Origin of the sequence: Mycobacterium scrofulaceum (assembly GCF_001667885.1) — a bacterium.
Lineage (GTDB): Bacteria > Actinomycetota > Actinomycetes > Mycobacteriales > Mycobacteriaceae > Mycobacterium > Mycobacterium scrofulaceum_C.
Genome location: NZ_LZJW01000104.1, coordinates 1 through 44302 on the forward strand (window position 1 = coordinate 1; position 44302 = coordinate 44302).

The window sequence follows — 44302 nt, forward strand, 5'->3', positions numbered from 1 at the left end:
GCCGGCCGCCAGGAACTGCTGGCCAACGCCGACCGCATCTACGACATGGTCGCCGCCGGCAAGGAGGTGTCGTTCGCGGACCGGGCGGCCGGTCGGCGCACCCAGATCCGCGCGGTGTGGCGCGCGGTCGCCGCGGTCGACGAGATCTTCGCCCGCTCGGGGGGCAACGCGGCCCGCATGGACAAGCCGCTGCAACGGTATTGGCGCGACGTGCATGTCGGCCAATTGCACGCCATCCACATGCCGGGCACCACCTATCACGCGTCGGCGCTCAGTTCGCTGGGCATCGAGCCGCCCGAGGGCCCCCTGCGGGCTTTGATCTAGGAGAGCACGTTGACCAACCTGAAAAGCCTTGGCTACATCACCATTTCGACGAATGACATCGACCGCTGGCGGCAATTCGCCTTCGGCGTACTGGGTTTCGCCGAGGGTAAGGGCCCCGACCCCGAGGCGCTGTACCTGCGGATGGACGAGCGCGCCGCCCGGCTCATCGTGGTGCCCGGTGATACCGACCGGGTGCTGACGGTCGGTTGGGAGGTGCGTGATCGCCCGGCGCTGCAACGGGTCAAGGCGACCCTGGACGGCGCCGGAACCCCGTTCAAGCAGCTGTCCGCCGACGAGGCCGAGGCCCGCCGTGTGGAAGAGGTGATCACGTTCGAGGACCCGGCCGGCACGACGCTCGAGGTCTTCCACGGCGCGGTGCTCGACCACAGCCCCGTCGTCACCCCGTTCGGCGCGAAATTCGTCACCGGCGACCAGGGCATGGGCCACGTCGTGGTGCCGGCGATGGACCCGAACGGGCTGTTCGACTTCTACACCGAGGTGCTGGGTTTCCGTTCGCGAGGGGCGTTCCGGGTGCCGCTGCCCAAAGAGTTCGGGCCGGTGCGGGTTCGCTTCCTGGGCATCAACGAACGCCACCACAGCCTGGCGATCGTGCCGGCCGCACATCAGCGCGACCCGCGACTGGTGCACATCATGGTGGAGGTCGACAGCCTCGACGCCGTCGGGCAGGCGCTGGACCGCGTGAACGCCGAGGGCTTCCAGCTGTCCTCCACGCTGGGCCGGCACACCAACGACAAGATGGTGTCGTTCTACGTGCGCGCCCCCGGCGACTGGGACATCGAGTTCGGCACCGACGGCATGCGCGTCGACGAAACCTATTACACCGCAGAGGAAATCACCGCCGACAGCTACTGGGGTCATCAGTGGATCGGCGAAATGCCGGCGGCCATGCGGCTATGACGCCGGATGCCGACGTCACGCCGGTCCCAGCCGCGTCGATCACGTCGTGGGATGACGAGGCCGACGTGGTCATCGCCGGCTACGGGGTGGCCGGCGCCGCCGCGGCGGTGGAGGCGGCGCGCTCCGGCGCCGACGTGCTGGTGTTGGAACGCACCGGTTCGTGGGGCGGCGCGGCGGCGATGGCCGGCGGGTTCATCTACCTCGGCGGCGGGACGCCCCTGCAAAAAGCCTGCGGCTTCGACGATTCGGTGGACAACATGGCGGCGTTCCTCAACGTCGCGATGGGACCGGGCGCCGACGCGGACCGGATCGCCGACTACTGCGCCGGCAGCGTCGCCCACTTCGACTGGCTGGTCGGCTGCGGCGTCCCGTTCAAGGCGGAGTTCTTCTCCGAACCCGGCTGGGAACCGATGGGCGACCAGGGCCTGATGTACAGCGGCGGCGAAAACGCTTACCCGTTCAACACGATCGCCTCCCCCGCCCCGCGCGGACACGTCCCGCAGATGTCCAACAAGAAACAGGGCGAAGCCAGCGCGGGCTACATGCTGATGAAGCCGCTCGTCGAAACCGCCACCGCCGCCGGCGCGCGCGCTCTCTACGACGTGCGCGTGCAACGCCTCGTGGTCGAAGCCGACGGCCGGGTGGTCGGGGTTCGCGCCCGCCGGTACGGCACCGAGATTTCGGTCCGGGCGCGGCGCGGCGTGGTCCTGGCCATGGGCAGCTTCGCCTACAACGACGCGATGGTGGCGCGGTACGCCCCGCGGATCGCCGGCCGCCCGGCCGCCTCGATCGAGCAGCACGACGGCCAGGCCATCCGCATGGCGCAGGCGCTGGGCGCCGACCTGGCGCACATGGATGCCACCGAGGTCGCTATCTTCATCGACCCCCAGCAGCTGGTGCGCGGCATCCTGGTCAACGGCCGCGGCCAGCGCTACGTCGCCGAGGACACCTACCCGGGCCGCATCGGCCAGCTCACGCTCTACCAGCAGGACAACATCGCCTACCTGATCATCGACGACGACGCCCAGCAAGAGGCGATGGCGTCGTGGTCCCCGAAATTCATGCTGCGGCCGGCGACCTGGGTGGCCGACAGCGTCGCCGACCTGGAACGCGAGATGGGCCTGGCGCCGGGATGCCTGCAGGCGACCGTCGCCGCCTTCAACGAGGCCGCCGCCCACGGCGAGGACCCGCTGCTGCACAAGAAGCCGGAGTGGTGCAAGCCCATCGGCTCCCCGGTCGGCGCGATCGACCTGCGGGAGAACACCGGTGGTTTCACCCTGGGCGGCCTGGCCACCACGCTCGACGCCGAGGTGCTCCACGTCAGCGGAGACCCCATCCCCGGCCTGTTCGCCGCCGGTCGCTGCACCGCCGGCCTGGCCGCCTGGGGCTACGCCAGCGGCGTCTCGCTCGGCGACGGCAGCTTCTACGGCCGGCGCGCGGGCCGATCTGCGGCCAAGGGCTGAGCGACCTGCACTGATCCCTGCATCCCCACCCGACACAGCTGTGGCCGGTGGCGCTTTTGGCATGCCATGTGACAGCGCGCACAAGGGTATGGTACAAACTGAGGTATCTCTAATAGACATATCGCAGCCAGATGCAATGGAGCTTTGGAGGACCGATGTCAGCGCCCCTGGAAACAGCAACTCCCACCGCCGTCATCGACCGCGTCTCCTTGGTACTGGACGCCTTCGAAGGGCCGGGTCGGCTAACGCTGGCCCAGATCGTGCGTCGCACGGGCCTGCCGCGCTCGTCGGCGCACCGGATGCTTGAGCGGTTGGTTCAACTGCGCTGGTTACGCCGCAACGGCCGCGATTACGAGCTCGGCATGCGGCTTGTGGAGTTGGGCTCACTGGCCGTGCACCAAGACCGCCTGGTGCGCGCGGCCGCCCCCTTGCTGGGCGAATTGCACCGCGCCACCGGCCTTGTCGTTCATCTAGCGGTGCTGGACGGGCCGGACGTTGTCTACCTCGACAAGATCGGTGACCGACTGATCAACGCGATCCCCACCCGGGTCGGGGGTCGGCAACCCGCGCACTGTACCGCGGTCGGCAAAGCCATCCTGGCCTATGGCGACCAGCAGGCCGACGTTGATCTGCAGGCCCGCAAGACCAAGTTTTCCATTTGCACCGGCTCGCAACTTGCCGCTGAGTTGGCCAAGGTGCGCGCCCACGGCGTCGCCTTCGAGCGCGAGGAGTCGCTGCTGGGTTTTGGCTGCGTGGCAGCCCCAATCGGCAACCCCGGTGAAGCGATTGCCGCGGTGTCGGTATGCGCACCGATGAATCGCATGGTGTTCGATCAGCGACTAACCACCCCGGTCCGCATGACCGCGGTGAACATCTGGCGCAACATCGAAGACGGCGCCCACCGGGTGGCGCCCACGTTGCAAACCATGCGACCGCTGCGGCCCCACCGCCCGATTCCGGCGCCGCAGCCCACCTTGCAGTACGCGTGAACCTCGACCCCCAGGTCGCCGCGCTGATCGAGGGGCTGGACGCGGGCTTTCCGCCGGTGCACACCATGACGGGCGCCCAAGCCAGGGCAGCCATCCGCGAGAGGTTGGTGCCGCCCGCCCAGCCCGAGCCGGTCGCCGCAGTCCGAGATCACACCATTTCGGGCGCCGGTGCTGACATCCCGATACGGATCTACGTGCCCCGCGGCCATGCCGACGACGGGGGCCTGCCGATCCTGGTATACGCGCACGGCGGCGGATTCGTGTTTTGCGACCTCGACAGCCACGATGGCCTATGCCGCAGTCTGGCCAACCTCGTTCCCGCCGTGGTGGTTTCCGTCGGGTATCGGCTGGCTCCAGAAAACCCGTGGCCTGCCGCGGCCGAGGACGTGTACACCGCGACGCGGTGGGCCGCCGACGTCGACGGCGCCGGCCGCGGAGGTTCGCGCGCGGTTGTGGTGGGCGGCGACAGCGCAGGGGGCAACCTGGCCGCCGTCGTGGCGTTGATGGCGCGCGATCGTGGTGGCCCGGCGATTGCCGCGCAGTTGCTGCTCTACCCGATGCTCGCGGCCGGTTTCGACACCGAGTCATATCGACTGTTCGGCAAGGGTTTCTACAATCCGACTGCTGCGCTGCAATGGTATTGGGACCAGTACGTGCCCGCACCCGCCGACCGCGACCATCCCTACGCCTCCCCCCTGCGAGCGGACCTCCACGGGCTACCGCCCGCGGTGCTGGTCACGGCCGGGCACGATCCGCTTCGGGACGAAGCCATCGCCTACGCCGACGCGCTGCGATCCGCGGGGATAGTCGCCGTGCGGTGCGGCTTCGAGGGGGGCATCCACGGGTTCATGACGATGCCGATGCTCGACATCGCTCACGAAGCCCGGCGGCAGGCGTGCCGCGAGTTGGCCGCGCTGCTGGGGTGATTACCGTGCTGCGGGCTGGGCGGGCTGCTCGTCGATCTTGGTAGGTGGTCCGTAGCGTTGGTCGGGATCCAGCACGCAGTGGGTGCGACCGAAAACGGTGACCATGCACTTGTTGTTGTGGTTGCATCGGCTGCGAGTGGCCGGGTCGGCGATCATTTTGTTGACCAGGTCGGGTTCCCGCAGCAGCGCCCGACCCATCGCCACGAAGTCAAATCCCTCCTCTCGCGCGGTCTCGACGTGGTCGCGGCGGGTGATGCCGCCCAGCAGGATCAGTTTGGTGTTGCGCATCACCGGCACGAATTGGCGTGCGGCTTCGAGCATATAGAGGTCGCTGTACGGGTAGCTGCCCATCACGCGCTTGCCGGCCAGCCTGATGGCAGGCCGTAGCGCGGCCGGCATGACGCGGGCGAATTCGCGCACCGGGACGTCGCCCCGGAACAGGTACATCGGTTTGAAGACCGAGGACCCTTGGGTCAGTTCGAGCGCGTCGAGAGTGCCGTCGGTGTCGAGGAGTTGCGCGGTGCGCAACGCCTCATCGATCCAGATACCGCCGGGCAGTCCGTCGTCCATATTCAGTTTGGCGATGACCGCTACCTGTCGGGCGGCCACCTCGCGGACGCGTTCGGCGATCTCCCGTGACAGGCGGGAACGGTTGTCGATGGAGCCGCCGTACTCGTCCTTGCGGCGGTTGATGAGTGGGCTCAAAAACGAGCTCGGCAGATACAGGTGTCCGAAATGCAGTTCAACTGCGTCGAATCCGGCATCGATGGCTAGCTGGGTCGCCGCGCCGAACTGGTCGATGACCGTTGCTATCTCGTCGCGGGTGATCGCCCGGCAGTAGGCCAACGACGTCGGATTGACAAACCGGCTCGGTGACAGGGCGGTCACCCCGGTCAGCGCCCTGGGGGCTACCACCCCGGCATGGCCCAGCTGGGCCGAGATGGCCGCACCCGCCCCATGCACGGCATCGGTAAGTCCGCGCAGGCCGGGCAGCGCTTGTGAGCTCATGACGATCTGCCCCGGGGCGCTGGCGCCCTCGGGCGCGACACAGCAGTAGGCCACCGTCGTCATGCCCACCCCCCCGTCGGCGAACGCCCGGTGAAAGGCGATGAGATCATCGGTCACCAACCCCTGGGGCGATCGGCCTTCGGAGGTCGCGGCCTTGATGATCGGGTTGCGCAAGGTGGCCGGACCGAGCTGCACGGGACTGAAGGAAGCGCTCATGCTCACACCGTGGTGCCCAGCCGGATGGGGGGCAATGAGGTCCTCCCGATGGCCGGGACTGAACCTGTCCGGGGGTGCACACGGTCGGTACGGTCACGCCCATGGCCGACGGTCGGATTTTCGTGATCGACAGGGTGGTGACGCGGCCTGGCTGCGCACGGAAGTTCGTGGAGACCTACCTCGCCGAGTACGCGCCCGGCGCCCGCTCCCGCGGAATGACGCTGCGCGATGTCCTGGTTAGTCCCCCGATCTGGTTCACGGACCAATCCAACACCGTCACCATCACCTGGGCCCTGCCCAGCGCCCAGGCGTGGTGGGAGATGACCTGGAAGGGCCGCCCCGACCCGACGCTGGGCAAGTGGTGGGACCAGATCGAGGAACTCGTCGCCGAGCGGTCCCGCTCGGTCGCCGCGGCCGCCGACGACGTCGACGGACTCTGCGATGTATAACGTCACCCGCCTCCTCGACGTCGCAGACGAACACCGCGACCGGATACTCACGCTGGTGCGCGCGAGCGCTGAGGCGACCGGCGCCCGTCACCGGCTCGTCGAACCGACGCTGCCCGGGGCGCGCAACGGCGGTGACGTCCTAGTCCACTTGAGGTTCGATTCCCCGAGTCAATGGCTCACCGCCGCAGACGATTTCACCGCGATTTTGGGCGATCCCGCGATCACCCATGTCAACGGGGTCAGCTACAGGGGTGCTCCAACTCCCAATGGCGGCCGACCGGGCACGGTCTACCGGGCCCTGCTTTTACGGGTGCTGCCCGACACCGATGCCGACACCGTTGCGCGTTTCGAGGATGAGTTGGCCTCGATGCCGCGCTTCATACCGACGATCAGGGCATGGCAGCTCAGCCGGGTCGACGATGCGGTCGGGGCATCACGATGGACTCATGTATTCGAGCAAGAGTTCAGCGACGTCGATGCGCTGATGGGGCCGTACCTGATGCATCCGATCCACTGGGCGGTCGTGGACCGCTGGTTTGATCCCGAATGCCCCGATGTCATCATTCGAGACCGAGTGTGCCACAGCTTCTGTCGATGCGATCACCCGGTCTTGACCGCGTCGCCCACCTAGTCGGTCTCGGGGCTCGTCGGTGCCGGGCGGATCTCCGTTGTCCGCCGAGGGACTCACATCCCGTCGGGCAGGCTGTTCGGATTAGCGTTCGCCGGCGGTTTGAGTGGCGGCAGTTCGGTTTTTCCGTCCAGGCTGCGCACCCGCAGCCGTTGTGACCACGAGTAGTGCAAGCTAAACGCCACCAGGCCGGTGCGTTCGGCCGCCGGTAGATGACACATTGCCAGCACGGTTTCGGCCAGATACTCCACCGGTTCGGTTGGAAAGCCCTCTGGGATAAGCGAGGATGCGCCGGGAGTGCGCACCGCGGTCGACGGGCCAACGCAATTCACCGCGATGTTCGCGTCGAGCAGCTCGGCGGCCACCCCTTGGGTGAATCGGTGCAGTGCGGCCTTGCACGACGCGTAGATAACATCGCCGGAGGTCTTGTTGTAATCGCGGTACGGCCGCACCGGTGCCACACCGGTGACCGAGCCGATGTTGACGATCCACCCGCCGCCCAGTTTGCGCATGTGCGGAACCGCGGCCTTGGTCAACACGAAGGGGGTGCGCAGATAGTGCTCGACGGTGCGGTCGAAGGTCTGCAGCGGCATGTCCTCGATGACCGAGTAGTCGGCGAAGCCGGCGTTGTTGACCAAGATGTCGATGCGGCCTGTGCGGTCGAGCACCTGGTCGACCAGGGTCTCGCGCGCCTGGGCGTCTTCGAAGTCGGCGACCACCCCGAAGGCCGACCCGCCGGCAGCTTCGATCAGGCCGATGGTCTCCTCGATCGTGCCGGGTAGCGTGCGATCGGACCCGGCGCGCTGCGAGCGTGAGGGCGCGTGAGCGCGCGCCGTCACCGCGACGGTGGCACCCTCGGCCGCCAGCCGTTGGGCCACCGCGCGACCGATGCCGCGGCTGCTTCCCGTCACCAAAGCCGTTTTGCCAGTGAGTAACTCGTTCACCGCAGGGTAAAGTCCTGCTCGATCGGCGCCCGGTGCTGATGCCAGACGTCGACCAGTCGGTACGGGGTGGCCACCACTACCCGGCCCGAGCCGGACCGGTAGTAGGTGTGGGCGTTGGGTGTGTGGCACCATACCGTGCCGAGCATCGCCTCATCGATCGCGGCAACGTAATCCTCGTAGGCCTGCTGGGTGACCTCGATCGTGGTGGCGCCGCGCAGCGCCATCAACTGCAAGCATTCGACGATGTAGTGCGCGAGCACCTCCATAGAGAAGTTGGCTCCCGCACCGTGTCCAGGGCTGTAGTTGGGTGCCGACATGATGAACAGGTTGGGAAAGCTGGGCACCGTGCCACCACGGTACGCACGGGGGTTGTCACCCCATTCGTCAGCCAGCCTCTTGCCGCCGCGTCCGCGTATGTCCACGGTGGACAAGAAGTCCAGGTAGTAGCCGGTCGCGTAGATGATGACATCGAGGTCGATCTGCCGGCCGTCTTGAGTGACAATGCCTTTCGGGTTGACCTCGGCCGGCTCGCTGGCCTCCACGTCGACATGGTCGCGAGTCAGCGCCGCATAGTAGCCGCCCGGGTCGCGGATGATCCGCTTGCCGTAGGGGGCGAAGTCCGGGGTGACCTTCTTGGCCAGCTCGGTGTCTTTCCCGAAGGTGTCCTCGATGTAGCGCAGGCACATCTGCAAAAGGACGTCATTGGCCGGCGAAATCGACAGGTGGTCTTTGTTCCAGTCCGGGTCTTGCAGGATGATCGGGTAGTTGTTGTCCGCGGTGGCCCAATAAGACTTGAGTCGGTGCCACTTCGCGTAGTAGGGCAGGTGCCGTCCCAGGTAACGCCGGAACGGGGGCACCTCATCGGTCAGCCGCTTACGCGGCGCCACCCAGTGTGGCTGCCGCTGGAACACCGTCAGGTGCTCGACCTGGTCGACACACGCGTCGACGATCTGGACGGCGGTGCAGCCCGCCCCGATCACGGCCACCTTCTTGCCGGTGAGATCGAGTGAAGAATCCCACAGCGCCGAATGAATGCTGGTGCCCGCGAAGGTGTCTCGACCCTTGATATCCGGCCAGCGCGGCCGGTTGAGGTAGCCCGCCGCGGCGACCACGACGCTGGCGTAGCTGATCGTGCGGCGGCCCTGGGCATCGACCGCATGGAGTTGCCATTGGTTACGTTCGTCGTCCCACCACAGCGCCTCGATCTCGGTGCCGAACCGAATGTGGTCGCGCAGCTTGTGTTTATCGGCCAGCGTCACCAAATAGTTCTGATATTCCCCACCCTGCGGGTAGTAGCTGCTCCAGTCCGGGTTCACCTCCCACGACAGCGAGTAGTACGCCGACGGCGTATCCACACCTATGCCGGGGTACGTGGTGGTCAGCCAGGTGCCGCCGACCTCGTCATTGCGGTCGAAGATCTCAAACGCGACTCCCTCAGCGGCGGCGGCCAGCGCGACGCTGATTCCGGCCAGACCGGCACCGATGATGGCGATGGTGATCGTCTCGGGGATCGGCACAGTCCGCGGCAAGGTTGGCTGTGACTGCTGGAAGCCGCCCTGTTCGAGCAACAGGTCCACCTGCTCGTCGTCGACCGGCGACCCCAGCGCTACAGGTAGCAGCCGGGCGAAGAAGTCCCGGTCCACGGGGGCTGTCGCGTCGGCGCACCGTGGCCGTCCCAGCGCGTCGACGAGGGCCTCCACCAGCGATTCGGCCGTGTCGGGGTCTGTGACGCCGGCCTGCTCGGGCGGGTCGGCAACATAGGAGATCTTGGGCGCGTAGGTGTCGATCACCGATACGTCGCCGGTAAGCTGCGCCAGCACCGCCAGCAGAACAGCCGGGTCAGCCTGACGCAGGTTGGTGCGCAGCTCGTCGGGGTCAGGAGCGGCCGGTCCGGTGGGCGACGTCGATTCGGTAGCGGCGGTCATGCCATCGAGTCTGAGGCCCACGGTCAGCCCGGGCACCGCTGTTGTCTACTCAGCGGGATGCCAGCATCACCGAAACGGCATCGGGACCTAGTGTTCGTCGCATGCAACCGGCGCACCGCGACGAGCGAGTGACACTCGAACTCGACGCCACGATCGCCCAGGCGCGCAGTCAGTCGCTGGGAGATATCCCCCGCCGGTCAGCCCGCCGACACCCGGACAAAACCGCGATCATCGACGGTGATGTGGTGCTGACCTTCGCCGACTTCGACCAGCTGGTGGACAAAGCCGCAGCCGCGCTGCGCGACAACGGCTTTGCCCCCGGCGATCGCGTGGCGCTGCTGTCCCACAACTGCTGGCAGTTCGCGGTCTTGGCATTCGCGACCGCGCGCGCGGGGGTGGTCCTGGTGCCCATCAATTTCATGCTCACGGCCGAGGAGATCGCCTATATCCTCGGTCATAGCCGGGTCCGTGGATTCATCGTCGAATCCGCCCTGACGGGGGTAGCCGAAGAGGCGATGCGCTTGGGCGGGGCGGACACGACAAAGGTTGCGCTGACGGCCGACGGGGCCATCCCTCCGGCCGGCTGGCACGACTTCGCTCAGTGGCTCACGACGACCACGGCCGCACCGAACCCGCCCATCGGCGATGAGCAACTCGTGCGGCTGATGTACACCAGTGGCACCGAATCACGGCCCAAGGCCGTGATGCACACCAGTCGCAGCCTGATGTGGCAGTACGTCAGCACCATCGTGGCCGGCGCGATGTCGCCGGACGACGTCGAAATCCACTCACTGCCGCTCTATCACTGCGCGCAGTTGGACAACTTCTTGGCCACCGACCTCTATCTGGGAGCGACCAGCATTATCCTGCCGCGGCCGGACCCCGAATTGGTCCTGCGCACCATCGCGCGTTATGGGGTGACGAATTACTTTGCGCCACCGACGGTGTGGATTTCGCTGCTGCGTTGCCCGATCTTCGACGACGTCGACCTGTCCAGCCTGCGCAAGGGCTACTACGGCGCCTCACCGATGCCCGCCGAGGTGCTGCACGAAATACGCAGACGGTTGCCGAATCTGAGGCTGTGGAACTTTTACGGTCAAACCGAGATGGCGCCGCTGGCCTCGGCGTTGGGACCTGACGAGCAGGACGCGCACGCCGGCGCGGCCGGACGCCCAGTGGTCAACGTCGAAACCACCATCCTCGATGACCACGACTCCCCCGTAGCCCCCGGCATCGTGGGTGAAGTCGCCCACCGCAGCCCCCATCTGATGCTCGGCTATCTGGACGACCCTGCTAAAACGGCGGAGGCCTTCCGCGGCGGCTGGTTTCATTCCGGCGACCTGGGCTACTACGACGAGCACGGACTGCTGCACGTTGTGGACCGCAAAAAAGACATGATCAAAACCGGAGGCGAGAACGTCGCCAGCCGCGAGGTCGAAGAAATTCTCTACCGCCACAACGGGATCCAGGAGGCCGCCGTATTCGGCCTGATGCATCCGGTCTGGGTGGAAGCCGTGGTCGCCGCGGTAGTACCCCGCGACGGCGTCACCCTCACCGAGGACGACGTCGTCGTGCACTGCCGGCAGCACCTCGCGGGCTTCAAGACGCCCAAACGGGTCTTCTTCGTCGATTCACTGCCGAAAAACCCCAGCGGCAAACTTCTCAAGCGGGAGTTGCGCGACGCTTTCACCCTCGAATTCACCAACCAATGAAGGGACCGCTCTGTCGTGTTTAAAGGCCGAATCGCGCGATTCGACGAACCGGGTAAGCCGTTCGACATCGAAACGGTCAGCCTCCCGGAGGTGGGGCCCGGTCAGATCCTGATCAAGGTGAGTCGTGCCAACATCTGCGGCTCTGACCTACACGCCTGGCACGGGACGTTCGCTACCGGCGGCCTGGGAGGTCAACTTCCCACCGTGTTGGGCCATGAAATGGTAGGCGCGATCGAAGCGCTCGGCGCTGGGGTCACCATCGATTCTGATGGCGCGCCGCTGACGGTGGGCACGCGAGTGGTCTTTCCCTACTTCTTCTCGTGTCACACGTGCCGAAACTGCCTGGCGGGCAGGCGCAACGCCTGTCTGAAACTGACAATGGCCATGCTCGGCCACGCCGACGAGCCACCCTATTTCGTGGGCGGCTACGCCGATTACTTCCTGCTGCCCGCCGGGGCAGTGGTCTACACGGTCCCCGATTCGGTATCCGATGACATCGCCGCGGGCGCCAATTGCGCTCTGTCACAGGTTATGTACGGTCTGGAGCGTGTCGACCTGCAGCTCGGCGAATCGGTGGTGGTGCAGGGTGCGGGGGCATTGGGTCTGTATGCAGTGGCGGTGGCAAAAGCGCGCGGGGCTGCCCAGGTGATCGCCATCGACGGTGTGGCCGAACGCCTAGAGCTGGCGACCGCCTTCGGCGCCGACACGGTCATCGACATCAACGACGTCGCGACGGTCAAAGACCGGACCAAGCTCGTGCGACAACTGACTGACGGCCGGGGCGCCGATGTCGTCGTCGAGGTGGTCGGCCACCCCTCGGCCATAGACGAAGGCCTCAAGATGCTCGGCCAGTTCGGCCGCTACGTGGAGATCGGAAACATCAACATTGGCAAGACCTTCGAACTCGACCCGTCCCGTTTTGTCTTCGGCAACAAGATGATGGTCGGCGTCTCGTTGTACGACCCCATCGTGTTGTCGCGGGCGCTGAAGTTTCTCGAACAGCATCAGGCGAGGCTGCCGTTGCACCGGCTGACCGCGGCCTGCTACCCACTCGACGACATCAACGACGCCTTCGCCGCGGCCGAGAGCAAGCGCGACATTCGCGCGAGCATCGTGCCCTAACGACAGAAAGCAGACCACAACCAATGCATGACTACGCAAGGAAGACATTGTTCATCGGCGGCGAGTGGATCACGCCCCCGGGCGGGGACCTCATCGAGGTGATCGACCCCTCGACAGAACAGGTCATCGGCACAGTTCCCGCAGGTACCGAAGCCGACGTCGATGCGGCGGTGTCCGCAGCACGGCGCGCCTTTGACCCGCTGATCAGCGTCGCCGAGCGCCGCCGGCGCGTCGCGGCGGTGATCACCGCCCTGGAGAAGCGGCTGCCCGACATCGCCGAGACAATCACCCGGGAAATGGGTGCGCCGGTGCGCGTCGCGCAGACCGTGCAGACCCAAGTCCCGCTGGCGGTGGCCCGCGGATTCGCTGCCGTTCTTGATGGTTTCGAGTTCGAAGAACGAGTGGGGAACTCGCTGATCCTGCGCGAACCCTACGGCGTGGTCGGCGCAATCACCCCCTGGAACTATCCGCTGTATCAGGTGGTCGCCAAGGTGCTCCCGGCGATCGCGGCCGGTTGCACGGTGGTTCTCAAACCCAGCAATGAAGCACCGTTGTCGGTGTTCGAGTTCGTCGAGGCCCTCGAGGAGGGCGGTCTGCCCGCCGGTGTGGTGAACCTGGTTTCGGGGCGCGGTGCGCGGGTCGGCGAGCGTATCGCCGCCCATCCCGAAATCGACTTCGTCTCGTTCACCGGTTCCACGGGCGTCGGAGCCCGCGTCGGGGAGTTGGCCGGGCGGTCGGTGAAGAAGGTCGCGCTTGAACTTGGCGGCAAGTCTGCCAATGTCATCCTCGATGACGCCGACCTCGCGACCGCGGTCAAGGTCGGAGTGGGCAACGCGTTCCTCAACGGCGGCCAGACCTGCATGGCCTGGACACGGATGCTGGTGCCCCAGTCCCGCTACGGTGAGGCCCTGGCGCTGATCGAGGCCGCCGTGTCGAAATACACCGTGGGCGATCCGCTCGACCCGGCGACCCGAATCGGACCCTCGGCGTCGGCGGGCCAGTTCGAAACCGTGCGGGGTTTCATCGAACGCGCCCGACGCGACGGTGCGCGCCTGCTCACCGGCGGCGCCGAGCCGATCCGGGAGGTCGGCTACTACATCGCACCCACGGTGTTCGCCGACGTCGACCCGGACTCCGAACTCGGCCAAGAAGAGGTCTTCGGTCCCGTCCTGGCGGTCATCCCGTTTGCCGACGAGACCGACGCCCTGCGTATCGCCAACGGCACCCCATACGGCCTCTCGGGCGCGGTGTGGGCCGCCGACACCGACCGCGCCATCAGCTTTGCGCGCGCCGTGCAGACCGGTCAGCTCGACATCAACGGCGGCAAGTACAACCCGGTGGCACCGTTCGGCGGCTACAAGAAATCTGGCATCGGACGTGAACTCGGCCGCGCCGGATTCGAAGAGTACTTGCAGACCAAGTCCCTACAGCTGCCGGCATGAGCGGGCCTCTCGACATCGGGACCAGCGGACCCACGCAGGAATGGACGATCGACCTGCCGCACCTCGGCAACGCGATCACCGACAAAGCGTTCATCTCCGCGTTCGAGTCCGCAGTCGATAATGCCAACGCCGACATCGACATTCGGGCGGTGATCCTCACCGGGCGCGGCAAGATCTTCTCCGCCGGCGGCAACGTCAAAGAGATGGCAGACCGAGACGGCATCTTCGGCCTGGACGCTCGGGCACAACGCCACGCCTACATCGACGGCATCCAACGGATTCCGCGGGCACTGGCCCGCCTCGAGGTTCCGCTGATCGCTGCAGTCAATGGGCCGGCCATCGGCGCCGGTTGCGATCTGGCGATGATGTGCGACATCCGAGTCGCCTCTGAGCGGGCGTCCTTCGCCGAGAGCTTCGTACAGCTCGGTCTGATCCCTGGCGACGGGGGCACCTGGTTTCTGCCGCGGGCGGTCGGCTACGAGCGCGCCGCCGAGATGACCTTCACCGGCGACCGCATCGACGCTGCGACCGCCCTGCAGTGGGGCATGGTCAGCCGGGTGGTGCCCCACGACGACGTGCTCTCCCACGCGCACGCGCTGGCCGAGCGCATCGTCAAGAACCCGCCGCACGCGCTGCGGATGGCCAAGCGGTTGCTGCGGGAATCGCAGACGGCATCACTGGAGACCACGCTGGGGATGGCCGCGGCAATGCAGCCGCTGGCACACTGCGATCCCGAACATGAACGCCGTATCGCCAAGTGGAAGACGACCTGATGGCGCTACCCAGGTTGGTGCCCCCGGCTGCCGTGGGCCCGTCGACGCAGGCGCTACGCGCGGAGGTCCGCCAGTTTCTCGCCGACCAACGCGCCGCAGGCGCCTACACCCCATCGGTGGATGCCTGGCTCACGGGGTGGGACGAGAATTTCACTGCCGCCCTCGCGGCGCGTGGCTGGATCGGTATGACGGTCCCCGTCGAGTACGGCGGACACGGTCGCTCATTTCTCGAACGGTTCGCGGTCACCGAGGAGCTGCTGGCCGCCGGCGCGCCGGTCGCCGCGCACTGGATCGCCGACCGCCAGATCGTGCCTTCGCTGCTGAAATACGGCACCGAACTGCAGAAGTCGCAATTTCTGCCCCGGATCGTACGTGGCGACTGCTTCTTCGCCATCGGCATGAGCGAACCGGATTCCGGTTCTGATCTGGCCAGCGTGCGCACCCACGCCGTGCGCGTGGAGGGCGGTTGGTCGCTATCGGGCACAAAGCTTTGGACGTCGGGCGCCCACCGCGCCCACGCGTTCATCGTCCTTGCCCGCACTGCACCGGTGGATCCAGGCCAGCGCCATGCCGGGCTCAGCCAGTTCATCGTCGACCTACGCGGTTCGGGGGTGCAGGTCCGTCCGATCATTTCGATGAACGGAGCCCATCACTTCAACGAGGTGATCCTCGACCAGGCATTCGTGCCCGACGCCATGGTGTTCGGTGACATCGGTGCCGGCTGGACGCAGGTGACGTCCGAGTTGAGTTTCGAGCGCAGCGGACCCGAACGCTTCCTGTCCACTTTCGTTCTGCTCGCAGCGACCACCGCCGACATGGCGAGCCAGCGCATCTCGCGAGATGAGAGCCTCGGGCGCCTGGTGGCCCGGGTCGCCGCCTTGCACCAGATGTCGACCGCAGTCGCCGGAGCCCTGGAGCGCCGCGAGCCCGCTGACGTAGCCGCGGCTGTGGTCAAGGTGTTGGGCACCACCGTCGAAGGTGACATCGCCGACTTCGCCGACCGGCATGGCGGCGGTGATGCGGCATCCTCGGAACTGATAACCGCCGCGGTGGACCAACGCCCCGGCTTTACCCTGCGTGGCGGAACCAACGAGGTGTTGCGCGGTGTGATTGCCCGCGGATTGGGGATCCGTTGACAACCTCACCGATCGACGCGACCCCGGTGGACCCGGCGCTGATCGACATGATGCGCGCGGTGTTCGGCCGGTACCGCACAACGCAGTCATCCGCCGCCACTGTCGATCGTGACGCGCAGCTATGGCACCAACTTGACGAGCTCGGGCTGGTGCGCCTGACCGGCCCCGAACACACCGGTGGCAGCGGCGCCGGCTGGCATGAGGCGGCCGAGCTGCTCACCGTCGCCGTTCAGCACGGCGCGCGAATCCCGTTGGCCGAGCATGATTTATTGGCGTGCTGGCTACTGGAAGCCGGCGGATCGCCATGCGACGGCGCGCTACGGACCGTGTGCCTGCTCGATGCCGAGGGCGCCGCGAGGGGGGTGCCCTGGGCGTCTCGCGCCCAACAGGTGGTGGTCATCTGGCAGCGGGGCGGCGAGTATCACGCCGCCGACGTCAATATCGAGTCGCTGGATATCACGGCCGGCGCCAATGCGATTGGCGAGCCCCGGGACACCGTGGTCGCCGATCCCGCCGCCCTGCGCGGTGTTCCCCTCGAGGCGAGTGTGGTCGACCAGCTGCGGCTGAAATCGGCCTTGGTGCGCGCGGTACAGGTGTGTGCTGCGCTGGACCAGATTCTGGAGCTTTCGATCGAGCACGCGAGCTCACGCGTCCAGTTCGGTCGACCCCTTTCGCGATTTCAGGCCGTGCAGAACATGATCGCCGACATCGCCGCGCAGGCCGCCCTGGCGCGATCGGCCACCGAGGCGGCGCTGACGGCGGCGGTCACCAGCGCGTGGTCGGCGTCCAACCTCGGCTTCCTCATCGCGGTGGCACGTTCGTGCACGGGCCACGCCGCGTCCGTGGTGGTCCGTAACGCTCACCAGGTTCATGGCGCGATCGGCACCACACGCGAGCACCGGCTGCACGAGTTCACCCGGCCTGCCTTGGTTTGGCGCGGGGAGTTCGGCTCCGTGCAGTACTGGGACGAACAGGTCACGTCGGCCGCGCTTGAGGCGGGAGCCGCCGGGCTGTGGAGCCTGATCAGCGGCTGAGCAAGGGCGGTGTTCCACTCAACGGGCGCCGGGGTGTTAGCCGGGCCACAGCCGGGATTGACTGTGGGCATGAGCAACGACATCACGCTGTCGGAACTGCAGGAGTTCATCGCCGCCTTCTGGTACCACTACGACGAAGCCAACTATGACGAGCTGGCCGCCAGCTACGCCCACGATGTGCACTACCTGACCCGAAGCGACAGTGGCGCCAGTCCTTTCGAGGAGCTGATGTCGCCCGAACTCGACGGTCGTGCCGCGGTCATCGAGTGGCTGTCCGAGCATCGCAAGCAAAGCCCCTACCCGCTGCGTCACCACGCCACCAACGTGCACCGCACCGGCACCGATAACGGCGTAGCCCGCGCCCGCTTCTACATCTTCGTCAACCAGATCGCCAACTTCGTGCCGTTCGCGGTGTCCAGCGGGGTGGTCAACGTCGGTGTGCGCCGAGGCCCCAACGGGCTGGAGTTCACCGATATGGACGTCGTGCTCGATGCCACCAACTCCGTGCTGCTATCCGAACTGCACAGCGACACCGCGACCGCGTCGCAACCATGACCGTTCAAGAGCTCTTCTCTGGCGGCGTAGCCGTCATCACCGGTGCCGGCTCCGGGATCGGCGCCGGCATGGCCCGCTATGCCGGCAAATTGGGCATGACCGTGGTGCTCGCCGATGTCGATGCGCACAGCATTTCCGCCCTGCGCGAGGAGCTCACCGCCGCGGGAAACGGCGCGGTCGATATGGTCTGCGACGTAAGAGATCCCGTCGCCATGCAAGAACTCGCCGACAAGACCTATCGCGATGTCGGGCCGGTGCGATTGGTGGTAAACAATGCCGGAATCGAACAGTTCGGGTACTTGTGGGACACCCCGGTGGTCAACTGGCAGCGGATCGTCGACATCAACATCAGCGGGGTCTTCTACGGCATCCGCGCGTTTCTGCCGCGGATGATGGCGAGCCCTGAGCAGGCGTGGGTGTGGAACGTGTCGTCGGTCGGTGGGGTCGTCGCGATGCCATTGCAAACGCCCTACATCGTGAGCAAGCACGCCGTGCTGGCGATGACCGAGTGCCTCAACCTCGAAGTACAGTCCAGCGGCCACGACCACCACATTCACGTCCAGGCGGTGCTGCCGGGCCCGGTGCGGTCCAACATTTTCGAATCAGCCGGTGGCGTCGACGGCAACGGCGCCACCGACGTCGCGGCTGCCGAGGCTCACCGTTCGGCCATGCTCGACCTGAAGGCCGACGCGATGGACCCGCTGACAGCGGCGGCGGTGGTGTTCGAGCAAGCCGCTCAAGGCGGCTTCTATCTGCTCACTCATCCCGACTATGTTCGATCGGCGATGCAAGATCGCGCCAACATCCTTGCGTCCCAACAAGCGCCGGTATTGCGCACCGAGCGCCGGTTCGACCCCGCGCGGCATTAAAGTGCCGACTCCCCCGCTGGATCCCGACGCCGCCGCCCGAGTCGCGTCGTTCGGTACGATCCCGCCGATGCGCCAACGCGGCCTAGCCGCGGTGCGGGCCGCGATCGAATCCGCGCCGCTGCCCGAGGCAATGCCACAGATGGACAGCGTCACCGACATCACCATCCCGGGCCCCGCAGGGCCGATACCCGCGCGAATCTACCGTCCCACCAAGGATTCCCACACACCCGTGCTGGTGTATTTCCACGGCGGCGGCCTGGTCATGGGATCCAACCACTCGTTCGAACCACTGGCCCGCGCGCTCGCCTCGGCGTCGATGTCCACCGTCGTCGCCGTCGACTACCGCCTGGCCCCCGAAGCGGCACCCCCGGCGCAGTTCGACGACGCCTACGCCGCCACTGAATGGGTATCACGCCGAGCCGCCGAGCTACGTGTCGACGCCAACCGGCTCGCAGTGGTCGGCGACAGCGCCGGAGGTTCGTTGGCGGCCGCGGTTGCACTGGCCGCACGTGACCGCCGCGGTCCGGCGATCTGCGCGCAGGTGCTGCTGTATCCGGGCCTGGATCGCGACATGACCGCCCCGTCGGTCGCCTCGACGGCCGACGCGCCGCTGCTCACCCGCGACGACATCGAGTACATGCACGCACTTGCCGACGGAGATGCCGGGCCGCCCGAGGACCCGTACCTGGTTCCTGCCTACGCCTCCGACCTCTCTGGGCTGCCGCCCGCGATCGTGGTCACCGGTGGCTGCGACCCAATCCGGGACTGGGGTGAGCGATACGCGGTCCGGCTCAGGGACGTCGGAGTTCAGACCACCCTCACCCGCTATCCGGGCACCTACCACGGATTCCTCATGTACCCCGACGCGACCGCCCGCGGCCGACTCGCCATCGCCGAAATCGGCGCGGTATTGAGCGCCAAGTTCGCCAATCCGCTCCCATTTTGACGTCCCGATCACCGGACACGCATCGACCCTACGACGACGGTGCCGGAGACAATTACACCAATCCAAACATGCAGAAGGAGACCGCTGATGCTTACGGATGAGCGCCGGATGGAGCTTTCCAACGTTTTGCGGCCCGCCGCCCCGCCGCGCGAAATCGACAACGTCTACACCGCCGACCAACGCGAGCGGCTGCTCAATGTCGTACACGCGCACGGTCCTTGGAAGCTGATCATCGCCCAACACTTCGCGTCGGCTGACGAATTGATGGCCACCATGAGCGGCGCCTTCCCCGAGGGATTCACTCCGTCGCTGGACCTCTTTCTGACGCCGACATTCCGCGGCTACTTGGCCAACTACGGGGCCGTCCTGTACCCGGAGCTGCACGACTGCTTCTACAACGCCACGTTCCTCGAGCACGCGAAGAGCTACTGGAACGCCGAGTACGCCAAGCCTGAGATGATGCTGTTCAACATCAACGGCCCCTGCGCCAACCGCGATCCCGGCCATCTGGACTCGCCGAGCTTTCGCGGTGTACGCCACGAGAACGCCCCCACCTGGCTGTGCAGCGTGATGGGCAAGTCGGGCCTGTTCACCGACTACCTCATCAAAATGGCTCAGGTCATCACCTGGTTCTCCCTCGACGAGGGGTCCGGTTTTACCTATTGGCCCGACGGCCCACTCAAGCCCCCCTCCCGGGTCTTGCCGCCGATCAATAACCGCGGAGTGGTCGTTCAGAACGAGATGATGGTGCACCGCGGAGAAGCCAACGGGCCGCTGGAACAACAGATTCCGCCGGGGCTGGCCTTCGACACCGTCTTCGCCGGCGACCCGGCCGACCCCAACCACTGGCTTCTGAAGAACGGCGACGACGTCATCGCCCGCCACCACACCGATGAGTTACGTTTCCTGGTGCACTGGTCCGCCGAAGTGTTCTCAGACTTCGAGGAACTCAAAAAGAACATGGACGGCTCCGACGACATCACGATCGAACGGGCCATCGGCATCATGGTCGACGACCTCAAGGGCAAGGGCATCAAGCTCGACACTCCCAGCGATCCCCTGCACGACCCTGGATTCATTGCCGCGCTTAACGCTGCCTACGACCTCGGCGGACCGACAAGCTATCCAGAAGAAGCGCCACTGAGTGCGTTCCAATTGGCTTAAGCACCGAAGGCGCAGCATCAAGGATCATTTCGGCGAATCCCGGGGCATCCCGACTTGGCCGGCTTCGGGATGTGCGACGACGTTTGGGCCCGCCCCCGCCCGATGAAGGCGCTCACGTGGGGCAACGAAATGTCCCCGAGAGCCACACGACGTTGGATCTATCGTGATCGACCGACCGTGAACTGCGGCTCAGACAGCCGGGCACGCTAGCGTTCCTACGATCATCTGCATGCCGGATCGCAACGCGGATTGCAGGGCGGCGAAATCGCCGTGCTGGACCCAGTGGACGTAGGCGTGCCGACACGCTTGAACCACCAGCTGAGCAGGCAGCTCTCGGGTGAATGGGTCATCGCTTAGATCGAACCGGGCGGCAAGGAACTCGGTGATGGAAGCCACAAGGTCTTGTCCCCAGTCCAGCCACCGCAATCGGTATTGGGGATCGTTGATCATCATCGCCATGAACCTGCGATCGATCTCCATCCGGCCCCGCCGGGGAACTTCGGTGCTGAATGCCGCAACGAGGACCTCGACGGTGTCGCTGTCCGGTGCTGCGTCACGCAAGATCTCGATGCTCAGCCTGCCGAATTCACGGAATAGCGGCATAACGACGTCTTCTTTGACCGGGAAGTAACGGTGAAACGTCCGCGGCGCAATGCCCACCGCTTCGCAGATCCGCTCGACGGTCGCCGAGGTAGACCCGTCGGCGAGAAACGTGTCGCGGGCAGCTAGCGCGATGTGCATCCGAAGGTCCTCGGCGCGACGCTCCGCGTGCGTCGCCGGACTGTTCACCAGCCTTACCTCACTTCCTCGCCGCACAAAACAGCATGTCGATCCTAACCGCGACAATCCCTTGACTCATGTACTCGCACCTGCGACGGCATCCCGCTGAGCGGGATCGCGATGGTGACGCACACCTCTGCGGGACTAACATCGTGTTGTCAGATTCTGCCATTCATGTCGCAATCTGACACGCCACCGCAGTGACGTGCCGCCCAACAGTGGCCCTTTGACAGGTATGCGATGGCCCGCCCCCAGGCGGGCTGAACCACCCAGCCAACGAGGTCACGACACTAGCCGAGCCCAATTGAGGAGAAACCCCGATGACCACTGAGACCGAAGAACTCAACTATGACGACTACACCCATGACTTCATGGGGAAGGTCGGCAACGTCCAAGACTTTTCCCGCGATTTCCTCATGGGCCTAGCGCGAGTGTTCGAAGACGTCTTGAACTTCATGCCCTACGCCCATGTCAAGATCTATTCGGAGAAGGTCGGCATTAGCGCGGCCATGGATGTCGCCGCGGAGCTGTCGCGGGCGGGGATGCGCCAAGTGATGCCGATGGGGCGCTACATCGCCCCTCCGGGTTGGGACTGGAAAAACGCTCAATACCAAGCGATTCCCTTTGATGTGCAGACTGAGGACCTGACCAAGCCGGCCCTGATACGTCTGATCAAAACCTATTGGGACCAGTACCTCAAAGGACACAACTATTTCATCGACCAGTGGACCAAGATCCTCCCTGAGGAGGAGGTCTGGCTCGGGCTTCCCGACATGTATCAACTCATCATCGATTACCAATACCCCAAGCTGGCCAGAGTGTTCAAGATCGAGCCAGTGCACGTGGTGGACTTTCTCAAGTTGGCCTGCCTGAGCATCGATGGCACGCTCGGGTACGGCGGCGAGTACATCGTGTACAACCCCGATCACGTGGTTCTCAACATGCGTCGGTGCGAAGTGCTGCAGAAGTACACCGACGAAGGCCTCTACCCACCGGCACGGGCCTGGATGAACTGCACTTTTGAGCAGCGAATCTCAGCCCCGTTCTTTCCTGGGTGCAAACTCGACATCAACTTGCCGCCGAAGGATTTCAAGTTTGCCCAAGGAGAACCATTCTGCGTGTGGACGTACACGCGCGGTGAAGCAAACCATAAGGCGGCCGCGGCCGCCCCTGATCCCAGAGCCAGCGCGATGAAGAAGATCCCCATCATGCCGGTGTCATCGACCTAGGAAGCGGCGTGGTCGCGGATCCTCGGCCAAGAGTTGCGAGGCCGGCCAAGCCCGACCATGAACGGCCCGTATGGCACGACCGGAGACTCAGCGCACCGCGCCCTAGCGATAAGTCGAAATGCTCGCATGGGGCGGGCTCCCTCAGACGCGCGGTCACCATCAACTCTCATTCGCCACTGGACCACCAAAGGGTTCCCCCTTACCCGCCATCGACCACCGATAGCGTCCCCGCTCGCACGGCGTCGACGATCGACTCGGCCAGAGCCGAGCATGACAGGAAGAGATTGCATCCGCCGTATGGGGCCAGTTGCGTCGCAGCCGATCTCTCCTCACAGCGGGCCAGGGCCGAGGCTGTCCACTGCACACTCGTCTGGTTCAAGCTGCTTTTACGAACCTGCACTCGCGCTCCACAGCGCCGGCATGCCACGGGCATCATTGGCATGTCGGCGAGGCGCTCGTCCTCTCTCACAAGCGAAGCCACCGTCATCACACCGAGTCTTTGGCGGTAGCCTGCGCAGCGATATTGGACTCGACCACCTTCATCCAGGCCTCGTACGGACGGGTGGTGTCGAGCTCAAACTCGAAGCGGTCCACCATATCCGGTTGAACATCGGCGACATCGACGTAGAACTGTTCGTACCATCGACGTAGTTGGTAAACCGGGCCGTCTTCTTCGACCAAGAGCGGATTATCGATGCGCGCCTTGTGCCGCCAGATCTGCACATCTTGTTCGAAGCCGAGTTTGACGAAGTCGCCCAGGGCGACCGCAGTCTGCACCGCGACATCATCGGGTAGCGCCTCGGATTTCTTGACGATAATGCCGTACTGCAGCACAAAGGAATTCGCGTCAACTGGGTAATGACAATTGATCAAGACGGTGTGGTGGTCACCATCCGCGTAGTGATAAGTCAGGTCGTCGACCATGAAAGACGGTCCGTAGTAGGAAGCCACCGATGTCGTGCCGAGCAACTGCGGACCTTCTGTGCCACCCAGGTCCGGTCGGCCCGCACTGTTCATGTACTGGGTAGCCACGTGCCCTTCGAAGATGTTCTTGAAATGAGTGGGCAGGGAGCCGTGGATGTAGAAGAAGTGGGCCATGTCCACGACGTTGTCGATGATTTCACGGCAGTTGGTGTTCACGACGGTCGTGTACCAGTGCCAATCGGTCCACTCGTCGCTGGTGGCGCCTTCGATGCGTGGGATCGCGACCTCAGGTGGGGGTGGTTTGCGCTCGGGATCGTTCCACACAAACAACATGCCGTCCTGCTGCAGGGTGGTCCACGCTTGCGTGCGGGCCAGCTTGGGTGTGCGCTTGCTGTAGGGCACCAGCTTGCAGCGTCCGTCACCACCCCAGCGCCAGTCATGGAACGGGCACGCCACCTCGTTGCCCTTGACCTCACCTTGCGACAGGTCACCGCCCATGTGGCGGCAGTAGCCGTCGAGGACATTGACCTGTCCATCACCGCCGCGAAACACCACCAGCTTCTGGCCGAAGGCATTGATCGCGTGCGGTTTGCCGTCACTGAAGTCTTTGATGAGACCTAGGCAATGCCAGCCGCGGGCGAATCGCGTTGGGGCAGCATCGGCCTCGATCAGCCGAACTTCGCCGGCTTCGGACTGCGAATTCATGGGCGCCATTCAACCCCGACTGACCGGCAGGTGTAGGGCACGTGTTCCACTGATCAGGACGCCTCTTCCCGCTAAGCAGCCCGACCGGTTACCGTTCCCAGGCGTGACAACGCACAGCGCGACGATTCCTGCTGGACTTCCAGTGTCCGACACGACGGTGGACCTACTCGTGATCGGTTCGGGAACCGGCATGGCCGCAGCACTCGCCGCCCACGACCGGGGGCTCTCCGTGCTGATTGTCGAGAAGTCCTCATACGTGGGTGGTTCGACCGCACGTTCCGGTGGCGCGCTGTGGCTGCCCGCGAGCCCGGTGCTGCACCGGGCCGGTGCCAACGACTCCGCCGAGCGCGCCGCCACCTATCTGGACTCCGTGGTTGCGGGCTCAGCCCCGCGTCCGCGTTCCGCGGGATTTTTGACGCATCTCTCCGCGACCGTCGAGTTGCTCGAGCGAATGACTCCGATGCGGCTGTTCTGGGCCCGGGACTACTCCGATTACCACCCCGAAGAGCCCGGTGGCAGCGCAGCCGGACGTACCTGCGAGTGCCGGCCTCTAGACACTGCCGTCCTGGGCGAATATCGCAGCCGGCTGCGGCCAGGGGTCATGGAGGCCGGCGTGTCCATCCCGACGACGGGCGCGGACTACCGTTGGCTCAATCTGGTGGCGCGGGTGCCGCGCAAGGGAATTCCGACCCTGGCGAAGCGAGTGGCCCAGGGTCTCGGTGGCCGGCTGCTGGGCCGGCACTATGCCGCGGGCGGCCAAGCCCTGGCCGCCGCTCTGTTCGCCGGTGTGTTGCGCGCTCAGATCCCGATCTGGACCGACACAAGCTTGGTGCGCCTGGTCGGCAGCGGTGACCGCGTCAGCGGGGCGGTTGTCGACCATGGCGGCCGCGAAGTGACCATCACGGCCCGGCACGGGGTGGTGCTCGCCACCGGCGGCTTTGACCACTGCATGGAGATGCGCTGGAAATTTCAGTCCGAGGCACTGGACGCCAACGTCAGCCTTGGCGCCGATTCCAATACCGGCGAGGGGATCCGCGTCGCCCAAGAACTGGGCGCAGACATCGATTTGATGGACCAGGCTTGGTGGTTTCCCGCGATCGCGCCGCTGCCGGGAAAGGCGCCCGCGGTCATGCTCGCCGAGCGATCACTTCCGGGCTGTCTGATCATCAACCAAAACGGGCATCGATTCGCCAACGAGTCGGCCGACTACATGTCGTTCGGTCAGCGATTGCTCGAACTCGAGCAGTCCGGGCGCCCGGTAGAAGCGATGTGGATCGTCTTCGATCAGCAATACCGCAACAGCTATGTCTTTGGGGCCGAACTGTTTCCGCGGATGCCCATTCCACAGACCTGGTATGACGCGGGCATCGCGGTCCGCGCCGAAAGCCTGCGCGAGCTCGGCGCACGGATCGGCACTCCCCCGTCAGAGTTCAACCAGACGATCACGCGTTTCAACGAAAACGCGGCTGCAGGTGAGGATCCCGACTTTGGTCGGGGCCGCAGCGCCTACGACCGCTACTACGGTGACCCGACGATAACGCCGAACCCGAACCTGCGCCCATTGACCAAGGGCCCGTTCTACGCTGTGAAAGTGGTGCTCAGTGACCTGGGTACCTGCGGTGGGCTCAAGGCCGACCAGCGGGCGCGGGTACTGCGCGAAGACGGCACTGTCATTGCCGGGTTGTATGCGATCGGTAACACCGCCGCCAACGCGTTCGGCGCCACATATCCCGGCGCGGGCGCGACGATCGCCCAAGGGTTGGTATATGGGTATATCGCCGCCCGCGAGGCCGCCGGTGGCGGTTAGTCGGCTCGGCGCTTGGCTTGAACCTGCTTTTCCACCTCACGCCAGTAGCCGGGTGTAGGGCGGACTTTGCCGGTACCGGGTTTGGCCCTTTGCATGATCGAGTCGGCCGCATCGATGTCTTTGATCAATTCCAGTGCGAACTCGCGCTCGGCGGCGTAATACTTCGCGGCCCAACGCAGCGCCAGCACCGAGTAGGCCCAAGCGGGTTCGTCCTCGGCGCCCTCGGCGTCCTCGACCGCCTTGCGGTGCCTGGCCTCGGCGTAGGCTACGTGGTCCTGCAACATCTCCTTGAGCCGAGCAGGAGTCGTCAGATGGCCGAACGTCACCCGCATCAGCACACTGTGTTTGAGGACCGGCGGATCGACGGGTGCATTGTTGGTCCAGTCGGTGACCGCGTCCAACCCGGCAGCGGTGATTTTGTAGAGCCGGCGGCTACGCGTGCCCTCGTCACGCTCGATGCGTGATGTCACAAGCCCCAAGCTTTGGAGCTTCTTCAGCTCGGTATAGATCTGGCTGTTTGACGGGCTCCAGTAGTAGAGGTCAACGCTCCAGTCGATCCATTTTTTCAGGTCGTAGCCGGAAACTTCCTCTTCGTAAGACAGCATGCCCAGCAACGCCCAACTGGTGGCGGCAAGTGCCGACTTCACCGGCTTATCACTGGGCTCGGCCATTTTGCCAGATTAACAGCACCACCGAGATGTCCCTGTGATATGCCCGCTGGACGGGACGCCACCTTCCCGACTGCTACCTCTCATTTCAGGCTGTTGGTCGATGACCACCGAAGTCGCAGTTGTCGATCCCATGCGCCGCGTCCCTGCCGTTCTGCAGCACGCAGCACCACACCCAACGCAACGCAAACAATCGGCGCGCCACGCCTGAGGGAAGACCCGCCACCGGCTCGCGGTCCGCTGTCAGTGCGGGCGAAGACCTTGCCCAGTAGCGTCCAGCCGCTGCGAAACGGCGCTGCCCCTCCGGCATCGCAAAGACCGGGATTTTGAGTTCAACGATGACGGACTCATCTTCGGCATATGAGCTGCTGGCCGATTCCGTTCGCAATCTGATAGAGGCAACGATCCGACGGAGCCCATCATCACCTCTGACCGTGGATCGACGAAACGAACCACCGCATAAGGCCTGAAAAGCTGCGCTCGAGTCAAGCCCTGGGTGCCATCTGAACAGCGCGCTGCGGAAGACCGCTCTCTTCAGTGGCGGGGGGCCTAACCCCGGTCAACTTTTATGAACTGGCTTCTGAGACTCTCGGATGAGAGCGCGTTTACTGGCGTTGGGGAGCGAGGCGCTTCAACGCGAGTCCGCCCTCGAAGGGGCGATAGCCGAATGCGGCTGGGGCTCGATACCCGGTGTCCTCCAGGGGCGTATGCACTTCGGCCACGGTCGGCCCGATCTGAGCTGCAATCGGCGCCAGTGCATCGAGGTCGAATCGGTACAGCCGGGCCGCGTTCTCCGCCAGGATTTTTCGGCACTCGCTTTCCGATCTGTCGTGTAGCGCCCACCGGATGGCCAGCCTGGATTGAGGAGCGAAGCCCTCCTCGTGCGGATAGTCGCTTCCCCACAGGATGTGGTCTGCACCCATGAAATCGATCATGGCTGAGTCGAAGGGCGCCAATTCGCTGGCCAAGTAGCAGTTCCGCTGGGCGTATTGACTCGGCGTGAGTGTCAGCCCATCGACCGAGGAACCACCAAACATGCCGTACGTGCGGTTGCCGGCTTCGGACTTCATCGTCGGCACCATCGCATCGAGCGTCATCAGTTGCTGCTGCACCCACAGAGTGCCCTGCTCCGTCGGGGCGAACCGTAACGTTGGGTGGCGTTCAAAGACCCCGGCCAGGATGAGATGCCCGAGGGTGCGCTGTGCCCACAGCGCCATTTCTGTGATGAGCACGGCGTTGGATGCCGGCTGGTCCATGGGCATCGCCGGACTTCCGGGGCCGCCGTGCTGCACGATCGTCAGATCCAGTTCGCTGCACAGCTGCCAAATCGGCTCATATCGAGTGTGGAACAGAGGGGCGACGTTGGGGTCGCCCGGCGAGACCGGGGGCAGGAGCACCCCACCGAAGCAGCCTTGCTGGTTGCCCCAACGGATTTCGTTCAGCGCGGCTTCGACGTCGTTGGGGAATACTTGGATCAATCCTCGCCGACGTGCGGGTGCGAGCGAACAAAAATCGACCTGCCATCGGTTGTGCGCCTGCACGCCCGCCCAGCGGTGTTCGAACTCTGCTCGGTTCTGGGGCAGCGAGATGGTGATGTTTGGAGACGTCGGAAAGAACGGAGGAACGGTGTTGGGGAGCAACAGCTCTGCCGCAACCCCGTCGGCGTCCATTTCCGAAATACGCAACTCATGGTCCCAGTTGCGCTTTGCGGTGGCGATGATCAGATCATCGAAAGGACTGGCATACGTCTTGGCCCACGCGTCGAAGTCGTCGTGGAAAGCCTGCGGGAGATACGGTTTGTATTCGAGGAGGTCGGCGCCGGCGTGGGTATCCGTGGAAATCACGGTGTAGCGGGATCGAGTTTGCGGGGTGGCCATCAATCATCTCCTCAATGAGAATGCGACACCGGTCATTATTGCGTGGCCGCTAACTATGCATGATGAATGTTTCGTTCGGCGGATTCAACCCCGTCCCGCAGCCATGGCAGTTCTAGATGGGATCGAATGCCGAGATAAGCCAGGTCCCATGGCTTTTGGTCATACTGACCATGACGCTGCTGGCCGTCTGAACCGGCTCAGGTTGATCCTTGCTCGTTGTGGTCTGATCGAGGAAGACCAGCACCCTGGCGGTGTCTGGGTGCAGTTCGCTGATGACCGCGCGCTTGACCGCGGCCTGGGTGTTGACGGCTTTCTGCTTGGCTGCTGGCGCCACGATTTTGTCGGCGAATTTGCTGTAGTACGTCAAGAAGTCACCGGTCAGGTGTGACTTCGCTCCAGCCAGGTCGCTTTCCACTTTGTCGGGTGTGTAGGACAGGAGCGCGACGGTCCCCTCGGTTGCGGCACTGATCACCGAGTTTGCCGTGGCGTCGTTGGTCTGCTGGTCGTGCCGATATTGGCCGAAGTACAGTGTGGCGCTTCCTGTGGCGGCCGCTACCAACAACAGCCCGATGACGAGTAGCGGCCAATGCGATAGTGCGCGTCGTATCCGGCTGCGCGGCGTCTGTGTGGCGTCGTCTGCGGTCGTCCTTTGATCGTCACCGGTGGTGTCGTCGCGCTGGAGGTCGCTGGCCGCTGCGAGGGCAAGTTCAACGTTGGTGAGGTTGTCGTTATCGAGCTGCCCGATGGTCATGGGATGAACTCCATGCTCGACATCTTGATTTTCCCACCGTCGCGGGCCAGTTTGACGCTCAACCTCCAGGAGCGTGGCTGCTCGGTGGCGCCGGCGGTATTGGTGAGCGTGGAGCTGGCGGCAACGGCCACTGCTGCGGTGTCCTCGGTCATGGATTCCAGGCACGCGGCTTGCACGGTCGTCTTGGTCGAGACCTTTGCGGTCTGCGCGGCTTTGACGAACTCCGCGGCTGCGCCTCGGAAGTCATCTCTGAACTGGCCGGTCGAGCTGTCGATGATGCGCTGCACGTCGTCTTTGGCGCTGTCGGCGCTAATGGACATCAGGGTGACGACGACTTGTCTTGCGGCGGTTGTGAATTCCGCCGCGCGCTGTTGCTTGTCCAGCAGCTGATTGTGGTGTCGGACCATGACAGCGCTTCCCGCGAGAAGCGCCGCGGTGCAGAGTATCCCGACGGCGGCCACCATCGTGGTTCGTTTCGGGCGGTGGAAGTGCATCTTCCTCTCCCGTCCGGTTTTGCTATTTCGATTGGGCAGTTCAGTGGCATCGGTGATGTCCGGATCGGTGACGTCATCCGCCGGAGTTGCCGACGTATCGTCGGCGGGGGTCTCAGCGATTTCCGCCAACCCCGTGTCGATTGCCTCGGTCTGTTGGCGTTGCCGGATGGCCTGGACGCGGGCCCGGGCAGCGACGGCGAGTGCTTCGGCTTCGGCGGCTTCTGCCTCCGCTGCTTCGATGAGGTGTGCATCGACGGGCCGCTCTGAGGTGACATCAAGAGGACTCGCGTCCCGTTTCAGGGGTGAATTAGCGGCGGGCATTGCCGTGCTCTCTCCGTTTCCGCCGGGTGCGAGCGAAGCTGGCCTGGCGATTGGTTGATACAAGCGGCTAGTAGCGCACAAGGTAGCGTCGTGCGGCGCGGTCTTGGACTGTAGTTCCCGCTCAGTGAGCATCAGCTCGGCGCCTTCCGAGCACCGGGTTACCAGTGGCGCACCGAACACAACGCGCCTCTGGCACCGTTGTTGGTGGCCACTACTGTCCCATCCACGGCGAGTTCAAAGTGAAAGTCCGGCGTGGCCGGCGACATCCCGCTGGTGGCGACGACCATGGCCCATTCATCGGGAGCTGCCAACCAGACGTCCCGGGTCCACCATGTAGGTGACGCGGTGCGGCACGGGCCCGCCCGTCCGCACGGGTAACCGGCGTCGCGGCTGCGGCCTTGGCAACGAGGATTGTCGCCGCCAACGCGGCTAGGGGCTGCGGGGGGCGCCTGAGCATATTGTTCGTCACCGTCGCCAGGGGTGACTTAGCTGTCGCCACGAACCCACCGGGGTGCACCTTCGACAGACAGGCATGTCAGGAACAGGCCATCGGGGGCTTGTGCTACCGAGTTTTCGAACCCCTCGCAGTTTGAGTTCTCATCTTTGATTCCCCACATCGAGGGGGAACGGAAGTATCGGGGTTCATAACGCCGCGGAGATCCGCAGAAGACGAACCGGCCCCACGAGGTGGTGCCGAACACGAAGTGGGTGGTGTCCGGGCACGGCGCGCCCAGCACGACACCTCCGGTGATACCCGGGACGCAGGTGGGGTTGTCACACGTGGACGGTTCAGCCCACGCGTGGACGGCCGTGCAAGCCACGAGGGCCATCACCGCCATGGCTGTCGGCAGGATCGCTCGCACCGCATTAGCTTTGAGACGTGGGGGTGCGACAAGACCCGAATGTTGCCGCGGTATGGATGGTTTCATTCTCGACCCCTCACCGCGTCTTGACCAGCTTGAACGGCATGCTGATGAACCATGTCTTACTGCGTCCGCAGGCGCCGCTGATGCCGGTCGTCTCGTCGGCGCCTGTGAGAACGGGCGAGGCTGGATCGACGGTATCTCCGTCGGGGTTGGTGGGGGCGAACCTGAAGACCTGGAATCCCTGAGCCGCGGTTCCATCCGGGCAGGGCTGCCAGTTGTCGACGATGTGCTTGACGAACCACACACCGCCGGTTTGATAGATCGGGGCGCGCCAACCCCAGTCGCTGACTACCGTGCCGGTGCATTCGGTGGGATAGCTGCAGGTCGTGTTGATCGTCCAGATGCTTCGGATGCTGGCCTCGTTGTGAAAGATTTCGTTGGTCTTGGCCCACTCCCCGTTGGATGTCGCGGTGTAGGTGCCGTTCAGGCCCCAGTCGCCGGCCGCGCTGCCGGGGGGCGCAGTGCCCAGGGTCGTGATCACGAAGGCGCCTAGGAGGGTTGCAGTCTCGAGACCTAGGCGTGTGCGGCTGCTCATGTCGGAAAGAGGTCTTTCCAGGACCGCATACCGGCGTGGGGGACCAGGTCCGACTGCCGATACACGGTGCCGTCGGGGGTGGCGTACCGGCCGGTTCGCGGGTCATAGGTTGCGACGGCAACCGATGGGCCGGGCCGCTGGGGTGTGTAGGCACTCGGCGCCGCAGCCGGGGCCGGCCCCTCGGGACCGTCAGGTGGCGGCGCTGGAGCGGCCGGCGGCGAATCCGGCGGGGGCACAGGCGCGAGGCCGGCCGCTGGCGGCAGCGGTCCCGGCGGCGGGGTGCCCCCCAATGGTCCGAAGATTCGGTCTCCGAAGGTGACGCGGTCATCGGGCGGGACGCCCTGCGCGACGAGGTTGGGATCGAGGGGGTAGGGACCCAGGACGTGTTGGCGGATTGCCAACGGCTCGAAAGGTTTGTCGCTGTTGCAGATTTCGACCGTGGGCGCGCGCTTGCCGGGGTGGCCCATGCACGGGTAGTTCCGGGCACCGCGTACCCCAATGGGTGAATCCTGCGGCAGTTTGCAGTACAGCCCGTCGGGAGTGTCGATCACCGTGGTGTCCTCTGGTGACCGCCAGGACGACGGCGGCAAGAACCCTACCGTGCATGCGGGCGGGTCGCCGATGGTAAGGGTGAAGTCGCCCAGGGAGTATCCGGTGGGATTGTTCTTGGGGGCGCCGTAGGACTGAGTGGCGGCGATGGTGGGCGGCAGCAACACCAGCAGCTGCTCGAGGGAGGGGTGATAGGTGACACCGACCTGGCCCAGCGTGGTGAGGTTCGCCAGGAGCATTGGCAGCGTCGGCTTGACCTGGTTGAACAGGCGTGATGCCTCATCGGCGGCACCGGGTGCCGCGCGCAGCAATGTCCGTGTCTGGTGGTCGTCGGCGACGAGTTGTTGGCTGATGCCGGCGAGGCTGCGTGCCCACGTGCGGATGGCGTCGCCAGATTGCGCCTGGCCGTCGAGCAGGGGCCGGCTGTCGTCGATGAGGGTGCGTGACCGCTCGGCGTTGGCGTTGGCGTCGCCGATGAGTTGTGACGAGGAGTCCAGCAGCGACCCGACGTCGTACCCGGATCCGTTGAAGGCCTTGAACGTTTCGTCGAGCAGGCCGCTGATCTTGGTCTTGGGGACGCTGTTGATCAGCGTGCTGACTTGATCCAGCATCGGTCCGACGGCCTGTGGGATCGAGGTGTGTGCCGCGGGGATGATGGAGCCGTCATGTAGGTAAGGTCCTGCCGCCGTCGCTGGCTGCAGGTCCACATATTGCTCTCCGACCGCCGACACGCTGAGCACCTCCGCGCGCAGATCCGCCGGGATTTGCGGGCTGGTGTTCAACGACAGTGTGGCCTCGGCGCCGGCGCGGGTGGGCCGCACGTCGGTGACTTTTCCAACCTCCACTCCTCGATAGGTCACGTTGGAAAACCGGTACAGCCCGCCGGTGCCCGACAATTCCAGCGTGACCCGCATGCGGCCGACGCCCAGCAGGGTGGGCACTTGCAGGTATTCGACGATCATCACGGTCATCCCGATGACCGACGCGATGGTGAAGATTGTCAGCTGAATTCGGACGAAGCGCGTCAACATCAGCGGTCCCCCACATCCTGTGGCACGAAATCGGTCGGCGCTGGGATCGGTGGCTGGCTGAGCTGCTGGGTGGTCACCGGGGCGCCGGCTGGCGTTGGCGGACCGGCCATCGGCGGCGTGGCCACCGCGTTGGGCGGGGCCGTGAGGGGGGCGTTGAGCGGATCCTTGGTAAAGGTGGCATACCAGGGGTCTCCCGGGGCGGGCACCAGCGTGGCTCCCTCCTGTCCCCATCGTGTGCCCAGCAGCAATCCCCTCTTCAGCCGCGGGATCGTGAAGTCAAAGGTGATGAACTCGTTCAAATAGTCGCCCCGGATCGCGCGGTCAATAAAGTTCTGTGGGTAGGGGTAGGCCGGCACGAAGGCCAAGACGGTGTCCAGGCTGGGGCCGACGTCGGCGAGTGCGCGTACGGTCGGCTCCAGATTTTTCAGGTTGGCGACCAGATCGTCGTGCGTGGCGTTGATCAATCCGGTGGCCGTGTTGCTGAACACCCGGAATTTCTCCAGCGCGGTTGTGATCCTTGGCCGTTCCTTGATCAGAACGTCCAGTGCGGGCGGAATCCGTTGCAGTGCTTCGGTTATGACACCGCTTTTTCCGGCCAGGGTGCCGGCCAGGGCGTTCAATGCCGTGATGGATGCGTTGATGTTGTCACGCTGGGAATCCAAAACACCGACGAAGTCGTTCAAATGCGTCAGCAGATCGCGGATCTTGTCCTCGCGCCCGCCCAGTGCCGCGTTGAACTCGTTGATAAGGCCTCCGACCTTGCCCAGTCCCCCGCCGTTGACGACAACTGACAGCGAGGACAAGGTCTGCTCGGTGGACGGATAGGTCGAGGAGCGTTGCAGACCGATGGTCGCCCCGGGTGCGAGCCTGCCGGCTGCGGGCACGCCCGGTGGGGGGTTCAGTTCCAGGTGCATCGAGCCCAACAGACTTGTCTGGCCGATCCTGGCGATAGCGTTGGCCGGCACCACGGCGTCTGGACGCACCGAGATATCCACGTCGGCATGCCAATCGCGCAGCGTCATCTTGCCCACGCTGCCAACGACGACGTCGTTGATCATCACCGGCGAATTAGATTCCAGCGTACCGACGTTAGCGATTTGGACGTGGTAGGTCACCGCGTCCTGGTCGCGACCGACAGTGCCAGGCAGAGGCAGTGAATTGAGGCCATCGAACGCGCATCCGGTTGCCGTCAACACCACGCATGACACGATCGCTGCGAGACGACGCGTTGATCGCGATCCGGTCATGGTGTGCCTCCGGCGGGTTGCGGTGCGGCCGGCAGCGGTGGCTGCGGAGCAGCCGGCAGCAGCATGTCCTGCAGGCTGGCCGGGCCGGGGGCCGCTGGAGCTGGCCGGGGCACTCCCGGTGGGATTGGCGCGCGGGGCAACAGCGCCGGCGAAGGGTCCGCGGGTAATCCGTTGGGGGCGTAGATCCCCGGGGGACCCGGCGGCAATTCCCATCCCGGAGGGGGTGGTATGTCGCCCGCGCCGGTGTAGGCCGACACTGCGGGTGGATCGGTCGGGATGGGTGGGACTCCGCCCGGCCCGCCGGGCATCAGGTTCGGATCCGAGTAGACGAGGTTGTCCGGGCTCGGCGATTTGGCCAGATAGGCGTTGAACGGAATCGGCAGGTAGTTGAAGTTGATCAAACGCAGTGCGGGGCCCAGGTATTGGGCGCACAGCTTCGCCGTTTCGGAGGCGGTGGCATTCTTGACCGCGCCGATCGCCGAGCACACCAGTGCCACCGGATTGGCGAAGTTCGACATGGCAAAGGCTCCCCGTGCCGTTCCGGAGTCCGGGCTATAGATGTTGTAGCCGTTGGCGATTGCGTTAGGCGCCACGTGCAGAAGGTTTTCCACCGCCATGCGGTTGTCGGCGAGGTTTTTCGTCACATTGGCCAGCCGTTGAATCTGTTCTGCGGTCTGGTCTCTACTTCCGGCGATGAATCGGTGCACCTCGCCGACCGCCGAGGATAGGTTGGTCAGCGCGGCGTCCAGGTCTGATCGGCTACCGTCCACGACGCTGCTCACCGTTGCGAGGCGGTCCTGGAATTCGACGATCTGGACGTTGCTGTCGCGCAGGGCGGTAACGAAGATCTGGAGATTCTTGATGATGTCGACGATGTTGCCACTACCGCCGGCGAGGATGCGCCCAACCTGAGACAGCTCGGTGATCGTCCGCCGCAGCTTGTCGCCGTTGCCGGCCATGGCATTGGCCGCGCTGTCGATAAAGTGCCCGAGCGAGCTGGTGGAAAGGCCGCTTGCGGGACCTAATTCGGTGGCCAGCCGCATCAGTTGCGTTTTGACCTGATCCCACTCGACGGGCACCGCGGTTCGCTCCACGCCGATCACCGCCCCATCGGCCATCGTCGGACCGCCGGTTCCCGCGGCTTCGTAAGCCGGAGTCAGCTGCACATACCGGGCCGCCACCAGGTTCTGTGCCACGATCACGGCCTTGGCGTCGGCCGGGATCGGCACATCACGGTCGACGGCCAGTGTCATCTTGGCCTGGGTCCCTTGGGGTTCGATGGACTTGATGGTGCCAACCTTGACCCCCACCACGCGCACCTCGTCGCCGGGGTAGATGGCGGTCGCGGAGCGAAAATATGCGGTGATCACCTTGGGCCCGAACACTTCGGCGTGTACCACGAAAGCCGTGGCCGCAGCGACAAGTCCCACCAATGTCACCAGCAGCGCCTTGGTGTACCACGCCTTGTTCGCCCCGGTTGCCATCATCGTCCTCCGGGAATGCCGTTGTGCGGCCAGGGGAATTCTGCGCGCGGTCCGGCATTGTCGGGTGGTTGACCCGCATTGACGCCTCGCCGGAATCCGAACGCGTAGTCCAGGAACGGCTGCAGGGCCTGCGCCGGGATCAGATTGCCGACGAATGCGTTGTAATAGAAGCCGTTGTTGACCGATTCGCCCTGGGTTACTTGGTACTTGGCTAGTCCGACGATCGCCTTGGCGATGTTGTCGCGGTTCTTCTCCAGCATCGCGGTGACTGAATTGAGTTTGGTCAGCGTGGGCGCCAGTTCTTTCTCGTTGTCTGCCACCATGCCCGAGAGTTGCTGGGCCAGCGCCGAGGTGTTGGCCAGCAGGTTGACGATCGCGTAGCGACGCTGATTCAGAACTCCCAGCAGGTCGTTGGCATTGAGCAACATGGTGTTGACCTGCTGGCTGCGTTCCGACAGGATGCCGGTGACGTCGGCGGCGCTTTTGAGCAGATGGGCCAGCGATTCATTCCTGCCGTTCAACGATTGCGACAGTCTGCTCAGGCCGTCGAACGTGGGCCCCAGCTGTGGTGTGATCCGCTCGATCGTCTCGGCCAAGGTGTCCAGGGATGCGTTGAGCGCGCCGGTGTCGGTGGCGGCGGTGTTGGCGGTGAAGTCGCTGACGGCGTCGGTCAGGGAGTATGGCGAGGACGTCCGATATACCGGGATGACATCGGAGGCGTGCATGCTGCCGGTGCCTGCGGGCTCTATGGCCAGCATCCGCGCACCCAGCAGGGTGCCCGTCCTGATGTGGGCCGTCGTGCTCGATCCCAGGTGCACCTTGGCGTCGAGGCTAAACGTCACCAACGCTTTGCCATGGCTGAGCGTGACGTCGGAGACCGTTCCCATTTTCACGCCCGACACTCGGACGTCGTTGCCTGCAGTTAGGCCTCCGGCCTCGGTGAACAGCGCCCGGTACCGAATGGAGGTGGCCATCGACAACAGCTGTTGGGGGTGCAGGCCGATGATGATGACCAGCGCGACCAGCACGAACGCGATGAATCCGGCCCGGATAAGTTGTGCGCCACGATATTTCAGCATCAGGGTTCCCCGCATCGTCCGGTGTTTTGGGTGATCCACGGGAAGACGGCCGTGCGGCCCTGAAGGTCGGTGACACGAATGGAGATGCCGCACAGGTACTGGTTGATGAAGCTTCCGTAGGCGCCCAACCGCACGAGTTTGCGGTAGTTTTCGGGGGCTTTCTGCAGCGCGAGGTCCAGCCGCGCCTTGTCATTGTCGAGCAGCGGAGCCAGCCGATTGAGTTGGTCGACGGTACCGGCCAGCGGCGGACGGGCCTGGGTAAGCAGGTCGGCCAATGATGCGGTTCCCTTGTCGAGCGCGCTGATGGCGTCTCCGATCGGATCACGATCAGCCGCCAATTCGGTGATGAGCCGCTCGAGGCGCCCGATCGTCGTCGAGAATTTGCTGCCGTCCTTGGCCACCGTGGCGACCACCTCGTTGAGATTGTCGATCAATTGCTGTACGACTTGCCCGTTGTCGGCCAGGGCATTGGAGAACGATGAGGTCTTGGCGAACAACGACTCCACATCGCCGCTGCTGCCTTGCAGAATCTGGATCAATGAATTGGTCAGCGCGTTCACCGATTGGGGGTTGAGCCCCTGAATCACCGGTTTGAGCCCACCCAACAACAAATCGAGATCCAGCGCCGGCTCGGTGCGGTTTATCGGAATCCGCGATCCGGGCGCCTGAATCCCGGCAGAACCGGGCGCGTCGAGCAGGTCAAGGTAGCGATCCCCGACCAGGTTGAGGTAACGCACCGCGATTCGCGTGCTGGTAGTGAGCCTGACCTCGCGGTTCGCATCGAAACTCACCAGCACGGTGTTATTCGATTGCAGCGCAACATCGTTGACTGTGCCGACCCGGATCCCGGCGGCACGCACCGAATCACCGGCTTTCAGGCTGGAGGCATCGCTCAACACCGCGGAATAGCCATATGTCGAACCTGTGCGGTACTGGCCGAGGATGGCGAACAGGGCCGCCGTCAGCACAACGGTCACCACCGCGAACGCCCCAAACTTGACGGTGTTCCCAACCGAGCCCGTCACCCCGGCATCCCGATCTGTGGAGTGTTGCGCGGAGGCCCGTCGATCGGCCCGAAAAGCCATTGTTTAAGGCGATTGGAGTTCAACAGGATTCCCTGGTTTCCGTACTGCGCCTGGTTGGCGTCAATGTCGGTGACCAGGTAGGGCGGGCGGTGCCCGAAGCCCACGTCTGGTAGTCCCATGCATTGCGGACCGCCCGTCGCCGCGACCTTGGGGAGGTTCTGGGGGTACCGGTAGCGTTCGGTGCCCAGCAGAAATGAATCCAGCAATAGGACACCCGGTACGGGCAGGGGCGGACCGGTGGCCAGCGGCTTGAGGCCGGCCAGGGCGCAGGTGATGGCCTGGTTGTATTTGTTGGTCAGGTTCGTCGTCGGGACGAGCAGATGGAGGACGGCAGTGAACGCCTGCGCGTTGCCGGCCAGGACGTCGTTTCCGGTGTCGGCCAGCGCGATCGCGCTGATGAGCGCGGTGTCGAGATCACGCTGCCGGTCGACCACGGTGTCGCTCAGCCGGGCCGCGTTCTGGATTGTCTTGACCAGGTCGGGGGCCACGTCGGCGTAGGCGTTGAGCACCTGTGGGGCCACCGAGAGTTCGTGGCTCAGGGAGGTCAGGCTCGGGTCGATCTTGGTCAGCAGGGCGTCCAGATCGGCCAGGGTGTGGCCGAGTTTGTCACCGCGGCCGCTGAACGCTTGCGCGAGGGCGCCAAGGGTCTCATTGAGCTTTTCCGGTTCGATCTGCGACAACACCGACACCAATTGCTCGAACACGGTATCGATTTCGACGGTGACATGCTCAGAGTCAAGGATTTGGCCCGCCTTCAGCGACTGGGGGGAGGGATCGGGCGGTGGGATGAGTTGCACGAATTTCGACCCGAAGACGGTCGTGGATTCGATGTCGACGCCGGTGTTGGCGGGAATCAGATTCAGCCAGGAGGGATTGATCGCCAGGTGAATCGCGGCCCGGCCGTCGGGCAGGTTGTCGATCGAGGAGACCTTGCCCACTTGTGCACCATGCAGCTTCACCTTGGCGTCCGGGTTCATCACCAGTCCCGCCCGGGGCGATAGCACCGTGACCGGCACCGATTCGATGGCACCGCCTTCGAACAACACGATGGTGGCAGCGACGATCGCGCCGATCACACCGACGGTGGCCAGACCCAGCAAGGGGCGAACAGTGTTGCTCCACATCAGCTTTCTTCCCCTAGCCCGACAAGTTGAAGTTGCCGTTGGCGCCGTAAATGGCCAGCGAAACCAGCAGGGTGACCGACACGATGATGATCAGGGAAGTGCGCACCGCAGTGCCCACCGCGACCCCGACACCCGAGGGTCCCCCGCCGGCGAAGTAGCCGTAGTAGGTGTGGGTGAACAGGATGGCCAAGGCCATCAGGATCGCCTGCAGAAATGACCACAATAGGTCGGTTGGGTTCAGAAACGTCGAGAAGTAGTGACCATAGAGCCCACCGGATTGCCCCACCACGACCACGGTGGTGAATTGGCTGGCCACAAACGACAAGATGACCGCGATCGAGTACAGCGGCGTGATCGCCAGCATACCGGCGACGATCCGTGTGCTCACTAGGTAGGAAACGGGCCGGATCCCCATACTTTCGAGCGCATCGATTTCCTCATTGATGCGCATGGCGCCCAGTTGGGCGGTCACGCCGGCGCCGAAGGTGGCCGCCAAGCCGATGCCGGCGACAATCGGCGCCGAGATACGGACGTTGATGAACGCGGCCAAAAAGCCGGTCAACGCCTCGATGCCAATGTTGCCCAGCGAGCTGTATCCCTGGATGGCCAGCGTCCCACCCGTCGCCAGGGTGAGAAATCCGACGATGACCACTGTCCCGCCGATCATCGCCAAGGTGCCAGCGCCCATGCTGATTTCGGCGATCAAGCGGATGATTTCTCGCCGGTAGCGGGTGGCCGCAAACGGGGCCCCGGCGATCGCCTTCCCGTAGAACGCGACGTGGTCACCGATGCCGGTCAGCGCGCTGATCGGTCTGTTGATTTCTCGGGCCAGACCCGGATATGCCGCTCGCAGCGTCACCGTCTGCCTACTTCGCCGTCATCTGGATGCCGATAGCCGTCACCACGACGTTGATGACAAACAGCGACATGAACGCGTATACCACCGTCTCGTTGACGGCGTTGCCCACAGCTTTGGCGCCGCCACCGGTGATCGTCAGCCCGCGGTAGCAGGCCACCAGGCCGGCGATGAGACCGAACAACAGCGCTTTGACCGAGGAAATGATCAATTCGGGCACCCCGGTCAGCAGGGTGATGCCCGCCGCGAATGCACCCGGGTTGACGTCCTGGACGAACACCGAGAACGTGTAGCCGCCCAGGATGCCGATGATGCAGACGACGCTGTTGAGCAGCAGTGCCACCAGTCCCGATGCCAGCATGCGCGGGGTGACCAATCGTTGAACGGGATTGATTCCCAACACTTCCAACGCGTCGATCTCTTCACGGATGGTGCGCGAGCCCAGATCGGCGCACATCGCCGTGGCGCCGGCGCCCGCCACGATCAGCACCGTGACCAGGGGGCCGACCTGGGTGACCGCACCGAAGGCTGCACCCGCGCCCGAAAGGTCGGCCGCACCCAGTTCGCGCAGCAGGATATTGAGCGTGAAGCTGACCAGCACGGTAAATGGAATGGCTACCAGCAGCGTGGGCATCAGCGAGACGCGTGCGACAAACCACGACTGATCCAGAAACTCTCGTCCCTGAAACGGCCTGCGGACAGCGAACTTCGCCGCATCGGCCGCCATCGCGGCCAGTCCTCCGATGGCCTGCATGGGCCCAGCCAGCTTGGCGCCAAACGACGAAAGCCCCGGCGACCAACGGTCGGGCGCCTTCGTGATCACCGGCTGTGGCTCCTTCACCTCGTCGGACACCAGACATCGCAGCTCGGGTCACGCCTGCACCACATCGGTCCGAGCTGCGTCGAGCAGAACCCTCCCAGTCGGGTGAGACGTGAACCACACGATGTCCCGCTTACCGGGACGCCTATCCATCGCTGCGGATCCCATGCGAGGGCACCCGAACCGGGTCCATACCGGGCCCTCCCCGCCTAGGAGAGGACCACCCACCGGGACATGCGGCTGACATTGCCGATTGCGCGGAGCACCATCCCCGTTGTGAACAGTCCTCAGAGATATGCGAATCGCCGCGTCTTGATCAGCGGGGGTGGCTCGGGCATTGGACAAGCAACCGTGCTTCGCGTGCTGGAGGAAGGCGGACGAGTTGTGGCCGCCGACATCAGCGAGTCCGGGTTGAAGGACACGGTGGCCAAGGCCGACACGTACGCGGACCGGCTCGCCACTGTGACGTTGGACGTCGGCGACGAGCAGTCCGTCCGCGACGGTGTCGGCCGGGCGCTCGCGGCGCTGGGAGGTCTCGACACGTTGGTCAACGCGGCGGGGATTCTGCGCTCGGCCCATTTCCTGGACACCACCGTGGCCGATTTTGAGCAGGTACTCCGTATCAACCTGGTCGGCACCTTCCTGATGACCCGCGAGGCGATCCCGGCCCTACGCGAGGGCGTCGGTCCAGCCGTGGTCAACTTCAGCTCCACCTCGGCGGCCTTTGCTCACCCGTATATGTCCGCCTACGCCGCATCCAAGGGCGGAATTCAGGCGATGACACATGCGTTGGCTATGGAGTTCAGCAAAGAGGGAATCCGGTTCAACTCGGTGCAGCCGGGGTCAATTTCCTCCGGAATGACTGATGGCACAGGTGAATCGAAGCAGAGCATAGGTCCGGGCCTACCCGCTGACGTCGACTTTTCCTTGTTCGGCAAGGTTCAGCCCGTACTTCCACTGGCTGACGGCGCGATCTTCGCCAGACCAGACGCTGTAGCCGCCGTAGTAGCCATGCTGGGCTGTCCCGACGCCTACTTCATCACCGGGACCGAAGTCCGTGTGGACGGCGGCTCGCATATGTGAGCCGCGACCAGCGGCCCCGCCAAGGGCAGTCCGCCATTGCGGTGGCTAACGGCATGTCGTCTGATCCTTTGGCCCAAACAGAATGGAACGAACTTGAAGGCGCCTATACTGGGCATCTGCCTGGCGGCGGCGGTCTTCGGGCTCGCGCCCGTGGCCCACGCGGAGATGCGAACCGGCAATTACCAGCTTTTGATCACCGGCAGGTACGACTTCCATACCTGGATCTGGGCGATTTCGTCGTGCAGCGGTGACTGTGTCCGCGTGAGCGGGATACCCCAACCGGTAGCCAGGGCATTCGAGTACACCGGCACCGCGCGGTTCGCCGATGGCCGCTATACCTTGAGCGTCGACGTTCCCGACGGTCTGCGTTGTGGTGACATCTATTACGGCCCAGTCATACCCACCCACGACGTTTACGCATGGGATGCGTCCACGCTTGCTGGCTCGTTGGACTCCTCGTTTTCCTCGGGCTGTAACGGGTCGCCCGCGGGAACCTACACGTATCCGTTCACCCTGGCGCGCATGTAGATTGCGCAGCCTACCCCCCGGCGGCAAGTGGCTAACAGCAACGACTTTCGGTCGCCGGTCCGCACGTGTGGGCAGCGGTGATCGGCGGCGTGAAGGCAACACCATGGGTCCGGCCGCCGCGTGGGGCACAAACCCAGCCTGCTACGTCGCTTGTGATTCGGCGCCGCGGGCTAGAGCATTCACCATCGCGGGCATAGTCACGCGCAGCATCAGCCAGATCAGCGGCCCTGTGAGCGGAATGCGGCTCCGAAACGTTGCCTTCCATACGATGTGAGATCCGCTAGGCGTCGTGGATATGTGAACGTCGGCGCGGTGCTCGGTGACGGGGATTCCCGACAGGATGGTATAGGCGTGGCGGTAGGGGCGGTCGGCGATCAGTATTTTCTCGCGCATAGTCAAGCCGCTCATGGCGATTCGACGAATAGCCCCGGTACGGGAGTTGGCCGTTCCGGGGTACTCCCAGACCGCGGCCCGCACACCGTCTAGCCACTCCGGCCATCGTGTGACATCAGTGAGCAGGTCGTAAACGATCTGCGCTGGCGCGGCACATGTCCGCTCAAAGCGCAACGAGAAGCGCATCGCGTTGACGCTACGCGAGAACGGCGCATGTACCGATTCGGTAATCCCGACAGTCGAGATGCGCTGAGGGACGTGGCGGCGCCGCACTGATTGCCGGGATGCACCCTACCTGCTGTGAGCGAGATGACTCCCGGTGTATGGACACCGACCACCTGACTGCGGGTCGACTGCGCTGATGATGGTCAGAACCGGAATGCGTGATGACGGAAGGCATCGACATGGACACGCCTGATGTAGACGAGGTGGTGACCTATGCAGTGACCTCCGGGGTCGCTGTGGTCACCATGAACCGTCCGCGCTACCGCAATGCGCAGAACTCGGCGATGACCTACGCCCTGGATGCAGCGTTTAGGCGCGCAGTGAACGATGACGACATCAAGGTGATCGTGTTAGCGGGTGCCGGCGAGCACTTCAGCGCCGGTCACGATATTGGCACCCCCGAACGTGACCACAACGTGCGCTATGAGAATCGGGCGGTGTTGTGGTGGGACCACGTCGACAAGCCAGGCGGCGACCAACGTTTTGCGCGGGAAACAGAGGTTTATCTTGGGATGTGCCGAAGGTGGCGCGAAATCCCGAAGCCCACTATTGCGATGGTACAAGGCGCGTGTGTGGCCGGTGGTCTGATGCTCGCCTGGGCCTGCGACCTGATCGTGGCCGCCGATGATGCCTTCTTCAGCGATCCCGTTGTGCGCATGGGCATTCCGGGCGTCGAATACTTCGCACACCCTTGGGCGCTTGGACCCAAGTTTGCCAAGGAGATCCTGTACACAGGTGAGAGGTTCAGCGCGCAGCGCGCCTACGAAATCGGTATGGTCAATCGAGTCGTCGCACGGTCGCAGCTACGCGATGAAACCTTCGGCCTTGCAACGCGTATCGCGGCGATGCCCCAATTCGGACTCGCGCTGGCCAAGCGGGCGGTCAACCAATGCGAAGACCACATGGGATTACGCAATGGCATGGACGCTGTCTTCGGTCTTCACCACTTCGCGCATGCCCATAACGCCGAGATCGGGGCCGGCCCACTCGGCGGGATGGACGCCAAGGCAATGACTTCAACTGCAAATGCTGAGGGAACCAGTTCTCGTGCTTAGCAGGGAATTTCGCCACCAGCTAGCTGTCCACTTGGCGCAGGCTGAGCGGAGCCGCTCGCCGATCGCTCCGCTGACCGCTGCTCATCCGGACATTGACGTCGTCGATGCCTATGAGATCCAGCTGATAAACATCCGCCAGCGGGTGGCCGAGGGTGCCCGCGTGCTGGGGCACAAGGTTGGCCT

Annotated in this window: 42 protein-coding genes and 2 pseudogenes; 23 read left to right on the top strand and 21 right to left on the bottom strand. The window is 64.6% G+C overall.

Translation table 11 applies throughout. The features are described 5' to 3' along the window. From A5681_RS16520 to A5681_RS16540, 5 genes and pseudogenes are all read left to right on the top strand, one after another. Positions 1-324, top strand: a pseudogene (locus A5681_RS16520) (hydroxylase); the annotation flags it as partial. 9 nt (positions 325-333) lie between these two features. Further along, complete coding sequence (gene bphC, locus A5681_RS16525; RefSeq protein WP_067277005.1) at positions 334-1242, top strand: biphenyl-2,3-diol 1,2-dioxygenase; 909 nt, start codon at positions 334-336, stop codon at positions 1240-1242. Further along, the gene (locus A5681_RS16530) at positions 1239-2705 is read left to right on the top strand and encodes an FAD-dependent oxidoreductase (RefSeq protein WP_067277010.1); all 1467 of its coding nucleotides are present in this window, start codon (positions 1239-1241) and stop codon (positions 2703-2705) included. Before bphC ends, A5681_RS16530 begins: the two co-directional genes overlap by 4 nt. A gap of 155 nt (positions 2706-2860) precedes the next feature. Next, positions 2861-3694 carry an IclR family transcriptional regulator gene (locus tag A5681_RS16535; RefSeq protein WP_067277012.1) on the top strand — a complete coding sequence of 278 codons (834 nt, stop codon included), beginning with the start codon at positions 2861-2863 and terminating at the stop codon, positions 3692-3694. Beyond that, on the top strand, positions 3691-4620 hold the full coding sequence (locus A5681_RS16540; RefSeq protein WP_067277015.1) for an alpha/beta hydrolase: 930 nt from the start codon (positions 3691-3693) through the stop codon (positions 4618-4620). The genes A5681_RS16535 and A5681_RS16540 overlap by 4 nt, the downstream gene beginning before the upstream one ends. Here A5681_RS16540 and A5681_RS16545 read toward each other — a convergent pair whose 3' ends face one another. Continuing rightward, positions 4621-5844, bottom strand: coding sequence for an NADH:flavin oxidoreductase (locus tag A5681_RS16545; RefSeq protein WP_067277018.1), 1224 nt, complete (start codon positions 5842-5844; stop codon positions 4621-4623). 101 nt (positions 5845-5945) lie between these two features. Between A5681_RS16545 and A5681_RS16550 the strand changes: the two genes are divergently transcribed. Both A5681_RS16550 and A5681_RS16555 read left to right on the top strand, forming a co-directional pair. Next, a complete protein-coding gene (locus A5681_RS16550) occupies positions 5946-6293 on the top strand; it encodes a hypothetical protein (RefSeq protein ID WP_067277021.1) in 348 nt (115 codons plus the stop codon). Then, the gene (locus A5681_RS16555; protein ID WP_067277025.1) at positions 6286-6924 is read left to right on the top strand and encodes a Dabb family protein; all 639 of its coding nucleotides are present in this window, start codon (positions 6286-6288) and stop codon (positions 6922-6924) included. The genes A5681_RS16550 and A5681_RS16555 overlap by 8 nt, the downstream gene beginning before the upstream one ends. Positions 6925-6977: 53 nt before the next feature. Here A5681_RS16555 and A5681_RS16560 read toward each other — a convergent pair whose 3' ends face one another. Both A5681_RS16560 and A5681_RS16565 read right to left on the bottom strand, forming a co-directional pair. Then, a complete protein-coding gene (locus A5681_RS16560) occupies positions 6978-7865 on the bottom strand; it encodes an SDR family NAD(P)-dependent oxidoreductase (protein WP_067277028.1) in 888 nt (295 codons plus the stop codon). After that, positions 7862-9790: a flavin-containing monooxygenase gene (locus tag A5681_RS16565; protein ID WP_067277106.1), complete on the bottom strand. Its 1929-nt coding sequence runs from the start codon at positions 9788-9790 to the stop codon at positions 7862-7864. The genes A5681_RS16560 and A5681_RS16565 overlap by 4 nt, the downstream gene beginning before the upstream one ends. A gap of 101 nt (positions 9791-9891) precedes the next feature. On the opposite strand from A5681_RS16565, the gene A5681_RS16570 reads away from it, so the two are divergent. From A5681_RS16570 to A5681_RS16615, 10 genes are all read left to right on the top strand, one after another. Beyond that, the gene (locus A5681_RS16570) at positions 9892-11502 is read left to right on the top strand and encodes an acyl-CoA synthetase (protein WP_067277035.1); all 1611 of its coding nucleotides are present in this window, start codon (positions 9892-9894) and stop codon (positions 11500-11502) included. Positions 11503-11517: 15 nt separating this feature from the next. After that, positions 11518-12624 carry a zinc-binding dehydrogenase gene (locus A5681_RS16575; protein ID WP_067277038.1) on the top strand — a complete coding sequence of 369 codons (1107 nt, stop codon included), beginning with the start codon at positions 11518-11520 and terminating at the stop codon, positions 12622-12624. Positions 12625-12647: 23 nt separating this feature from the next. After that, positions 12648-14066 carry an aldehyde dehydrogenase family protein gene (locus tag A5681_RS16580; protein WP_067277042.1) on the top strand — a complete coding sequence of 473 codons (1419 nt, stop codon included), beginning with the start codon at positions 12648-12650 and terminating at the stop codon, positions 14064-14066. Then, on the top strand, positions 14063-14839 hold the full coding sequence (locus A5681_RS16585) for a crotonase/enoyl-CoA hydratase family protein (RefSeq protein WP_067277045.1): 777 nt from the start codon (positions 14063-14065) through the stop codon (positions 14837-14839). The genes A5681_RS16580 and A5681_RS16585 overlap by 4 nt, the downstream gene beginning before the upstream one ends. Continuing rightward, positions 14839-15975, top strand: a complete 1137-nt coding sequence (locus A5681_RS16590; RefSeq protein WP_067277112.1) for an acyl-CoA dehydrogenase family protein — start codon at positions 14839-14841, stop codon at positions 15973-15975. The genes A5681_RS16585 and A5681_RS16590 overlap by 1 nt, the downstream gene beginning before the upstream one ends. Positions 15976-16022: 47 nt before the next feature. Then, complete coding sequence (locus A5681_RS16595; protein ID WP_067277109.1) at positions 16023-17009, top strand: acyl-CoA dehydrogenase family protein; 987 nt, start codon at positions 16023-16025, stop codon at positions 17007-17009. Between the two features lie 69 nt (positions 17010-17078). Continuing rightward, positions 17079-17564 carry a nuclear transport factor 2 family protein gene (locus tag A5681_RS16600; protein WP_067277048.1) on the top strand — a complete coding sequence of 162 codons (486 nt, stop codon included), beginning with the start codon at positions 17079-17081 and terminating at the stop codon, positions 17562-17564. After that, a complete protein-coding gene (locus A5681_RS16605; RefSeq protein ID WP_067277052.1) occupies positions 17561-18433 on the top strand; it encodes an SDR family NAD(P)-dependent oxidoreductase in 873 nt (290 codons plus the stop codon). The genes A5681_RS16600 and A5681_RS16605 overlap by 4 nt, the downstream gene beginning before the upstream one ends. Position 18434: 1 nt before the next feature. Continuing rightward, positions 18435-19379, top strand: coding sequence for an alpha/beta hydrolase (locus tag A5681_RS16610; RefSeq protein WP_067277056.1), 945 nt, complete (start codon positions 18435-18437; stop codon positions 19377-19379). A gap of 87 nt (positions 19380-19466) precedes the next feature. After that, positions 19467-20543, top strand: a complete 1077-nt coding sequence (locus tag A5681_RS16615; protein WP_067277059.1) for a hypothetical protein — start codon at positions 19467-19469, stop codon at positions 20541-20543. A 189-nt stretch (positions 20544-20732) separates the two neighbouring features. Here the strand turns inward: A5681_RS16615 and A5681_RS16620 are convergent, their stop codons facing one another. Next, complete coding sequence (locus A5681_RS16620) at positions 20733-21332, bottom strand: TetR family transcriptional regulator (protein WP_331710656.1); 600 nt, start codon at positions 21330-21332, stop codon at positions 20733-20735. A 311-nt stretch (positions 21333-21643) separates the two neighbouring features. Here A5681_RS16620 and A5681_RS16625 point away from each other — a divergent pair, with 311 nt between their 5' ends. Continuing rightward, positions 21644-22552 (top strand): hypothetical protein, encoded by a 909-nt coding sequence (locus tag A5681_RS16625; RefSeq protein WP_067277064.1) that lies wholly within the window; start codon positions 21644-21646, stop codon positions 22550-22552. Between the two features lie 199 nt (positions 22553-22751). Here the strand turns inward: A5681_RS16625 and A5681_RS27775 are convergent, their stop codons facing one another. Next, positions 22752-23039 (bottom strand): ferredoxin, encoded by a 288-nt coding sequence (locus A5681_RS27775; protein WP_067277127.1) that lies wholly within the window; start codon positions 23037-23039, stop codon positions 22752-22754. Continuing rightward, positions 23039-24181 (bottom strand): Rieske 2Fe-2S domain-containing protein, encoded by a 1143-nt coding sequence (locus tag A5681_RS16635; RefSeq protein ID WP_067277067.1) that lies wholly within the window; start codon positions 24179-24181, stop codon positions 23039-23041. Before A5681_RS16635 ends, A5681_RS27775 begins: the two co-directional genes overlap by 1 nt. Positions 24182-24284: 103 nt before the next feature. On the opposite strand from A5681_RS16635, the gene A5681_RS16640 reads away from it, so the two are divergent. Next, positions 24285-25988, top strand: coding sequence for a 3-ketosteroid-delta-1-dehydrogenase (locus A5681_RS16640; RefSeq protein ID WP_197498622.1), 1704 nt, complete (start codon positions 24285-24287; stop codon positions 25986-25988). On the opposite strand, the gene A5681_RS16645 is transcribed toward A5681_RS16640, so the two are convergent. From A5681_RS16645 to A5681_RS16705, 14 genes are all read right to left on the bottom strand, one after another. After that, positions 25985-26659: a PadR family transcriptional regulator gene (locus A5681_RS16645; protein WP_067277074.1), complete on the bottom strand. Its 675-nt coding sequence runs from the start codon at positions 26657-26659 to the stop codon at positions 25985-25987. The genes A5681_RS16640 and A5681_RS16645 overlap by 4 nt on opposite strands. 602 nt (positions 26660-27261) lie before the next feature. After that, on the bottom strand, positions 27262-28533 hold the full coding sequence (locus A5681_RS16650) for an amidohydrolase family protein (protein WP_082968394.1): 1272 nt from the start codon (positions 28531-28533) through the stop codon (positions 27262-27264). Positions 28534-28645: 112 nt separating this feature from the next. After that, positions 28646-29284, bottom strand: coding sequence for a twin-arginine translocation pathway signal (locus tag A5681_RS16655; RefSeq protein WP_231996337.1), 639 nt, complete (start codon positions 29282-29284; stop codon positions 28646-28648). Then, positions 29281-30099: a hypothetical protein gene (locus tag A5681_RS16660; protein WP_067277078.1), complete on the bottom strand. Its 819-nt coding sequence runs from the start codon at positions 30097-30099 to the stop codon at positions 29281-29283. The genes A5681_RS16655 and A5681_RS16660 overlap by 4 nt, the downstream gene beginning before the upstream one ends. Before the next feature lie 485 nt (positions 30100-30584). Further along, positions 30585-30938 (bottom strand): hypothetical protein, encoded by a 354-nt coding sequence (locus tag A5681_RS27780; protein ID WP_082968395.1) that lies wholly within the window; start codon positions 30936-30938, stop codon positions 30585-30587. A 100-nt stretch (positions 30939-31038) separates the two neighbouring features. Further along, a complete protein-coding gene (locus tag A5681_RS16665; RefSeq protein ID WP_419866332.1) occupies positions 31039-31560 on the bottom strand; it encodes a hypothetical protein in 522 nt (173 codons plus the stop codon). Then, positions 31557-33140: an MCE family protein gene (locus A5681_RS16670; RefSeq protein WP_067277083.1), complete on the bottom strand. Its 1584-nt coding sequence runs from the start codon at positions 33138-33140 to the stop codon at positions 31557-31559. The genes A5681_RS16665 and A5681_RS16670 overlap by 4 nt, the downstream gene beginning before the upstream one ends. Next, the gene (locus A5681_RS16675; RefSeq protein WP_067277087.1) at positions 33140-34387 is read right to left on the bottom strand and encodes an MCE family protein; all 1248 of its coding nucleotides are present in this window, start codon (positions 34385-34387) and stop codon (positions 33140-33142) included. Before A5681_RS16675 ends, A5681_RS16670 begins: the two co-directional genes overlap by 1 nt. Next, on the bottom strand, positions 34384-35874 hold the full coding sequence (locus A5681_RS16680; RefSeq protein ID WP_419866333.1) for an MCE family protein: 1491 nt from the start codon (positions 35872-35874) through the stop codon (positions 34384-34386). Before A5681_RS16680 ends, A5681_RS16675 begins: the two co-directional genes overlap by 4 nt. Continuing rightward, positions 35871-36950 carry an MCE family protein gene (locus tag A5681_RS16685; RefSeq protein WP_067277130.1) on the bottom strand — a complete coding sequence of 360 codons (1080 nt, stop codon included), beginning with the start codon at positions 36948-36950 and terminating at the stop codon, positions 35871-35873. The genes A5681_RS16680 and A5681_RS16685 overlap by 4 nt, the downstream gene beginning before the upstream one ends. After that, positions 36950-37975 (bottom strand): MCE family protein, encoded by a 1026-nt coding sequence (locus A5681_RS16690; RefSeq protein ID WP_067277093.1) that lies wholly within the window; start codon positions 37973-37975, stop codon positions 36950-36952. Before A5681_RS16690 ends, A5681_RS16685 begins: the two co-directional genes overlap by 1 nt. After that, positions 37972-39159, bottom strand: coding sequence for an MCE family protein (locus A5681_RS16695; RefSeq protein WP_067277097.1), 1188 nt, complete (start codon positions 39157-39159; stop codon positions 37972-37974). The genes A5681_RS16690 and A5681_RS16695 overlap by 4 nt, the downstream gene beginning before the upstream one ends. A 13-nt stretch (positions 39160-39172) precedes the next feature. Further along, positions 39173-40018: an MlaE family ABC transporter permease gene (locus A5681_RS16700; protein ID WP_067277100.1), complete on the bottom strand. Its 846-nt coding sequence runs from the start codon at positions 40016-40018 to the stop codon at positions 39173-39175. Between the two features lie 7 nt (positions 40019-40025). Continuing rightward, positions 40026-40838, bottom strand: coding sequence for an MlaE family ABC transporter permease (locus tag A5681_RS16705; RefSeq protein ID WP_067277131.1), 813 nt, complete (start codon positions 40836-40838; stop codon positions 40026-40028). A gap of 273 nt (positions 40839-41111) precedes the next feature. On the opposite strand from A5681_RS16705, the gene A5681_RS16710 reads away from it, so the two are divergent. Beyond that, positions 41112-41918 (top strand): SDR family NAD(P)-dependent oxidoreductase, encoded by an 807-nt coding sequence (locus tag A5681_RS16710; protein ID WP_067277132.1) that lies wholly within the window; start codon positions 41112-41114, stop codon positions 41916-41918. A 165-nt stretch (positions 41919-42083) separates the two neighbouring features. Then, positions 42084-42446 carry a hypothetical protein gene (locus A5681_RS16715; protein ID WP_082968399.1) on the top strand — a complete coding sequence of 121 codons (363 nt, stop codon included), beginning with the start codon at positions 42084-42086 and terminating at the stop codon, positions 42444-42446. Positions 42447-42587: 141 nt separating this feature from the next. On the opposite strand, the gene A5681_RS16720 is transcribed toward A5681_RS16715, so the two are convergent. Then, complete coding sequence (locus A5681_RS16720; protein WP_067277103.1) at positions 42588-43025, bottom strand: SRPBCC family protein; 438 nt, start codon at positions 43023-43025, stop codon at positions 42588-42590. Positions 43026-43243: 218 nt separating this feature from the next. On the opposite strand from A5681_RS16720, the gene A5681_RS16725 reads away from it, so the two are divergent. Both A5681_RS16725 and A5681_RS26615 read left to right on the top strand, forming a co-directional pair. Continuing rightward, positions 43244-44119, top strand: a complete 876-nt coding sequence (locus tag A5681_RS16725; RefSeq protein ID WP_067277136.1) for an enoyl-CoA hydratase — start codon at positions 43244-43246, stop codon at positions 44117-44119. Continuing rightward, positions 44091-44302: pseudogene (locus tag A5681_RS26615) on the top strand (2-keto-4-pentenoate hydratase); the annotation flags it as partial. The gene A5681_RS16725 and the pseudogene A5681_RS26615, both read left to right, overlap by 29 nt.

Bases quoted from the DNA above. Each gene is read 5' to 3' on its own strand.
- A5681_RS16530 (WP_067277010.1), top strand. From the start codon at position 1,239: ATGACGCCGGATGCCGACGTCACGCCGGTCCCAGCCGCGTCGATCACG.
- A5681_RS16535 (WP_067277012.1), top strand. From the start codon at position 2,861: ATGTCAGCGCCCCTGGAAACAGCAACTCCCACCGCCGTCATCGACCGC.
- A5681_RS16545 (WP_067277018.1), bottom strand. From the start codon at position 5,844: ATGAGCGCTTCCTTCAGTCCCGTGCAGCTCGGTCCGGCCACCTTGCGC.
- A5681_RS16550 (WP_067277021.1), top strand. From the start codon at position 5,946: ATGGCCGACGGTCGGATTTTCGTGATCGACAGGGTGGTGACGCGGCCT.
- A5681_RS16555 (WP_067277025.1), top strand. From the start codon at position 6,286: ATGTATAACGTCACCCGCCTCCTCGACGTCGCAGACGAACACCGCGAC.
- A5681_RS16565 (WP_067277106.1), bottom strand. From the start codon at position 9,790: ATGACCGCCGCTACCGAATCGACGTCGCCCACCGGACCGGCCGCTCCT.
- A5681_RS16570 (WP_067277035.1), top strand. From the start codon at position 9,892: ATGCAACCGGCGCACCGCGACGAGCGAGTGACACTCGAACTCGACGCC.
- A5681_RS16580 (WP_067277042.1), top strand. From the start codon at position 12,648: ATGCATGACTACGCAAGGAAGACATTGTTCATCGGCGGCGAGTGGATC.
- A5681_RS16585 (WP_067277045.1), top strand. From the start codon at position 14,063: ATGAGCGGGCCTCTCGACATCGGGACCAGCGGACCCACGCAGGAATGG.
- A5681_RS16590 (WP_067277112.1), top strand. From the start codon at position 14,839: ATGGCGCTACCCAGGTTGGTGCCCCCGGCTGCCGTGGGCCCGTCGACG.
- A5681_RS16595 (WP_067277109.1), top strand. From the start codon at position 16,023: ATGATGCGCGCGGTGTTCGGCCGGTACCGCACAACGCAGTCATCCGCC.
- A5681_RS16600 (WP_067277048.1), top strand. From the start codon at position 17,079: ATGAGCAACGACATCACGCTGTCGGAACTGCAGGAGTTCATCGCCGCC.
- A5681_RS16605 (WP_067277052.1), top strand. From the start codon at position 17,561: ATGACCGTTCAAGAGCTCTTCTCTGGCGGCGTAGCCGTCATCACCGGT.
- A5681_RS16615 (WP_067277059.1), top strand. From the start codon at position 19,467: ATGCTTACGGATGAGCGCCGGATGGAGCTTTCCAACGTTTTGCGGCCC.
- A5681_RS16625 (WP_067277064.1), top strand. From the start codon at position 21,644: ATGACCACTGAGACCGAAGAACTCAACTATGACGACTACACCCATGAC.
- A5681_RS27775 (WP_067277127.1), bottom strand. From the start codon at position 23,039: ATGACGGTGGCTTCGCTTGTGAGAGAGGACGAGCGCCTCGCCGACATG.
- A5681_RS16635 (WP_067277067.1), bottom strand. From the start codon at position 24,181: ATGAATTCGCAGTCCGAAGCCGGCGAAGTTCGGCTGATCGAGGCCGAT.
- A5681_RS16645 (WP_067277074.1), bottom strand. From the start codon at position 26,659: ATGGCCGAGCCCAGTGATAAGCCGGTGAAGTCGGCACTTGCCGCCACC.
- A5681_RS16650 (WP_082968394.1), bottom strand. From the start codon at position 28,533: ATGGCCACCCCGCAAACTCGATCCCGCTACACCGTGATTTCCACGGAT.
- A5681_RS16655 (WP_231996337.1), bottom strand. From the start codon at position 29,284: ATGACCATCGGGCAGCTCGATAACGACAACCTCACCAACGTTGAACTT.
- A5681_RS16660 (WP_067277078.1), bottom strand. From the start codon at position 30,099: ATGCCCGCCGCTAATTCACCCCTGAAACGGGACGCGAGTCCTCTTGAT.
- A5681_RS27780 (WP_082968395.1), bottom strand. From the start codon at position 30,938: ATGGCGGTGATGGCCCTCGTGGCTTGCACGGCCGTCCACGCGTGGGCT.
- A5681_RS16665 (WP_419866332.1), bottom strand. From the start codon at position 31,560: ATGAGCAGCCGCACACGCCTAGGTCTCGAGACTGCAACCCTCCTAGGC.
- A5681_RS16670 (WP_067277083.1), bottom strand. From the start codon at position 33,140: ATGTTGACGCGCTTCGTCCGAATTCAGCTGACAATCTTCACCATCGCG.
- A5681_RS16675 (WP_067277087.1), bottom strand. From the start codon at position 34,387: ATGACCGGATCGCGATCAACGCGTCGTCTCGCAGCGATCGTGTCATGC.
- A5681_RS16680 (WP_419866333.1), bottom strand. From the start codon at position 35,874: ATGATGGCAACCGGGGCGAACAAGGCGTGGTACACCAAGGCGCTGCTG.
- A5681_RS16685 (WP_067277130.1), bottom strand. From the start codon at position 36,950: ATGCTGAAATATCGTGGCGCACAACTTATCCGGGCCGGATTCATCGCG.
- A5681_RS16695 (WP_067277097.1), bottom strand. From the start codon at position 39,159: ATGTGGAGCAACACTGTTCGCCCCTTGCTGGGTCTGGCCACCGTCGGT.
- A5681_RS16715 (WP_082968399.1), top strand. From the start codon at position 42,084: ATGCGAACCGGCAATTACCAGCTTTTGATCACCGGCAGGTACGACTTC.
- A5681_RS16720 (WP_067277103.1), bottom strand. From the start codon at position 43,025: ATGCGCTTCTCGTTGCGCTTTGAGCGGACATGTGCCGCGCCAGCGCAG.
- A5681_RS16725 (WP_067277136.1), top strand. From the start codon at position 43,244: ATGGACACGCCTGATGTAGACGAGGTGGTGACCTATGCAGTGACCTCC.